The sequence below is a fragment of the Caballeronia sp. SBC1 genome (assembly GCF_011493005.1).
Taxonomy (GTDB): Bacteria; Pseudomonadota; Gammaproteobacteria; order Burkholderiales; family Burkholderiaceae; genus Caballeronia.
In genome coordinates, this window is the sequence record NZ_CP049156.1 from 459,613 (window position 1) to 517,283 (window position 57,671).

The 57,671-nt window shown below is 59.4% G+C and carries 51 protein-coding genes and 1 other RNA gene (2 of these 52 only partly in view); 27 read left to right on the forward strand and 25 right to left on the reverse strand.

All coding sequences use genetic code 11. The features are described from left to right. The 8 genes from aspS to SBC1_RS02080 all read left to right on the forward strand — a co-directional run. Nucleotides 1–1,233 carry the 3' portion of an aspartate--tRNA ligase gene (gene aspS, locus SBC1_RS02045; protein ID WP_165086113.1) on the forward strand. Its footprint begins 570 nt before the window's first position, so only the last 1,233 of its 1,803 coding nucleotides appear in the window; the start codon falls outside the window, past its left edge; its stop codon occupies nt 1,231–1,233. Between the two features lie 307 nt (nt 1,234–1,540). After that, nucleotides 1,541–2,017 carry a dihydroneopterin triphosphate diphosphatase gene (gene nudB / locus SBC1_RS02050; protein WP_165086115.1) on the forward strand — a complete coding sequence of 159 codons (477 nt, stop codon included), beginning with the start codon at nt 1,541–1,543 and terminating at the stop codon, nt 2,015–2,017. Nucleotides 2,018–2,064: 47 nt separating this feature from the next. Further along, entirely contained in the window at nt 2,065–3,294 is a 1,230-nt protein-coding gene (gene clsB / locus SBC1_RS02055) for a cardiolipin synthase ClsB (RefSeq protein ID WP_241202068.1), read from the forward strand. 204 nt (nt 3,295–3,498) lie between these two features. Next, nucleotides 3,499–4,098 carry a TetR/AcrR family transcriptional regulator gene (locus SBC1_RS02060; protein WP_165987100.1) on the forward strand — a complete coding sequence of 200 codons (600 nt, stop codon included), beginning with the start codon at nt 3,499–3,501 and terminating at the stop codon, nt 4,096–4,098. Nucleotides 4,099–4,184: 86 nt separating this feature from the next. After that, a complete protein-coding gene (locus SBC1_RS02065; protein ID WP_165987102.1) occupies nt 4,185–5,972 on the forward strand; it encodes an acyl-CoA dehydrogenase C-terminal domain-containing protein in 1,788 nt (595 codons plus the stop codon). Nucleotides 5,973–6,054: 82 nt separating this feature from the next. Further along, nucleotides 6,055–8,490, forward strand: a complete 2,436-nt coding sequence (locus tag SBC1_RS02070) for a 3-hydroxyacyl-CoA dehydrogenase/enoyl-CoA hydratase family protein (protein ID WP_165987104.1) — start codon at nt 6,055–6,057, stop codon at nt 8,488–8,490. Between the two features lie 27 nt (nt 8,491–8,517). Then, the gene (locus SBC1_RS02075) at nt 8,518–9,717 is read left to right on the forward strand and encodes an acetyl-CoA C-acyltransferase (RefSeq protein WP_165987106.1); all 1,200 of its coding nucleotides are present in this window, start codon (nt 8,518–8,520) and stop codon (nt 9,715–9,717) included. Nucleotides 9,718–9,813: 96 nt separating this feature from the next. Beyond that, nucleotides 9,814–10,578, forward strand: a complete 765-nt coding sequence (locus SBC1_RS02080) for an enoyl-CoA hydratase (RefSeq protein WP_165987108.1) — start codon at nt 9,814–9,816, stop codon at nt 10,576–10,578. A gap of 96 nt (nt 10,579–10,674) precedes the next feature. Here the strand turns inward: SBC1_RS02080 and fdhD are convergent, their stop codons facing one another. Continuing rightward, nucleotides 10,675–11,523 (reverse strand): formate dehydrogenase accessory sulfurtransferase FdhD, encoded by an 849-nt coding sequence (gene fdhD, locus SBC1_RS02085; protein WP_165987109.1) that lies wholly within the window; start codon nt 11,521–11,523, stop codon nt 10,675–10,677. Nucleotides 11,524–11,728: 205 nt separating this feature from the next. Between fdhD and SBC1_RS02090 the strand changes: the two genes are divergently transcribed. Together SBC1_RS02090 and SBC1_RS02095 are read left to right on the forward strand one after the other, a co-directional pair. Further along, nucleotides 11,729–12,205, forward strand: a complete 477-nt coding sequence (locus tag SBC1_RS02090; protein WP_165086133.1) for a nitrate reductase associated protein — start codon at nt 11,729–11,731, stop codon at nt 12,203–12,205. A gap of 419 nt (nt 12,206–12,624) precedes the next feature. Further along, a complete protein-coding gene (locus SBC1_RS02095; RefSeq protein WP_165987111.1) occupies nt 12,625–15,852 on the forward strand; it encodes an EAL domain-containing protein in 3,228 nt (1,075 codons plus the stop codon). On the opposite strand, the gene SBC1_RS02100 is transcribed toward SBC1_RS02095, so the two are convergent. After that, nucleotides 15,798–16,193: an acyl-CoA thioesterase gene (locus tag SBC1_RS02100; RefSeq protein WP_089158798.1), complete on the reverse strand. Its 396-nt coding sequence runs from the start codon at nt 16,191–16,193 to the stop codon at nt 15,798–15,800. The two genes, SBC1_RS02095 and SBC1_RS02100, sit on opposite strands and share 55 nt — an antisense overlap. Nucleotides 16,194–16,478: 285 nt before the next feature. Between SBC1_RS02100 and SBC1_RS02105 the strand changes: the two genes are divergently transcribed. Then, complete coding sequence (locus SBC1_RS02105) at nt 16,479–18,374, forward strand: ABC transporter ATP-binding protein/permease (RefSeq protein WP_165086140.1); 1,896 nt, start codon at nt 16,479–16,481, stop codon at nt 18,372–18,374. A gap of 116 nt (nt 18,375–18,490) precedes the next feature. Here the strand turns inward: SBC1_RS02105 and SBC1_RS02110 are convergent, their stop codons facing one another. The 4 genes from SBC1_RS02110 to SBC1_RS02125 form a co-directional block, all read right to left on the reverse strand. Next, entirely contained in the window at nt 18,491–19,885 is a 1,395-nt protein-coding gene (locus SBC1_RS02110; RefSeq protein ID WP_165987113.1) for a hypothetical protein, read from the reverse strand. Nucleotides 19,886–19,902: 17 nt separating this feature from the next. Next, complete coding sequence (locus SBC1_RS02115) at nt 19,903–23,496, reverse strand: type VI secretion system Vgr family protein (RefSeq protein ID WP_243830263.1); 3,594 nt, start codon at nt 23,494–23,496, stop codon at nt 19,903–19,905. A gap of 1 nt (nt 23,497) precedes the next feature. Further along, entirely contained in the window at nt 23,498–23,752 is a 255-nt protein-coding gene (locus SBC1_RS02120) for a PAAR domain-containing protein (protein ID WP_165086147.1), read from the reverse strand. Nucleotides 23,753–23,942: 190 nt separating this feature from the next. Continuing rightward, nucleotides 23,943–25,334 carry an MFS transporter gene (locus SBC1_RS02125; RefSeq protein ID WP_165987115.1) on the reverse strand — a complete coding sequence of 464 codons (1,392 nt, stop codon included), beginning with the start codon at nt 25,332–25,334 and terminating at the stop codon, nt 23,943–23,945. 398 nt (nt 25,335–25,732) lie between these two features. Here SBC1_RS02125 and SBC1_RS02130 point away from each other — a divergent pair, with 398 nt between their 5' ends. The 6 genes from SBC1_RS02130 to SBC1_RS02155 all read left to right on the forward strand — a co-directional run bounded on the left by SBC1_RS02130 (nt 25,733) and on the right by SBC1_RS02155 (nt 31,518). Next, on the forward strand, nt 25,733–26,701 hold the full coding sequence (locus SBC1_RS02130; RefSeq protein ID WP_165086152.1) for a LysR family transcriptional regulator: 969 nt from the start codon (nt 25,733–25,735) through the stop codon (nt 26,699–26,701). Between the two features lie 109 nt (nt 26,702–26,810). Beyond that, entirely contained in the window at nt 26,811–28,133 is a 1,323-nt protein-coding gene (locus SBC1_RS02135) for a Glu/Leu/Phe/Val dehydrogenase (protein ID WP_165086154.1), read from the forward strand. 282 nt (nt 28,134–28,415) lie between these two features. After that, nucleotides 28,416–29,309 carry a glutamate/aspartate ABC transporter substrate-binding protein gene (locus tag SBC1_RS02140; protein WP_165086156.1) on the forward strand — a complete coding sequence of 298 codons (894 nt, stop codon included), beginning with the start codon at nt 28,416–28,418 and terminating at the stop codon, nt 29,307–29,309. Nucleotides 29,310–29,378: 69 nt separating this feature from the next. Beyond that, on the forward strand, nt 29,379–30,119 hold the full coding sequence (locus tag SBC1_RS02145; protein WP_165987117.1) for an amino acid ABC transporter permease: 741 nt from the start codon (nt 29,379–29,381) through the stop codon (nt 30,117–30,119). Next, nucleotides 30,119–30,796 (forward strand): glutamate/aspartate ABC transporter permease GltK, encoded by a 678-nt coding sequence (gene gltK, locus SBC1_RS02150; protein ID WP_165086161.1) that lies wholly within the window; start codon nt 30,119–30,121, stop codon nt 30,794–30,796. The genes SBC1_RS02145 and gltK overlap by 1 nt, the downstream gene beginning before the upstream one ends. Beyond that, nucleotides 30,793–31,518 (forward strand): amino acid ABC transporter ATP-binding protein, encoded by a 726-nt coding sequence (locus SBC1_RS02155; RefSeq protein WP_165086163.1) that lies wholly within the window; start codon nt 30,793–30,795, stop codon nt 31,516–31,518. The genes gltK and SBC1_RS02155 overlap by 4 nt, the downstream gene beginning before the upstream one ends. A 130-nt stretch (nt 31,519–31,648) precedes the next feature. Here SBC1_RS02155 and SBC1_RS39730 read toward each other — a convergent pair whose 3' ends face one another. Further along, nucleotides 31,649–31,765, reverse strand: coding sequence for a YegP family protein (locus tag SBC1_RS39730; protein WP_243830264.1), 117 nt, complete (start codon nt 31,763–31,765; stop codon nt 31,649–31,651). Nucleotides 31,766–31,987: 222 nt separating this feature from the next. Between SBC1_RS39730 and SBC1_RS02165 the strand changes: the two genes are divergently transcribed. Next, nucleotides 31,988–33,253 carry an IS256 family transposase gene (locus SBC1_RS02165; RefSeq protein WP_165987008.1) on the forward strand — a complete coding sequence of 422 codons (1,266 nt, stop codon included), beginning with the start codon at nt 31,988–31,990 and terminating at the stop codon, nt 33,251–33,253. 12 nt (nt 33,254–33,265) lie between these two features. On the opposite strand, the gene SBC1_RS02170 is transcribed toward SBC1_RS02165, so the two are convergent. Continuing rightward, nucleotides 33,266–33,445, reverse strand: coding sequence for a DUF1508 domain-containing protein (locus SBC1_RS02170; protein WP_165987119.1), 180 nt, complete (start codon nt 33,443–33,445; stop codon nt 33,266–33,268). 81 nt (nt 33,446–33,526) lie between these two features. Continuing rightward, complete coding sequence (locus tag SBC1_RS02175; RefSeq protein WP_165086169.1) at nt 33,527–34,429, reverse strand: class II glutamine amidotransferase; 903 nt, start codon at nt 34,427–34,429, stop codon at nt 33,527–33,529. A 376-nt stretch (nt 34,430–34,805) separates the two neighbouring features. Here SBC1_RS02175 and pyrC point away from each other — a divergent pair, with 376 nt between their 5' ends. The 3 genes from pyrC to rnpB all read left to right on the forward strand — a co-directional run bounded on the left by pyrC (nt 34,806) and on the right by rnpB (nt 37,371). After that, on the forward strand, nt 34,806–35,888 hold the full coding sequence (gene pyrC, locus SBC1_RS02180) for a dihydroorotase (protein ID WP_165987121.1): 1,083 nt from the start codon (nt 34,806–34,808) through the stop codon (nt 35,886–35,888). A gap of 64 nt (nt 35,889–35,952) precedes the next feature. After that, nucleotides 35,953–36,912 (forward strand): DUF3025 domain-containing protein, encoded by a 960-nt coding sequence (locus tag SBC1_RS02185; RefSeq protein WP_165987123.1) that lies wholly within the window; start codon nt 35,953–35,955, stop codon nt 36,910–36,912. 41 nt (nt 36,913–36,953) lie between these two features. After that, nucleotides 36,954–37,371: RNase P RNA component class A (rnpB, locus tag SBC1_RS02190), an RNA gene on the forward strand. A gap of 72 nt (nt 37,372–37,443) precedes the next feature. On the opposite strand, the gene SBC1_RS02195 is transcribed toward rnpB, so the two are convergent. Beyond that, nucleotides 37,444–37,866, reverse strand: coding sequence for an OsmC family protein (locus SBC1_RS02195; protein ID WP_165086176.1), 423 nt, complete (start codon nt 37,864–37,866; stop codon nt 37,444–37,446). A 668-nt stretch (nt 37,867–38,534) separates the two neighbouring features. Between SBC1_RS02195 and rplM the strand changes: the two genes are divergently transcribed. The 3 genes from rplM (at nt 38,535) to erpA (ending at nt 39,985) form a co-directional block, all read left to right on the forward strand. Further along, nucleotides 38,535–38,963: a 50S ribosomal protein L13 gene (gene rplM, locus SBC1_RS02200; protein WP_031357525.1), complete on the forward strand. Its 429-nt coding sequence runs from the start codon at nt 38,535–38,537 to the stop codon at nt 38,961–38,963. Between the two features lie 11 nt (nt 38,964–38,974). Continuing rightward, a complete protein-coding gene (rpsI, locus tag SBC1_RS02205) occupies nt 38,975–39,367 on the forward strand; it encodes a 30S ribosomal protein S9 (protein ID WP_056355701.1) in 393 nt (130 codons plus the stop codon). Nucleotides 39,368–39,619: 252 nt separating this feature from the next. Further along, entirely contained in the window at nt 39,620–39,985 is a 366-nt protein-coding gene (erpA, locus tag SBC1_RS02210) for an iron-sulfur cluster insertion protein ErpA (RefSeq protein WP_031357523.1), read from the forward strand. A 278-nt stretch (nt 39,986–40,263) separates the two neighbouring features. Here the strand turns inward: erpA and SBC1_RS02215 are convergent, their stop codons facing one another. Continuing rightward, nucleotides 40,264–41,397, reverse strand: a complete 1,134-nt coding sequence (locus tag SBC1_RS02215; RefSeq protein ID WP_165093021.1) for an anhydro-N-acetylmuramic acid kinase — start codon at nt 41,395–41,397, stop codon at nt 40,264–40,266. Between the two features lie 416 nt (nt 41,398–41,813). Between SBC1_RS02215 and tyrS the strand changes: the two genes are divergently transcribed. From tyrS to SBC1_RS02230, 3 genes are all read left to right on the forward strand, one after another. Beyond that, a complete protein-coding gene (gene tyrS / locus SBC1_RS02220; protein ID WP_165086182.1) occupies nt 41,814–43,070 on the forward strand; it encodes a tyrosine--tRNA ligase in 1,257 nt (418 codons plus the stop codon). 4 nt (nt 43,071–43,074) lie between these two features. Next, the gene (dtd, locus tag SBC1_RS02225; RefSeq protein WP_165086190.1) at nt 43,075–43,533 is read left to right on the forward strand and encodes a D-aminoacyl-tRNA deacylase; all 459 of its coding nucleotides are present in this window, start codon (nt 43,075–43,077) and stop codon (nt 43,531–43,533) included. A 67-nt stretch (nt 43,534–43,600) separates the two neighbouring features. Beyond that, nucleotides 43,601–44,263, forward strand: coding sequence for a histidine phosphatase family protein (locus SBC1_RS02230; protein ID WP_165086208.1), 663 nt, complete (start codon nt 43,601–43,603; stop codon nt 44,261–44,263). Here SBC1_RS02230 and SBC1_RS02235 read toward each other — a convergent pair. From SBC1_RS02235 to SBC1_RS02300, 14 genes are all read right to left on the reverse strand, one after another. Continuing rightward, entirely contained in the window at nt 44,260–45,195 is a 936-nt protein-coding gene (locus SBC1_RS02235; RefSeq protein ID WP_165086240.1) for an oxygenase MpaB family protein, read from the reverse strand. The genes SBC1_RS02230 and SBC1_RS02235 overlap by 4 nt on opposite strands. A 56-nt stretch (nt 45,196–45,251) precedes the next feature. Next, nucleotides 45,252–46,316 carry a Holliday junction branch migration DNA helicase RuvB gene (ruvB, locus tag SBC1_RS02240; protein ID WP_165086242.1) on the reverse strand — a complete coding sequence of 355 codons (1,065 nt, stop codon included), beginning with the start codon at nt 46,314–46,316 and terminating at the stop codon, nt 45,252–45,254. A gap of 145 nt (nt 46,317–46,461) precedes the next feature. Next, complete coding sequence (ruvA, locus tag SBC1_RS02245; protein WP_165086249.1) at nt 46,462–47,052, reverse strand: Holliday junction branch migration protein RuvA; 591 nt, start codon at nt 47,050–47,052, stop codon at nt 46,462–46,464. A gap of 21 nt (nt 47,053–47,073) precedes the next feature. Then, a complete protein-coding gene (gene ruvC / locus SBC1_RS02250) occupies nt 47,074–47,616 on the reverse strand; it encodes a crossover junction endodeoxyribonuclease RuvC (RefSeq protein ID WP_031357515.1) in 543 nt (180 codons plus the stop codon). 129 nt (nt 47,617–47,745) lie between these two features. After that, nucleotides 47,746–49,311, reverse strand: a complete 1,566-nt coding sequence (purH, locus tag SBC1_RS02255; RefSeq protein ID WP_165987124.1) for a bifunctional phosphoribosylaminoimidazolecarboxamide formyltransferase/IMP cyclohydrolase — start codon at nt 49,309–49,311, stop codon at nt 47,746–47,748. 96 nt (nt 49,312–49,407) lie between these two features. Continuing rightward, nucleotides 49,408–49,641 carry a Fis family transcriptional regulator gene (locus SBC1_RS02260; protein ID WP_165086260.1) on the reverse strand — a complete coding sequence of 78 codons (234 nt, stop codon included), beginning with the start codon at nt 49,639–49,641 and terminating at the stop codon, nt 49,408–49,410. Next, nucleotides 49,638–50,750 (reverse strand): tRNA dihydrouridine synthase DusB, encoded by a 1,113-nt coding sequence (gene dusB / locus SBC1_RS02265; protein ID WP_165086263.1) that lies wholly within the window; start codon nt 50,748–50,750, stop codon nt 49,638–49,640. The genes SBC1_RS02260 and dusB overlap by 4 nt, the downstream gene beginning before the upstream one ends. 413 nt (nt 50,751–51,163) lie before the next feature. Continuing rightward, on the reverse strand, nt 51,164–52,399 hold the full coding sequence (locus SBC1_RS02270) for a UbiH/UbiF/VisC/COQ6 family ubiquinone biosynthesis hydroxylase (RefSeq protein WP_165987126.1): 1,236 nt from the start codon (nt 52,397–52,399) through the stop codon (nt 51,164–51,166). Further along, nucleotides 52,389–53,795: an aminopeptidase P N-terminal domain-containing protein gene (locus SBC1_RS02275; RefSeq protein ID WP_165987128.1), complete on the reverse strand. Its 1,407-nt coding sequence runs from the start codon at nt 53,793–53,795 to the stop codon at nt 52,389–52,391. Before SBC1_RS02275 ends, SBC1_RS02270 begins: the two co-directional genes overlap by 11 nt. 31 nt (nt 53,796–53,826) lie before the next feature. Continuing rightward, nucleotides 53,827–55,155 carry a class I SAM-dependent RNA methyltransferase gene (locus SBC1_RS02280; RefSeq protein ID WP_165987130.1) on the reverse strand — a complete coding sequence of 443 codons (1,329 nt, stop codon included), beginning with the start codon at nt 55,153–55,155 and terminating at the stop codon, nt 53,827–53,829. Nucleotides 55,156–55,327: 172 nt separating this feature from the next. After that, nucleotides 55,328–55,618, reverse strand: a complete 291-nt coding sequence (locus SBC1_RS02285; RefSeq protein ID WP_165987132.1) for a type II toxin-antitoxin system RelE/ParE family toxin — start codon at nt 55,616–55,618, stop codon at nt 55,328–55,330. After that, nucleotides 55,618–55,902: a type II toxin-antitoxin system Phd/YefM family antitoxin gene (locus SBC1_RS02290; protein ID WP_165987134.1), complete on the reverse strand. Its 285-nt coding sequence runs from the start codon at nt 55,900–55,902 to the stop codon at nt 55,618–55,620. The genes SBC1_RS02285 and SBC1_RS02290 overlap by 1 nt, the downstream gene beginning before the upstream one ends. A 133-nt stretch (nt 55,903–56,035) precedes the next feature. Further along, complete coding sequence (locus SBC1_RS02295) at nt 56,036–57,478, reverse strand: NAD(P)(+) transhydrogenase (Re/Si-specific) subunit beta (protein ID WP_165987135.1); 1,443 nt, start codon at nt 57,476–57,478, stop codon at nt 56,036–56,038. Then, on the reverse strand, nt 57,475–57,671 hold the 3' portion of the coding sequence (locus SBC1_RS02300; RefSeq protein WP_165086281.1) for an NAD(P) transhydrogenase subunit alpha. Its footprint extends 133 nt past the window's final position; the window shows 197 of its 330 coding nt (coding positions 134–330); its start codon lies off the right edge, out of view; the stop codon is at nt 57,475–57,477. The genes SBC1_RS02295 and SBC1_RS02300 overlap by 4 nt, the downstream gene beginning before the upstream one ends.

Consider the following 57,671-nt stretch of genomic DNA (forward strand, 5'->3'; position numbering starts at 1 on the left):
TTCGCGCTGCCGCAGTCGCCGCAATTGTTCAAGCAATTGCTGATGGTCGCGAACTTTGACCGCTACTACCAGATCGTGAAATGTTTCCGCGACGAAGACTTGCGCGCGGATCGTCAGCCGGAATTCACGCAGATCGACTGTGAAACGTCGTTTTTGACGGAACAGGAGATCCGCGATCTGTTCGAAGCGATGATCCGTCACGTCTTCAAGGAAACCATCAACGTCTCGCTCGACGAGAAATTCCCGGTCATGCTGTATTCGGAAGCCATGCGCCGTTTCGGCTCGGACAAGCCGGATCTGCGTGTGAAGCTGGAATTCACGGACCTGACGGACGCCGTTCGCGACGTCGATTTCAAGGTCTTCAGCACGCCGGCTAATTCCAAGGACGGCCGCGTGGCGGCGATCCGCGTGCCGCGTGGTGGCGAGATGTCGCGTAGCGAGATCGACGGCTACACGGAATTCGTGCGCATCTACGGCGCGAAGGGCCTGGCCTGGATCAAGGTGAATGACATCGCGAAGGGTCGCGACGGCCTGCAAAGCCCGATCGTGAAGAACCTGCACGACGCATCGATCACCGCGATCATCGAGCGCACCGGCGCGCAGAACGGCGACATCATTTTCTTCGCAGCGGATCGTTCGAAAGTCGTGAACGACAGCCTGGGCGCGTTGCGTCTGAAGATCGGTCATTCGGAATTCGGCCGTGCGAACGGATTGTTCGAAGCAGGCTGGAAGCCGCTGTGGGTGACCGACTTCCCCATGTTCGAGTTCGACGAGGAAGACAACCGCTACGTGGCTGCGCATCACCCGTTCACGAGCCCGAAGGACGAGCATCTGGAATATCTGGAAACGGACCCGGGCCGCTGCCTCGCGAAGGCGTACGACATGGTGCTGAACGGCTGGGAAATCGGCGGCGGATCGGTGCGGATTTATCAGGAAGAAGTGCAGAGCAAGGTGTTCCGCGCGCTCAAGATCAACGCTGAAGAAGCGCGTATCAAGTTCGGGTTCCTGCTCGACGCGCTTCAGTACGGCGCGCCGCCGCATGGTGGTATTGCGTTCGGGCTCGACCGTATCGTCACGATGATGGCCGGTGCTGATTCGATCCGCGACGTGATCGCGTTCCCGAAGACGCAGCGCGCGACGGATTTGTTGACGCAAGCACCGAGCGAAGTGGACGAAAAGCAGTTGAAGGAACTGCATATTCGTTTGCGTCAGCCGGAACCGAAGCCGCAGTAAGCGTAACGAGTAACACGGTATGAAACGAAAAAGGCGCCGCAGGCGCCTTTTTCGGTTTACGGGGCTCCTCAAAAGCGCCCTTTGCGACGATTCTTGACCTGGGGCCGCAACTATTAAATTGGCGCCGAGACGATGGACCGATAGCGCTTTCATCACACCGCTCCCAACCCTCATTGCTCGCTCGACAGCAACCTGCCCCGTCCCCCATTTGCAACAGACGAAACGAAACCGCCGCCCGGTGCGCCTTTTTCCGTTTTTAGGTTACATTCTTCGGCCAGCCTCCTATAAAGGCCGCAACGTTCCCATCATGTCCAAGCCGCCGAAAATTCCCGAGTCTGTCCTCGTTGTTATCCATACGCCCGAACTGGACGTGCTTGTCATTGAGCGCTATGACCGGCCGGGTTTCTGGCAGTCCGTGACGGGTTCAAAAGATCACATCGACGAACCGCTGGTCCTGACCGCGGCGCGCGAAGTCGCCGAGGAAACGGGCATCGTGGTCGGCAGCCCGGCCGTACCAGAACGATCGCTGATCGACTGGCATCATCAGATTGAATACGACATCTATCCTGAATGGCGGCATCGCTATGCAGAAGGTGTCGTGCGCAACGTGGAGCACCAGTTCAGCCTGCTCGTCCCGCATTGCGTTCAAGTGACGCTCGCGCCGCGCGAGCACACTGCCTTCCTCTGGCTGCCGTTTCGCGAGGCGGCCGCGAAGTGTTTTTCATCGTCGAATCGTGAGGCGATCCTGCAGTTGCCCGAGCGCCTGGCGGAGCACAGCCGGTGATCAGTTTCGGCACGCCCAAACGGCGGTTCGCCCGACTCAAGCTAGCCTTGTTTGGCGGACGCCGCCCGTTACGGCTGTGCTTTACCATCAACAACACGGTGCGGCTGTTCAAATCCGGCGTGGAATTTTTCCCGGCGCTGATTGAACGCATCGACGCCGCGCAGCACGAGGTCTCGCTTGAGACCTACATCTTTTGCGACGACGCAGCCGGCCGCGCCGTTTCTACCGCGCTGATGAACGCGGCCCGGCGCGGCGTGCACGTACGCGTGATCACCGACGGCATTGGCACCGCGAAACTTCCGCTCTTCGATGAATGGGCGCAGGCGAACGTCGAGCATCGCGTGTACAACCCACATCTTTTCGGGCAGCTTGGGTTCTCGCGGACGCATCGAAAGCTCGTGGTCATCGACCGGCACATCGCGTTCTGCGGCGGGATCAATATTGTCGATGACTTCGAGCAGAACGGCGTCCATCTTGACCACGCGCGCTGGGATTTCGCGCTGGAAGCGCAAGGGCCCGTGGTCAAGGACGTGCGCGAAGCCTTCGATCTCCAATGGCAGAGAATTCGCCTCGGCGTGAAGCCGCTGGCGCCGCGGCAGCAGGATCAGGAACCTACGCCGGGTGCATCGTCGAGAACGAACCGGCGCGCATTGCGAGCACGCCTGCGAGCGCGACGGGGGCTGATCCACGCTGTCGATCAACCGTGCGTGGCGTTCGTCGCCCGCGACAACCTGCTGAACCGGCGCGCAATCGAAAAGGCGTATCTCGCCGCGATTTCGCACGCGGAAAAAGAAGTGATGCTGGCGAATCCGTATTTCATGCCGGGGCGCAAGCTGCGCCGAGCACTGGCCCGCGCAGCGCAGCGTGGCGTACGCGTCACACTGGTGATTGGAAGAAAGGAGTTTGTCGCGCTCGATTACGCCACGCCGTTCTTGTATCGCAATCTCCTGAAGTACGGCGTGCGGATCGCGGAATACGAGAAGACCATCCTGCACGGTAAAGTGGCCGTGGTGGATTCGAACTGGGCTACGGTTGGATCGTCAAATTTGGACGCATTGAGCCTGGTGTTGAACAATGAGGCGAACATGGTGCTTGTGAACCATGAGAATGAGATCGTGAAGCTGCGCGACGCGATCCTGGCTGCTTTCCACGAAGGCCGCCCGATTACCGTCGAGCAATACGCGGCGCGCCCGGCTGGTGAGCGTTTGCTTAACTGGCTCGCCTACAACGCGTATCGCACGATGATGAAAATGCTCACCATCGGCCGCTACGATTGAGGTGTTAAAAGCGCCCGGCGGTCAAACCCGGGCAGCCCCGACTGGCTGCCCGCCTACAAACCGGGACAAACTAAGACTCATCCTATTGATGTGGTCAAAAGTTAGACCCCGGTTTCTAATAAAAAGCTTGTTTCATGAACGGCATGCTATAACAATAGTACGGCCGTTCGATTTTATTTCGATTCAATGAAAACGGTAAAGATCATGCGAAAAGGCGAACAGACACGAGTCGCGATCCTCGATGCTGCGCTGGACCTGGCAAGCAGGGACGGACTTGAGGGTTTGACGATCGGCTTGCTGGCCGAACGGATGCAAATGAGCAAGAGCGGCGTGTTTGCGCATTTCGGCTCGCGCGAGGACCTTCAGGTGGAAGTGGTGAAGGAATACCACCGTCGCTTTGAAGACGAAGTGTTCTACCCAAGCCTGCGCGAAGCACGCGGTTTGCCGCGCTTGCGTTCAATGCTGGCGCGCTGGATGGAAAAGCGCATTGAAGAAGTGACAACGGGCTGTATTTACATCAGCGGCGCGGTGGAGTACGACGATCGCGCCGACAGTGCGGTCCGCGAGCAACTAGTACACAGCGTGACCACGTGGCGAGCGGCGCTCACGCGTGCAATCAGGCAGGCGCAAGACGAAGGGCATTTGCGGGCGGACACAGATCCGGCGTTAATGCTGTTTGAACTCTATAGCTTCACGCTCGGCCTGCATCATGATGCGCGTTTCCTGCACTTGCCGGAGGCGGTGCAACTGACGCGGGACGCGCTGGAAAAAACGATTGTTTCGTATCAAAGCAACGGCCATTAGGCGTCGGGCGGATCAGCAGAGGGCTGCTGTACGGCAGATTCGGCGGCGACCAAGGCCCAAGCTTCCTGGACACTTGGAGAAGAAAAATGGGACAGTACACAGCGCCGCTGCGTGACATGCAATTTGTCTTGCACGAATTGCTCAATGTGGAAGCCGAGGTCAAGAACATGCCAAAGCATGCCGACCTCGACGCAGATACCATCAATCAGGTTCTCGAAGAGGCCGGCAAGTTTTGCGCCGAGGTGCTTTTTCCGCTGAACCAGATTGGCGACCGCGAAGGTTGCACGTACGAAGGCGACGGTGTCGTGCGCACGCCGGCGGGGTTCAAGGAAACCTACAGGCAATACGTGGAAGCGGGCTGGCCAGCACTGGGTTGCGATCCGGAATACGGCGGCCAGGGCCTGCCGGCGTTCGTGAACAACGCGCTGTTCGAAATGCTGAATTCGGCGAACCAGGCCTGGACGATGTACCCCGGCTTGTCGCACGGCGCGTATGAATGCGTTCACGCGCATGGCGCGCCCGAATTGCAGAAAACGTACTTGCCGAAACTCGTTGATGGCACCTGGACGGGCACCATGTGCCTGACCGAACCGCATTGCGGTACGGACCTGGGAATGCTGCGCACGAAGGCCGAACCGAATAGCGACGGTTCGTACGCCATCAGCGGCACGAAAATCTTCATTTCCAGCGGTGAACATGATCTGGCCGAGAACATCGTGCATCTGGTGTTGGCTCGTCTGCCGGGCGCACCTATTGGTACGAAGGGCATCTCGCTTTTCATCGTGCCGAAGTTCATTCCGACTGACGCGGGCGCTGCCGGTGAACGCAACGGCGTGAAGTGCGGTTCCATCGAACACAAGATGGGCATTCACGGTAACTCCACGTGCGTGATCAATCTGGACAACGCGAAGGGCTGGCTGGTCGGTGAGCCGAACAAGGGCTTGAACGCCATGTTCGTCATGATGAACGCGGCACGTCTCGGCGTTGGCATGCAAGGACTGGGGCTGACGGAAATTGCGTATCAGAACTCGCTCGTGTACGCGAAGGAACGCCTGCAAATGCGTTCGCTGACCGGTCCGAAAGCGCCGGAAAAAGCGGCTGATCCGATCATCGTGCATCCGGATGTTCGCCGCATGTTGCTCACGCAAAAAGCCTACGCCGAAGCGGGCCGTGCGTTCACGTACTGGGCTGCGCTGAACATCGACAAGGAGCTGTCCCACGCCGATGAATCCGCACGCAAGGACGCCGCCGATCTCGTCGCGCTGCTCACGCCGGTCATCAAGGCGTTCCTGACCGACAACGCGTTCGAAGGCACGAACATGGGCATGCAGATCTACGGCGGCCATGGTTTCATCTCCGAATGGGGCATGGAGCAATACGTGCGCGATGCCCGCATCAACATGATCTACGAAGGCACGAATTCGATTCAGGCGTTGGATCTGCTCGGCCGCAAGATTCTCGGCGACATGGGCGCGAAGCTGAAGAAGTTCGGCAAGCTCGTGACCGACTTCGTGGAAGCAGAAGGCGTGAAGCCGGAGATGCAGGAGTTCATCAACCCGCTCGCGGACATTGGTGACAAAGTACAGAAGCTGACCATGGAAATCGGCATGAAGGCGATGCAGAATCCGGACGAAGTCGGCGCCGCCGCCGTGCCTTATATGCGTACGGTCGGGCATCTGGTGTTCTCGTATTTCTGGGCGCGCATGGCACGTATTGCGCTGGACAAGGAAGCCGAAGGCGATCCGTTCTACAAAGCGAAGCTCGCCACCGCGCGGTTCTACTTCGCCAAGCTGCTGCCTGAAACCGCATCGACTATTCGCGCCGCGCGCGCAGGATCGAAGACGCTGATGGACTACGACGAAGCCTTGTTCTAGGCCTCTTTTGCACTGCGGCGCGTTATCCGGTCTGGATAACGCGCCGCATCGTCTTACCGAATACCTCTCCCGGAGACACAACGTGAGCAATCTGAACATACGCAAGGTGGCCGTACTCGGTGCCGGCGTGATGGGCGCGCAGATCGCTGCGCACCTGATCAACGCCCAGGTGCCAGTCCTGCTGTTCGACCTGCCGGCTAAAGAAGGCCCGAAGAACGGCATCGCGTTGAAAGCGATCGAGAATCTGAAGAAGCTGTCGCCCGCGCCGTTCGGCGTGAAGGACGACGCGCAATACATCCAGCCCGCGAACTACGATGACGACATCGAGAAGCTGAAAGAGTGTGATCTCGTGATCGAAGCGATCGCCGAGCGCATGGACTGGAAGCACGACTTGTACAAGAAGGTGTCGCCGTATATTGGTGCAAAGGCGATTTTCGCGACCAATACGTCGGGGCTGTCGATCACGGAGTTGTCGAAGGGTTTCTCCGATGAACTCAAGGCGCGTTTCTGCGGCGTGCACTTTTTCAATCCGCCGCGCTACATGCACTTGGTCGAACTGATCCCGACCGATACAACGCGGCCGGAGATTCTCGATCAACTTGAAACGTTCCTGACGAGCGTGGTTGGCAAGGGCGTCGTGCGGGCGAAGGACACGCCGAATTTCATCGCGAATCGCGTGGGCGTGTTTTCGATTCTCGCGGTAATCGCGGAAGCAGAGAAGTTCGGACTGCGTTTCGATGAAGTCGATGACCTGACCGGCGCCCGTCTGGGCCGCGCAAAATCGGCGACGTTCCGCACGGCCGATGTGGTCGGTCTGGACACCATGGCGCACGTCATCAAGACGATGCAGGACAACTTGCCGGACGATCCTTTCTTCGCGTTGTATGAAACGCCGGCCGTGCTCGCTGGTTTGGTGAAGAACGGCGCTTTGGGACAAAAGTCGGGCGCGGGGTTCTACAAGAAGGAAGGTAAAGCAATCAAGGTGCTGGACCCGAAGACGGGCACATACGTTGATGGCGGCGGCAAGGCGGATGAACTTGTCGGCCGTATCCTGAAGCGTCCGCCGGCTGAACGCCTGAAGCTGTTGCGCGAATCGCAGCATCCGCAAGCTCAGTTCCTGTGGTCCATTTTCCGCGATGTGTTCCATTACATCGGCGTGCATCTCGAGTCCGTTGCAGACAATGCCCGCGATATCGATCTCGCCATCCGCTGGGGTTTCGGCTGGAACGAAGGCCCGTTCGAAGGCTGGCAAGCGGCTGGCTGGACGCAAGTCGCGCAATGGGTGAAGGAAGATATCGAGGCAGGCAAGGCGCTGTCGAAAACGCCGTTGCCATCGTGGGTATTCGACGGTCCCGTGGCCGAGAAGGGCGGCGTGCATACCGCTGAAGGATCGTGGTCGCCTGCAGCTTCTAAATTCATTCCGCGTTCATCGCTTGATGTCTACAAGAAGCAGGTTTTCCGCGCACCGTTGATCGGTGAAGCGGGCGTCGATCCGAAAACCTACGGCAAGACGCTGTTCGAAACCGACGCCGTGCGCGCCTGGGTCGATGACCGCGCGGGCGAAGACGATGTCGTGATCGTCTCGTTCAAAAGCAAGATGAACACGATTGGACCGGCGGTGATCGAAGGTTTGACGAAAGCGATCGAACTCGCCGAAGCCGATTACAAGGGCGTCGTGATCTGGCAAACGTCCGCGTTGAAGCTCGGCAATCCGGGCGGCGCGTTCTCGGCTGGTGCGAACCTCGAAGAAGCCATGCCCGCGTTCATGATGGGCGGCGCGAAGGGTATCGAACCGTTCGTTAAGACGTTCCAGCAAGGCATGTTGCGCGTGAAGTACGCGAGCGTGCCGGTGGTGGCCGCTGTATCGGGCATCGCGCTCGGCGGCGGTTGCGAACTTGCACTGCATTCGGCTAAGCGCGTGGCGCATATCGAAAGCTATATGGGGCTGGTGGAAGTGGGCGTCGGGCTCGTGCCCGCAGGCGGTGGTTTGAAGGAAGCGGTGTTGCGTGCAGCGACCGCTGCCAGTGCCGTGAACGCGACCAGCGATCTTTTGAAATTCCTGCAGAAATCGTTTGAAAACGCCGCGATGGCGAAGGTCTCGGCATCGGCGCTGGAAGCACGCGCGATGGGTTATCTGAAGGCATCGGACACGATCGTTTTCAACGTGCACGAATTGCTCGATATCGCGAAGAAGGAAGCGCGGGCTTTGAGCGCTGCTGGTTATCGTGCGCCGTTGCGGGCCGTGCAAATCCCCGTGGCAGGACGCTCGGCGATCTCGACGATCAAGGCGTCGCTGGTGAATATGCGCGACGGCCGCTTCATCAGTGACCACGATTTCCTGATCGCGAGCCGTATCGCGGAAGCCGTGTGCGGCGGTGACGTGGAAGCAGGCAGTCTGGTCGATGAAGAATGGCTGCTGGCGCTGGAGCGTCGTGCGTTTGTCGACTTGCTCGGCACCGCGAAGACGCAGGAACGGATCATGGGCATGTTGCAGACCGGCAAGCCGGTTCGTAACTAACGCGCGCGCAAAATATTGGAGCTGCAAATGAGCAAACAAGTGCAGGACGCATATATTGTCGCCGCGAGCCGGACGCCTATCGGCAAGGCGCCGCGTGGCATCTTCAAAAACACGCGCCCGGATGAACTGCTGGTCCACGCGATCCGCTCAGCGGTTGCGCAAGTGCCGGGGCTGGATACGAAGCTGATCGAAGACTCGATCATCGGTTGCGCGATCCCCGAAGGCGAGCAAGGGCTGAACGTGGCGCGTATCGGCGCGCTGCTCGCCGGCCTGCCAAACTCGGTTGGCGGCGTGACAGTGAACCGGTTCTGCGCATCAGGCGTGACCGCATTGGCGATGGCTGCCGACCGGATTCGCGTGGGCGAATCGGACGTGATGATCGCGGGCGGATGTGAGTCGATGAGCATGGTGCCCATGATGGGCAACAAGCCATCGCTGTCACCGCATATCTTCGATCGTGACGAGAACGTCGGCATTGCTTACGGCATGGGCTTGACGGCCGAACGCGTGGCGGAGCGCTGGAAGATCAGCCGTGAAGCGCAGGACGCGTTCTCGGTGGAATCGCATCGACGCGCTTTGGAAGCGCAGCGCACCGGCGAGTTCAACGATGAAATCGCGGCGTTCACGCTGAACGAACGGTTCCCGGATCTGGCCACGGGCGAGATCCGCGTCAACGCACGCGAGATCAGGAACGACGAAGGCCCGCGCCAGGACACGACGATGGAAGGGCTCGCCAAGCTGCGTCCCGTTTTCGCCGCGAAGGGTTCGGTCACGGCGGGCAACAGCTCGCAGACCTCCGATGGCGCGGGCGCGTTGATCGTGGTCAGCGAGAAGATTCTGAAGCAATTCAACTTGACGCCGCTGGCGCGTTTCGTGAGCTTCGCAGTGCGTGGCGTGCCGCCGGAAATCATGGGCATCGGGCCGAAGGAAGCGATTCCCGCAGCGTTAAAAGCGGCGGGTTTGACCCAGGACGATATCGACTGGGTCGAACTGAACGAAGCGTTCGCGGCGCAATCGCTCGCGGTGATTCAGGACCTCGGACTTGATCCGTCGAAGATCAATCCGCTGGGCGGCGCGATTGCGTTGGGCCATCCGCTTGGCGCGACCGGCGCCATTCGTGCCGCGACCGTGGTTCACGGCTTGCGCCGGCGCAACCTGAAGTACGGCATGGTGACCATGTGCGTGGGAACGGGCATGGGCGCGGCGGGCATTATCGAACGGATGTGAACCGTAAAACCGGGGGCTTCGCTAAAGCGTAAAACGTAGAACGACGGTTCGCGCACCATCCGGTTCGCGGACCGTTTCTTCATTCAGGAGACGAGAATGGACATCATCACCGAACACGTCGACGGCGTGCTGAGCATCACCATCAACCGTCCGGCCCGCAAGAACGCCCTGACAGCGGCGATGTATCAAGACATGGCCGACGCTTTCTTCGATGCTGAAAACGACCACGCCGTGCGCGTGGTGCTGATCCGCGCGGTGGGCGATACGTTCAGCGCGGGCAACGATATCGAGGACTTCATGAAAGCGCCGCCTGCTAGCCAGGACGCGCCCGTGTTCCAGTTCCTGCGCCGCATCAGCACCGCGCAGAAGCCAGTGGTGGCGGCGGTGGCGGGCGGGGCTGTGGGGATCGGCACGACAATGCTGTTGCATTGCGACTTGGTTTACGCAGCGTCTACAGCAAAATTCGCGTTGCCGTTCGTGCAGCTCGGGCTGTGTCCGGAGGCTGCATCGAGCTTGCTGTTGCCGCGCATTGCGGGTTATCAGCGGGCGGCGGAGAAGCTGCTGCTGGGCGAACCGTTCGACGCCGCCGAGGCTGCGAACATGGGGATCGTGAACCGGGTTTTATCGGCGGAAGAGGTGGACGACTTCGCTCTGAAACAGGCGAAAAAGCTTGCAGCGTTGCCCCCGGCATCGCTGAAGGCGACCAAGGCGTTGATGAAGGGTGGTCAGGCGACAGAAGTTAGCGCGCAGATGGCGGCAGAGGCGGGACACTTCGCGCACATGCTGACCGCGCCCGAGGCGAAGGAAGCGTTCACGGCGTTCTTTGAGAAGCGCAAGCCGGATTTCAGCCGGTTTAATTGATGACCGGCTTGGGCTCCTGAAAAACAGGGGCTCAAGTTCTGGCCCCGTGGGCGGCGGCGCGTTTCAGGCGACGTTTGAAGCACATCAAGGCTTCGCTCAACGCGCGGTGCCGTCCACTCGCCCGTACTCCACGAAGCCGTTCTCTCGCGCAAAACTCACCAGCCGCAACCCCGCTTTTTCCGCGATGGAAATTGCCAGCGACGTAGGCGCGGAAATGGTGACGAGCATTGGCACGCCGACCCGCGCCGACTTGCGCACGAGTTCATAGCTTGCCCGGCTCGAAAGGAATACGAAACCTTGTGTGGTGTCCACGCGTTCCAGCACCAGATGCCCGATCAGTTTATCGAGCGCGTTATGGCGGCCCACGTCCTCGAACGCGCATTTGATCGCGCCGGTTTCGTCGCACCACGCGGCCGCATGCAATCCGCCGGTCAGCTTCGACAACTGCTGATGCGCGGGCAATTCACGCGCGGCATGAGCAACGGCGTCATTCGCAAGTCGGCTCAGGAAGCCGGTATCAGGCACGCGTTCAGGTTGCAGATCCAGCAAATCGATACTCTCGATCCCGCACACTCCGCAGCCCGTGCGCCCGGCCAGCGCCCGGCGTTTCTGCTTCAGCGCGACAAACGCCTGCTGCACCACCTGCAGATGCACTTCAGCGTGCGGCAAGGTGTCGCCGGCGGGGGTATCGTGGAAAAATACCTCGATGTCGTGGATATCGCTGCCGCGCTCCACAATGCCTTCCGTCAGCGAAAAGCCGACCGCGAACGCTTCCAGGTCGCGCGGCGTGCACATCATGACGGCGTGCGAAATGCCGTTGTACACGAGCGCGACCGGCCATTCCTGGCCGACGTCATCGGCGGCGTCGCGTGTTTCGCCCAGCCGGTGCCGCCGCACCGGGCGCTGTACGTAGCCGGGTTGATCGTCGATATCTGTCTCATTCATTGCATGACTCACTTGCTGATTGCTTTCGATGTCGCGTTTTAGCCGCGTTTTTGCCGCTTCCGACCAGTATTTTCGAGATAAATTCGGGCATAACGCTTGCTGCTTTATGGGGCAGCAGACACACTACAAGCCGTTCAAGGCCCTACGATAACCTACCGCGGCCTCACCCGCTTTCCTTGTCCATCACGCCTACGAGGCACCTGCCATGGCACTTTACGACGCTCCGCGCCTGTTCGGATTCGAACTGGAGTCGACGGAGAATCTGAGCTTCATTCCGCTCGTCGTGCGCTTTAACCTGGACCGCTTTGGCCAGCGCATTTCGCTCGACCAGTGGCGAAGACTGCCGCACAGCGACCGCGAGTTGCTCGCGCGCTTTCCTATTGAAGACGACGCCGAGATCGAATCCAATTTCGACCAGGCGATTGCCGAGATGCTTAGAACGCACGCCGACGCGGCGCCGGAGACATTCGAACCGGATCGCGATCCGATCTGGGCGCATACGGACGTGGTGCCTGAAACCGTGATTCGCCAGAGTAGTTTGTGCGGAGTCAGTTCGCCGAGTCTTGGGCGATGGTCGGAGCTTTCGCGGTTCCAGCGCTATGCGTTGGCGAAGTTATCGCGCAAGGCCGATGTCAACCACGACTTCGTTCCTGCGATGCGGGAATTTGGCCTGGCTGATTGAGATTTTTTCGCGCCTGTGGACATTGGCCGCCGGATATTGAGAGGCGATGGTTGAAGTTTGCTTGCAAAAATCTGGCGCGAGCGAATCCACTTCAAGCAGAAGCTGCTGGAACTCGCGATCGGAATCAATCCCGAGAGGGAAACCGCGGTGCGCCTGCTGTAACCCAAACCTGAACACCCTGCCGCGAGCGAGCCTACGCTGACGGCGCGCTCCGCAGCAGACCGTCCATGGCGGCCCATCTGCCGTCTGGCCGTTTGCCGCGCTTGCCCGCCCAACCACCTACCCTTAAAAGGCGTCTTTTAAGCGCCCACCCTAAATTCCCCCGCACGCCTGCCGATAACTAGCTATCGATGCACGGAAATCGATACGAAGACGCGCCCAGTCTTCCCAGCCCCGCGTCCCGGACGGCGATCGAACCCATGAACTCATTTTTTTCCCGCCGTCTGCTGGTGAACCTGGCCGTCGTTCTGATCGCCATGGGGGCGAACGCATTCGTCGCGTACCAGCAAATTGACCGCCAAAGCGATGCCGACGCGCGCACGCGGCGCTCGCTCAGCCTGATGCGCGACCTCGACGCGTACCGTAGCGCTCTCGGCGAAATCCTCCCGGAAATCAGCTGGTACGAAGCAAGCGGCGTACTCAAGCCGGCCGACGTTCGCGAGGCGCGTGAAGCGCATATCAACGCGCTGGAAAGCGGCCTGCGCGCCCAGTTCGATTACGAACCCGACATGAAAGGCGCGTTCCACCTGCTCGGCGAAAGCGCGCGAATCGCGAAACGCGATGCTCAATCCGCGTTCGAACGCGCCGGCATAGACACGCCTGGCGCGCCCCGCGACTGGGCTCGGCAGGCGGTTCGCCGGCTCGCCGAGGACCAGCAATCACTCGATATCGAACTGGCAGTGCTGCGCGCCAGGGAAGCCGATTCGCTCGCGATGGCGCTCAACGAATCCGCGCTGGCGTCGCGTCGCGCGGTCATCCTGCTGATCCTCACCATGCTCGCCGGCGGCGGCGCGCTGATCTACACCTTCGCGCGCCACGAGAAATCGGCGCGTGACAAGTTGCGCATCGCCCGGGCAATGCAGCGCAGCAACGAGCGTTTCCGCGATCTGTTCGACGCGCATCCGGTACCCATGTGGATTGTCGATGCCGCGACGTATCGCTTCGTAGCGGTGAACCCGGCGGCGCTTGCGCATTACGGCTACAACGAGCTCGAATTCCTGTCGATGAGCATGCGCGACCTGCACGCCGCCGCCGACTTCGACCACTTCGCCACACTTCTCGCGCGCCCTGCGGGCAGCCATACGCGCAGTCATCCGGATAGTCAGCCGGATAGTCAGCCGCGCCAGACGGGCGCACAACGGCCGGCGGGCGTCTGGCGCCACAAGCGTCGCGACGGTGCGCAGGTGAGCGCTGACATCTCGTCGCACGCGCTGACCTATTCGGGGCAGCCGGGCATTTTCATGCTGGCTAACGATGTCACCGACCGCATCAATGCGGAGACCGAGGCACGGCGTTCGAAGCAGATGCTGGAATCGCTTATCGACAATATTCCGCAGCGGATCTTCTGGAAGGACCGCGAATCGCGTTATCTGGGCTGCAATTCCGCCTTTGCCCGCGATGCCGGTCTCGCCAGTACAGAACAGGTGGTCGGCATGACCGATGCCGAGCTGCCCTGGTGGCGCTCGGCCGTGCAACTTCGTGCGGACGACCTCCAGGTCATCGCAACCGGCCAGCCGCTGATGAACCAGGAATGCGACGTTCAGCGCGATGGTGAAGTGCGTGCGTCGATCACCAGCAAGATGCCGCTGCTCGACGGGGCGGGGCGCATTATCGGCGTGCTGGGTTCGTACGACGATACGACCGAGCGCAAGCGCGCCGAACTCGCGCTGCGCTTGCAAAGCCGGGCGCTGGATGCCTGCGTGAACGCCGTATTGATCACCGCCACGAGCGCCACGGGCAACGTGATCGAATACGCGAATCCGGCGTTCAAACGCATTACCGGCTACGACCCGGCCGATATCGTGGGGCGCGATTGCCGTTTCCTCCAGCGCGACGATCTCGACCAGGAAGGACTCCAGGCAATCCGCACGGGTCTGGCCGCGAACCGCGAAGCGAGCGCGGTGCTGCGCAATTATCGTAAAGATGGCGTGCTGTTCTGGAATCAGCTATTCATTGCGCCCGTACCCGATGCACAAGGGCGCACGACGCATCATATTGGCGTGATCAACGACGTCACTGAAGTAGTCCGCTATCAGGAGCAGCTCGAATATCAGGCGAACTACGACACGCTTACACGGCTGCCCAACCGCAATCTGCTGCGTAACCGGCTGCAACACGCGATTGATCGGGCACGCCAGGAGGACACCACGCTGGCCGTGGTTTTCGTCGATCTCGATGGCTTCAAGAACGTCAACGACAGCCTCGGCCATAGCGTAGGCGACCGGTTGCTCGCGGTGGTCGCCGAGCGGCTGGCGCGGTGCGGCCGCGCCGGCGATACGGTCGCGCGCCACGGCGGCGACGAGTTCGTGATCGTGCTTCCGGACATGGCTGGCGAAAGCGCGCTGATTGCCTGGATGGAGCGCGTGCGGAGCGCCATTTCGGACCCGGTATGGCTCGATGGCACGGAAATGTACGTGGGCTGCAGCATGGGCGCGAGCCTGTTCCCGCAAGACGGCGACGACGGCGAAACCGTGCTCAAGAAAGCCGATATCGCGATGTATCGGGCGAAGGACATGGGACGCAACACGTACCAGTTCTATCAGCCGGACATGAATGCGAGCGTGGGGGCGCGGATGGACGTCGAGCGGCGTTTGCGGCGTGCTCTGCGTGACGATGAATTCCTGCTGCACTACCAGCCGCAAGTGGAGCTGACGACGGGCGAGATTGTCGGCATGGAGGCGCTCGTGCGGTGGATGGACCCGGAATTCGGGCTGGTTTCGCCGAACGCGTTTATTCCAGTGGCCGAAGAATGTGGCCTGATCGGGCCACTGTCCGAGTGGGTCCTGCGCGAGGCATGCAGGCAAAACAAGGCATGGCAGGATGAGGGATTGCCGCCGGCGCGGATGTCGGTGAATCTGTCGGCGCGGCAATTCCAGCAGCGCGATATCCGCGTACTGGTGACGACCGTGCTGGCGGAAACGGGGCTTGCGCCGCATTACCTCGAAATCGAGCTTACCGAGAGCGCGATCATGCGCAACGGGGAAGACACCGTCACCACGTTGTCGGAGCTGGCCGCGCTCGGCATCAGCATCGCCATTGACGACTTCGGGACCGGGTATTCAAGCCTCAGTTATCTGAAGCGCTTTCCGGTGGACCGGTTGAAGATCGACCGCTCGTTCGTGGCGGATATCGGCACATCGGGAGGCAATGAAACGATTACTTCAGCGATCATCGCGCTCGCTCACTCGCTCGAGTTGCAGGTGATCGCGGAGGGCGTGGAGACGGCGGTGCAACTGGACTTCCTCATCGCCCGCAATTGCGACGAGATGCAGGGATTTTTCTTCTCGCCGCCGCTGCCTGCCAGCGAGATTCCCGCGTTGTTGCTCAACAGCCGGACCAGCCGGCGGCTCGGTGTGCGCGAGAGCGCTTCTGATCAGTCCAGCGCCGGCAATGCGCGCGGACGACGGTCGCTGTCAGTGGCAACGTAGGTCAACGTGGCTTCCGTCACCTTCACCACGTCTTCCGCCAGGCTCATGCGCTGCGCATAGACCTCGACCGATACGGTCACCGACGTGTTGCCCGTCTTCACGATATCCGTATAAAAGCTCAGCAAATCGCCGACAAACACCGGCTGCTTGAACACGAACGAATTCACGGAGATGGTTGCCACGCGCCCGTTCGCGCGCCGGCTGGCCGGGATCGATCCGGCGATGTCCACTTGCGCCATGATCCAGCCGCCGAAGACGTCGCCGTGGACGTTGGCATCGGACGGTTGCGGCACCACGCGCAGCGCGACCGGTTTGTTCGGGAGTTGCAGGGATTGGGTCACGGGCGGATTTCCATGAAAGAGTGACGGGATGCCGGCGGTCAGCGCGCCGTGGCACCTTCTGCGACAATGCAGCATTAAACGATGTTGCTTTGCGCTCGACCGATTTTCAGCCGTTTAGCGTGCTTTTAGGGCGTTTGGCGGAGGCTTGATGAATCGCTTCCCGCGCCGGGAAACATCGAATTGTACGGGAAAGCCCGCATTTTGAGACGGGCGCCCGTCCCGCGATACCTCGCTCGTCCGGCGCCGTTTCACTTTGCGGCGCGGACCTCTGCAGACCTTGAATCCATGCGCCGCAACTCTCCTTCCGAACCGGCTCCCGTCGCGAAAGGCCCGCGTAACGACTGGCAGACCATTCTCTCGCTGCTGCCGTACCTGGCCACGTACAAATGGCGCGTCGGGTTTGCGCTGACCTGCCTGATCGGCGCGAAGGTCGCGAATCTGGGCGTGCCGATCGTGATGAAAAAGGTCATCGACAGCCTCAGTTCCATCCAGCATCTGACCGCGCTCGGACGGGCGCAGGATTCCGCGGCAATCATCCTGGTGAGCGGCGTGGGATTGCTGGTCGTGGCGTATGCGGTCGTGCGCCTGTCTACGTCGCTATTCACCGAACTGCGTGAAATGCTGTTCGCGAAGGTCACTGAAAGCGCCGTGCGGCAACTCGCGCTGAAAGTGTTCCGGCATTTGCATTCGCTGTCGCTGCGGTTTCATCTCGACCGGCAGACCGGCGGCATGTCGCGGGACATTGAACGCGGCACGCGCGGCATTCAGCAACTCGTTTCATATTCGCTCTACAGCATCCTGCCGACGCTCGTGGAAGTCGGCCTCGTGCTCGGATTTTTCGTTGCCAAATACGAAGCGTATTACGCGATTGTCACGTTGATCGCGCTGGTGACGTACATCGTGTTCACGATCAAGCTCACCGAGTGGCGAACGCACTTCCGGCGCACGATGAACGAGCTGGATTCGAAGGCGAATTCGCGGGCCATCGATTCCTTGTTGAACTACGAGACCGTGAAGTATTTCGGCAACGAAGAGTGGGAAGCGCAGCGTTACGATGAAAACCTGCGGCGCTATCGTACGGCGGCCATTCGCTCGCAGCGGTCGTTGTCAGTGCTTAACTTCGGTCAGCAATTCATCATTGGCACGGGGCTCGTGTTCATTCTCTGGCGCGCGACGCAGGGCGTTATTGCTGGGCATCTGACGCTCGGCGATCTCGTGCTGATCAACACGTTCATGCTGCAGTTGTATATCCCGCTGAATTTCCTGGGCGTGGTGTATCGCGAGCTCAAGCAGAGTCTCACCGATATGGACCGCATGTTCACCTTGCTCGGCGCCGGGCGTGAAGTGCCGGATGTGCCGAACGCGCCGCCGCTGGCCGTGAAGGGTGCGGAGGTGCGGTTCGAGAACGTGAACTTCTCGTACGAACGCGCTCGGCCGATCCTGCATGGCGTTGATTTCACGATTCCGGCCGGGACCACGACGGCGGTGGTCGGTCATAGTGGTTCGGGCAAATCGACGCTTGGCCGTTTGCTGTTCCGTTTCTATGATCTCGACCGTGAACAAGGCGGGCAGATTCTGCTGGACGGCCAGGATATCCGCGATGTCGCGCAGGATTCGCTGCGCGCGGCCATTGGCATCGTGCCGCAGGATACGGTGCTCTTCAACGATTCGATCTACTACAACATTGCATATGGCCGGCCTTCGGCTTCACGCGATGAAGTGATCGCGGCGGCGCGGGCAGCGCACATTCATGAGTTCATCGAAAGTTTGCCGGCGGGGTATGAGACGCCGGTGGGCGAGCGTGGGTTGAAGTTGTCGGGAGGGGAGAAGCAGCGGGTGGCAATTGCGCGGACTTTGCTCAAGAACCCGCCGCTTCTCATCTTCGATGAAGCCACGTCCGCGCTCGATTCGAAATCGGAACGCGCGATTCAGCACGAGCTGGACATGATCGCGCAGGAACGTACAACGTTGATTATTGCGCACCGGTTATCGACGGTGGTTCACGCGCAGCAGATTATCGTGATGGATCACGGGCGGATTGTGGAGCGCGGCACGCATGCCGAACTGGTCCGCGCCGGAGGGCTGTTTGCGCAGATGTGGGCGCTGCAACAGCAGAAGGCAGCGGAGCCGGAAGAGGGGGCGGGTGATGCGGTGGAGGTGGGCGAGTCGGCACGGGTTTGAAACGCTTTAGCAACCGGAAGGCGAATGGCGTCCGCGTATCTGACTGAAAGCGCACTGCGCCCGCAAGACTCGAGCAACATGCAGCGCCTGATCCTATCCTTGCGGGCAAATGTTGATCACGCGTTTTTAGGCCCGAGCCACGTCCACACCACTTGCGCTTCTCGTTCCCTGTCACCCAGTCCAAGGCTGGGAATGCGGTCGTCCGCCTCGACCGAATGGGCATACTGGGTAGTATGAAGAAGGTGGGTCATGTATTCGGATAGGCCGTACGAGGGGATGGTCGCCAACCATAAGCCGCTTCGCGGACAACGCTCTTCGGAGCGCGCCGTCATCTGTGCATCGGGGTAGGCCTCCCAGCGCCATAGAACAGCTGGGCCGAGCGTAGTTCGACCGTTCCGGGTTTGGTTTTCCACCTGTCGAGCGGGGTACTTGTCTCCCTTTAATAAGCGCTGCGGGAAGTCGTCGCGCTCACCTTTTTCGCCAAACGCGCGGTAGTAGCCTGATTCGGCCACGGTATCGCCTATGCCGTGAATCTGATCAAACAGTTTCGCACGTCGGTACACTTCAAACTCGCCGAGTTCCTTTTGATTGGCTGGATAATCAGCGGGAATGTCGACGATGGAACGCTCAGCAGAAAATTCTACGCGGCCTTTCAACCCCGACGGAGCAAGTACATCACGAATAGCCAAATTTCCGCCGACGGTGTAACGTCCGCTCTTAAACCTGTCGTCAGGATAGACAAGAAACTTGGCGTAGCGAGCCTGGCCTGGTCCGACGCGCACCACATCATCGGGATAGTCCGCGCGGTTAATCATCGCATCGCCTCCAAACCAAGGAATGAAGAGGGTCTCATTTGGATTTTTAGAACTTTCGTACGAAGCTTGATCGCCGCTGACAGCTACGTAGGAATTAGCTGCAATCGGATTATAGTGCCCCTCCCATGTGGCAGGGCTTTTGAAAGCGATCTCCACACGGCCGGAGTTCACGAACTTCAGCGTGACTAATAATTTCCCGTTCTGCGGCTTAACATCGAAGGACGCATCTAATTTTGCGACTTTCTCACCATTGTCAAAAAACGATTTGACGATCTCCTCCGAAGGCGTAATGAATTGCCCTGCCTCTGCGCCAAGACCCGCTAAATCTAAAGTTGCAGCGACCTCGCGGCCATCGTCACACGTCACGCTTGAACTCAAGAATGCGTTGTTACCCGGTTTAATCTGTGGAACTCGCGTAAGCGAGCAAACGCTGTTCCTCAACCCGTCAAACTTGGCCTGATTGCTGGCATCAACTGTGCCTTCAAAAATTCCAAAGCCGCGCATGTCGCCACCTCCGGTCTTCCCCCGCATGACAAGCAAGAATTTGTCATCACGGACGCCAAAATTCGTTTCAGCGTTGCTCATGTTGTAGCCGTTAAAACTGAAGCCCATTGCTTTGTCGCCAGCCATCGTCGCCTCCATATGCAGGGATGTGAAGCATCCAAGCATGCAAATCATTGTCTTAAGAAATTTCATTTCCTGATCCGTCTAATTTAGATCACTTTCCATTCGCGACCGGTCTCGTTTTGGAACCAGTCGCGAATGCGATAGAGGTAGTACGGCGGGGTCTTGGATACCTTTTGATAAACACCCACACCCATCACGTTTTCGTTGGTCGTGCCTTGCCACGTATCTTTGTTCGAATTGTTCTGAGCAAGCGCTAGCTTGATACTCTGATTCGTTTCGACGTTGATGTACTGTTTATGAACAGCCCCGCCTTGATCGTAGTACTCGTCCGGGAAACTAAACAGGTGGCCCGTCTCGTGTGCTTGAACATGTTCATCCTTAATGTTTACGTATTTGCCATCCATCGGCGCGACGTTTTCTTCCCCCCAATTCCCCGAATCCGCTCGTTCAGCTTGAGCAAAGAGATTGACCGTCGCGTGATAGGACGCTTGTCGGTCGGTACCAAATTCGACGCGAAACAGGACCGGTATCTGGCACGAACACCCACTGCCCAGAGGGCATTTCGCAATCGTGAGCTTGTAAGCATTTTGATTCAGCACGGCTTCGATCTTCTGCTTCATCATCGCGAGGTTCGCGACTTCGCTCGCAGGACGATCCTCAATAATACGATTCGTGATTCCAGGATCCTTGTGATCGGCAAAAGTCTCGTAGGGCACACATGTTGGCGTGCCGTCCGCGTTGCTCAATAATTCACCGCTATAGGGGTTACGCAATCGCACGCGTTTAGGAACAGTCAACACGCGCACCGTTGCGGTAATCGTGCCGCTCTTGGCATCGAACTCAAGACCGAATGTTCCTTTTCCGCCAGCGTACTTGAGGAAACGTTGCGCGCCGGTCGTCGGGTCCAGCATCGGCGTGCCATCCTGATACACGGCCCAATAGTCCGTGCTTTCCATGTCCCACGTGACCTCAGCAGCCTTGATGTTCTTCAGCTTGTAGATACACGTATGACCATCGGCGGGCGGAGCAGAAGCGGCAGGTGGAGCGCTGGCCGTGCCTTGTGCCGATTGCTCGCCCGTCGCGGGAGGGGGTGGTGACATCGCAGCGAAAGAACCTGTGCCGCCTTTCGCCGGGTCCGTCAGTTCAACCATTGCCAGCGCCGAACAACTCAGTTCTATCGGATGCGTGGCGAGCGGCATCAAGCCTGTCGGTACGGTCAGCGGTAGCTCGTTCTTCACATCGCTGGCATGAAACAGACACTTGCCATCCGTATAGACGAAGAAGCCATCTTTGTTCAGAACGAGCTGCGAGCCTCCCGCGTTCCACGTAATCGTGTTCTTGGCAAGAATCTTGATGGCGTCCTGACTGAGCAGCTGAACCAGATGCGGGGAAATAAGTTCGACGATGTTGTCCCGAGCAATAATCGAAATCTTCCCCGACGCCGCAATCAGCCGGATTGCACCGCGCAGCGCGAACAACGAGATGATATCGAGCACGCTCGCATACAATGACTTGCCCGCCGCAATGCCCACATGCCGACCAGTCGTGACCGCGAAGTCCACATTGCTCGCGATATGGGTACTCTGGGCCGCTGTCATTCCGACACCCGCGGCGCTGGCAACAACAATATCCGGCTTTTTCAGTTCCGGAAATTCGTTTTCGTCGGCGCTGGCGTCGCCCTGTATGGCGTCGGTTTGGTCCTTGATCGCTTTGGTAACTTCGCTTTGATCCGCGCCTGTCTGCTGCGCTTCATTCTTTTGCGCGGCTTGCGTGAGTTCTTCGTGAAGTTCACCCGCTCGCGTGAGCCTGCCGACTGCCTCATCCGCGTTCTTCGCATGCCCGGGCGCGCCGGACTGCCCATCGGTCGAAATCAGCAACCCCTTCAACGCGCGAAGCACGCCCCACAAGTCGGTACGCAAATCGAAGCCTTTGCCTCGCGCGTCCTGCCGCCCCTTCGTGCCAAGGATTCGCCGGATATTGCCAAGGCTGAGTTGCGACGTACCGTAGTCGCTGGACACCTGCGTCTGAATCTGGCCTTGCGTGTCATCAAGAGCCACGTGGCCCGAACTCGTGCCATGCAACTCGCGGCTTCGCATGCCGGAGACCGCGTGATTGTCGGGTAGCCTCCACGGTGGTTCGTGCGTCGCATTGACCACGCTACTCGTTACGATAGGCTGATCAGGATCGTGGTTATAGTGATCGACTGTCACCTCATCGTTGATGCGCGGAACATAAGCGGTGCCTCTGTTCGCTCCTTGCCACGGCGCGGCGACTCGGAGCCAGATGCCCGAATTCTGATCGTTTTTTCCCTGCCGATCCCATTCGAATTGCACCTTCACGCGCCGCTGCGCGTCGGTCCAAATTTCCTGATTGGCCGGCCCGACTACAATTCCCTTTTCCTGGCCTATGCGCGGCTTCTTGACGCTCAGCGCAAGACGAAACGGTTCATTTGCAGGCTGGACCTCGAATTCCGCTTCGCAACGGTATGACTGGCCCGTGCCGGATTGGTCACTCACGTCTTCAATATCGAGCGAGCATGACACCACGAGATATTCGCGGTTTGCTGACTGCTGCGGATAGCCCGTCAGGGTGAACGTGTGTCCAACGGTCAAACCTCGCAGATTACCTTTGCCATGCGCGCGCAATCCGATGCAGCGCTTGCTTTCCATGAGCACGCGCGCGAGATGCCGCGCCTCGCTTGTGGCTTCGTTGGGCGTGCCGGATAGCCCCGATCCATCTGCTAACGGCTGGCTATAGTCGCCCCATGCGTAATGTTCCTGATCCGCGTGAGCGGTGTCGCGCGGGTCTTGATCCTTGACGGTAAGATCGGCGAGCGGGCGCATGTAGTCGTAGTCAACCAGCGCCACGCGACCTGTCGTCAGCCGGCTTGTTACCGACAGTTCGTGGATATGCTCTTCATCAATTCGCTTACTTGACGGCCCGCAATAGTGGATCGTTTCGTAGGCTGGCCCGTGTCGTTTGTGGCCCGCCAGCGCGTCACACAGCACCAAGCGTTGTGCGCCATCGCTGTATTCGAACCACCACCAGATGCCCCATTCTTCCCATACACGTTGAAGAAACGTCCAGTCAGATTCCCAAGCTTGCCGCTGAATGTCTCGTGCCGGATAGGCTCGTCCGGAAATAGGACCATACAGCCGCTTCTCCACCGGAAAGGTGTATTTGCTTAACACCTCATCTGTGAGCTCTATAACGTTCAAGCCCTGAAAAATCCGGCAGTCCTGATTAAGCGTCGCCTGGTATGACCAAGGACGCAATTCCAATTGATAGAGAACAGACCGGCCATCTTCGCCGATGACTCGCGCCATACTGACAAGGCCCGTGATTTCGCGAATGCCTGCGCCGACGTTTCCCATGCCTGCGTTACCCGCAAGACCGGGAATAAATTCGCCTTTGCCTTCCAGTTCAATTGACACGGTGACTTCGGTGCCAATGACCTTGTCAAGGTCGATGTTTGCGGCAACATTGGCACTGATCGCCAGCGCATCATTGGTCCTGAGCGTGAGCACATAGCGATAGTCGTCTAATCTGCCAAGCGTCTCGCCACCCTTTAACCTGACCGGTACGAGTATGGGCAAGCCGTCCATGCCGTAGGATGGGAGCGCTGCACCCGAGACGCTAAGTGTGCGTGCCTGGGATGACTTGAATATGGACGAACCCATTTCAGACGCGCCTCATCAGAACCGCGCCGCAGGCCGTCTTGTCGCCCAGATAGGCGACCCGTTTACCTTTGTGGGTCATGCTACCCGTAGCGATGATCGGATATGTTCCCCCGCATTTTGGACATTCGACCAGATGCCCGTCCAAGGCAACGGGAATACCAAGTTGCGTGTAATCGCTCGCACCCTCGGTGACCGTACCGCCGTGGTCCGTTGTATCGCCCTCGCGTGCCACGTCCCGACCACTGATATCTCTCATTTGTTATTTTCCCTTGGCTATCGTTTCAGAAAGTGAAACGACCAATGGTCACAAAGAGCACTGTGGATTCGCTATACGATTAATCTGAAATGAGAGTGGCGCAGGGGCAAACCCTTAAGCGATCCGAGTACAACAAAAAAAGCGTCGATCCCTGAGGGCATCGACGCTTTTTGCTTTAAGCCCCGCTGGGCTATTCCGTAGCGTGAACCATCGCCGTTGCGCTGCCATGCCCAACCGCTACAACTCCCGGCGCGGCCCAGCGCAGCCACTGCGTGCGCAGCGCCAGCAGGAAGCCGAAAGCAAACACGGCCAGCACGCCGAACGTCGCGAAACCCATCTGATAACTTCCCGTACTTTCCTTAGTCATCCCCATGATCACCGGCAGATAAAACCCGCCAATCCCGCCCGCCGCGCCAACAATCCCCGACAACAGCCCGGTCTTGCCGTTCCACCGTTGCGGCACGAGCTGGAATGTCGAACCGTTGCCAAGCCCGAAGCACAAATACAAGCAAACCAGCAACGCGATACCGCCTTCCACCGGCGGCATCCAGATAGCAAACGCGAAGTCGGCGATAGCAATCACCGCCAGCAGCACGAGCAACGCGCGCACGCCGGTCACGCGATCGGCGAGATAGCCGCCAAAGGGCCGCACGATCGCGCCGAGGAACGCCAGCATCGCCATGAAAAGACCCGCTTCGATCTTCGGCATCTGATAAAGATTGGTCAGCAGCAACGTCACATACGACGACATCCCGACAAACCCGCCGAACGTAATGCTGTAGATCAGCATCACGACCCACGTATCGCGCTCACCGAGCACCGCGCGGTAATGTTTCGGCAGCACGGCAATCGCGAGCAGCGCGCCGAGCACCGGCAGCAGCAAGACGCCCGTACGCCCGCTGCCGAATACGCCGCCATGTACCGCGAGCACCATCACGATCAACCCAGCGAGCGTGATCGCGAAACTCGTCATTGCGCGCGATGTGCTGCCGCTCTTCTGACCGCCATCGGACGCCCACATGAACAGCGCAATCGCCGTGATCGCGAGCAAGGGCAATGCAGCCGCGGTGGCGAGTTTCCAGCCGAAGGCATCGGCGAGATGGGGAAACAGGAAACCGTCCAGCACCGCGCCAATATTGCCCGCCGCAGCCAGCCCGAGCACAAGACCCTGCACCTTCGGCGGATAGTTGCTGCCGGCCATCGGCAACGCAACGGCGAAGCTTGCGCCGCCCATGCCGAGGAATACGCCAAGCACCAACAACAGCGAATACGACGGCGTGCCGGACAAGAGCGGCAGGACAATGGTCGGGATGGATGAGAGCACCACGCCCATCAAGGCAACGCGGCGGCCATCGGTAGATTGATACAAGTTGCCGAGTGTCACGCGCAGGATCGCGGCTGCAAGAACGGGCACCGCGACGAGGAAACCCTGCTGTGCGGCGGTCATCGTGATGTCCTTGCTGATGAACGGCGCAAGCGGCCCGTACAGCACCCATACGGTGAAACCAGTATCGAAGTACAGGAAGCAGGCAACCAGCGAACGCCAGTTGCCGCTCTTTAAAGAGGTGAGCAGGTTCTTCATTGGATCCTCGATGGGGGCGGCTGTGGCGAGGCATCGATGAACGGGTCTCAACCCGGGTCGACGCTCGGCCGACAGCAAATTGCAAGTATCATGCCAATGAAATCCATCTTTTTAGCCAGCACCGGCAGACCGAATATCGATGGGGCTTTGCGCCGGACGAAGCTCGGTAAGCGCTGGCGTTTCGCTCGATCGAACGCGGTCCCGTACGCACTGCTATCGCTGCAACGCAGCACCGCGCGTGTGCGAGCGGCGTGAGAATGGTGCGAAAGGCTGTGCTAAGCGGCGTGCGGTTTTAAACCACGCATCCGAGCGAAGCGCTCCACATGAAGCCGCTGCAACCACAACGGTAAAATGCAGGAGCGTTCACGGCGCATCCCCAACCAGGCCGAAGGCACCGTATGGAACTGAAATGGCTCGAAGATTTCGTCTCGCTTGCGGAGACGCGCAGTTTCAGCCGCTCGGCTGAACTGAGGCACATTACACAGCCAGCTTTCTCGCGCCGCATCCAGGCGCTCGAAGCGTGGCTGGGCACGGATCTTATCGACCGCTCCGTCTACCCGACCCGCCTCACCCAAGCGGGCCAAGTTTTCTACGAGCAGGCGCTCGCGATGCTTTCGCAGTTCCACGAAGCGCGCACGCTATTGCGCGGACAAACTGGCGTGCCCGATGCGACCATCGACTTCGCGGTTCCGCACACGCTCTCGCTGACCTATTTCCCGCGCTGGCTACACCATATAGAAGCGCGGCTTGGGCGCATCAACACGCGTTTGCGCGCGCTGAACGTGCATGACGCCGTGTTGTCGCTGGTGGAAGGCGGCTGCGACCTGGTGATGGGTTATCACCATCCGAGCCATCCAATGGCGCTTGATCCCGCCCGCTACGACATGCTGACGCTCGGTACCGAACCCATCAGCCCGTTCTCATCGGTGAACAAGGGCGGCCGCGCGCGCTACACGTTGCCCGCTACCGCCGACGCCCCCGCGCCATATCTCTCGTACACGCCCAACGCTTATCTCGGCCGGATGACGGAGGTGATCATCGCGACCTCACCGGCACGTCTTTATCTCGACAAGGTCTACGAAACCGACATGGCCGAAGGTCTCAAGGCGATGGCGCTGGCCGGTCATGGCGTCGCTTTCCTGCCGCACAGCGCAGTGGCCAAGGAAGTCGATGAAGGCAGTTTGATCCGGCTCGACCGGGGAACCCGTGGAACACCGGCGGGTCAGTTCACGCTCACGATGGAAATCCGTTTGTACCGCGACAAAATGGCATCGAAGGGAGACGACCCGCGGCAGGCATTAATGCGTAATCTTTGGGAAGCAGTAGGCGAAGAGGTATCGAGGCCAGCGGAAACCCCTGCCACATGAGCCTCACAGGCGTTATGCAAGATAAACATAACGCAATGATGAAACGGCATTGGATTTCAATATCCGAATTTTCGACAATGAAGCCATTCCACACAACGCTGGGGTTTCGATGTCATCGCCGCAACAAGACCGCACCGCTTCTGCTGTTCCCGCTGTTCAGCACGTCATTCCCTCCTATCTCGATTCCACGCATCTCGGCCCCTGGGGTAACTATCTCCAGCAGGTCGATCGCGTCGCGCCGTATCTCGGCTCGCTGTCGCGTTGGGTTGAAACACTCAAGCGCCCGAAGCGCATCCTGATCGTCGATTGCCCTATCGAACTCGATAACGGCACGGTCATGCACTTCGAAGGCTATCGGGTCCAGCACAACATGTCGCGTGGTCCAGGCAAGGGCGGTGTGCGCTATCACCAGGACGTTACGCTTTCCGAAGTGATGGCGCTGTCGGCGTGGATGTCGGTGAAGAATGCGGCGGTGAACGTGCCGTACGGCGGTGCAAAAGGCGGTATTCGTGTCGATCCGCGCACGTTATCGCGTGGTGAACTCGAACGGCTGACGCGTCGCTATACGAGTGAAATCGGCATCATCATTGGACCGAATCAGGACATCCCCGCGCCCGACGTCAACACGAACGAGCAGATCATGGCGTGGATGATGGACACGTACTCCATGAACCAGGGCCAAACGGCTACCGGCGTTGTGACCGGCAAGCCGATCTCGCTCGGTGGTTCGCTCGGACGCAAGGAAGCAACCGGCCGTGGCGTGTTTGTCGTGGGGTCGGAAGCGGCACGCCGGATTGGTTTCGATATCGAAGGCGCACGCATCGCCGTGCAGGGTTTTGGTAACGTCGGCGGGATCGCTGCACGACTGTTCCAGGAAGCCGGCGCGCGAGTGGTGGCGGTGCAGGATCACACCGGTTCGCTGTACAAATCGTCGGGTATCGATGCAGTCGCGTTGCTCGAACACGTTGCCAAGCACGGCGGCGTGGGCGGCTTCGAAGGCGCGGACCCGGTCAGCAAGGACGAGTTCTGGACCATTGAAAGCGACATCCTGATTCCGGCCGCACTCGAAGGGCAGATCACGGAAGAAAACGCGCCGAAGATCAAGACGAAGATCGTGGTGGAAGGCGCAAACGGCCCGACCACCACGGCGGCCGACGACATTCTCCACGACAAGGGCATTCTCGTGATCCCCGACGTGGTAGCGAATGCGGGCGGTGTGACAGTGTCGTACTTCGAATGGGTGCAGGACTTCTCGAGCTTCTTCTGGACTGAAGACGAGATCAACCAGCGACTCGAACGCGTGATGCGCGAAGCGTTCGCAGCCGTGTGGCAAGTGGCGAGCGAGCATTCGGTTTCGGTGCGCACGGCGGCGTTTATTGTCGCGTGTACTCGAATTCTGCAAGCACGCGAAATGCGTGGCCTGTATCCTTGATTTCAGGCATTAGAAACGTTTGCGAGCGCACTGCTGCATGAAGCGGCGCTAACGCCAAAAGCATCAAGACGCCCGGCGGCGTCCTTCGGGACGTCGACGGGCGTTTCGCGTGAAAAACACAAGAAAATTAGGGCAGAACCAACGTCAATTGAAAGCGCTGAAACCCCGCTCAGCCGACCATTAGAGCGGGTGTCTCAAAAATAACAACTGTGGACAACATTCATTCTTTCAAATTTATTACCCTGCTAAAATTGCGCCGTTTTCGCCAAGGAGATCAAAATTATGAAGCTTAAAAAAGCTGCGCTGCTGCTTGCTGCACTGGGACTTTTCGCATCGGGCGCGCAAGCGCAAAACAACGATACGCTCAAGAAAATCAAGGATTCAGGGAACATCTACCTGGGTTTCCGCGAGTCGTCGATTCCGTTCTCGTACTACGACGACAAGCAACAGGTCATTGGCTATTCGTATGAGTTTGCTTTGAAGGTGGTCGACGCCGTCAAGGAAAAGCTCAACATGCCGAACCTGAAGATTCAACAGAAGTCGGTTACGTCGCAAAACCGCCTGCTGCTCGTGACGGGTAACCAGATCGACCTCGAGTGCGGTTCGACCACGAACAACCTGGAGCGTCAGCAACAAGTCGCGTTCTCCAACACCATCTTCGTGATCAGCACGCGCCTGATGACCAAGAAGGATTCGGGGATCAAGGACTTCGCCGACCTGAAGGGCAAGACTGTTGTGACAACCGCTGGAACCACGTCCGAGCGCCTGCTTCGCAAGATGAACCAGGAAAAGAACATGGGCATGAACATCATCAGCGCGAAGGATCACGGCGACTCGTTTTTGACGTTGTCGACGGGACGCGCCGTTGCGTTCATGATGGACGACGCATTGCTGGCCGGCGAACGTGCGAAGTCGAGCAATCCGCAGGATTTCGTGATTGTCGGTACGCCGCAATCGCGTGAAGCTTATGGCTGCATGCTGCGCAAGAACGATCCTGAGTTCAAGAAGGTGGTCGATGACGCCATCGCCAAGGTCGAAACCTCCGGCGAAGGCGACAAGATCTACAAGAAGTGGTTTGAAAGTCCGATTCCGCCGAAGGGTCTGAATCTGGCCTTCCCGGAAAGCGATGACATGAAGGCGCTTTTCAAGAACCCGAACGACAAGGCAATCGATTAATTTCGATTCTGCTTGATTGATGGAAACGGAAGGAGCACTGCTTCTTCCGTTTTCTTTTGGAGGGAGTCCATGTCCTACCACTGGAATTGGGGCGTTTTCCTAAGCCCCGTATCAACCGGCGAGCCGACAACCTATCTCGGCTGGCTCATTTCCGGTTTCTGGGTGACCGTTACCGTGTCGCTCGCGTCATGGGTCGTAGCGCTCGTGGTCGGCTCGTTGTTCGGCATTCTGCGCACCGTGCCGAACCGCAAGCTGGCCGCTATTGGCACCGGTTATGTCGCCATCTTTCGTAATATCCCGCTGCTCGTGCAGTTTTTCATCTGGTATCTCGTGATACCGGAATTGCTGCCCGTTTCCATCGGCAACTGGTTCAAGCAGTTGCCCCCGAACGTGCAGTTCTATTCGTCTTCCATCATCTGCCTCGGGTTGTTCACCGGAGCACGCGTGTGCGAGCAAGTGCGCTCGGGCATCAACGCCTTGCCGCGCGGACAGCGCGCCGCCGGTCTCGCGATGGGCTTCACCGAATGGCAGACGTATCGATACATCCTGATGCCCGTCGCCTACCGGATCATCGTGCCGCCGCTGACGTCGGAGTTTTTGAACGTGTTCAAGAACTCCGCGGTGGCATCGACTATCGGCTTGCTTGAATTGTCGGCACAGGCGCGACAGCTTGTGGATTACACCGCGCAGTCGTATGAGTCGTTCATCGCCGTGACGCTTGCCTACATGCTGATCAATCTGGTCGTCATGCAACTGATGCGCTGGGTCGAAGCCAAAACCCGGTTGCCCGGCTACATTGGAGGCAAGTGATGCATCATTTCAATTGGAGCAGTGTGCTGAGTTCGCTGCCCACGCTGTGGACCGGCGCCATTATCACCTTCAAGATCACGGTGCTTGCGCTTGTGTTCGGGATTCTCTGGGGCACCGTGCTCGCGTTGTTTCGCTTGTCGGGCATCAAGCCGCTTGAATGGTTCGCGAAGGGGTATGTGACGCTGTTCCGTTCCATCCCGCTCGTGATGGTGTTGCTGTGGTTCTTTTTGATCGTGCCGCAATTCCTGCAAAATGTGCTGGGGTTATCGCCGGAAATCGATATCCGGCTTGCTTCCGCCATGGTCGCGTTCTCGCTGTTCGAGGCCGCGTATTATTCGGAAATCATCCGTGCCGGCATTCAGGCGGTGTCGCGCGGGCAGGTGAACGCGGCGTTCGCGCTCGGCATGACGTACACGCAGTCCATGAGGCTGATTGTGCTGCCGCAGGCGTTTCGCGCGATGGTGCCGCTGCTGCTCACGCAGGCTATCGTATTGTTCCAGGATACGTCGCTGGTGTATGTGATCAGCCTCGCGGACTTTTTCCGCACGGCAACGAATGTGGGTGATCGCGACGGTACGACCGTCGAAATGGTGTTGTTCGCCGGCGCCTGTTATTTCGTGGTGTGCCTGGCCGCATCCGGTCTCGTCAAAAGTCTTCAGAAAAAGGTCGCTCGATGATCTCACTCAAGAATGTTTCGAAATGGTATGGCCCGTTTCAAGTGCTCACCGATTGCACGACGGAAGTCAAAAAAGGCGAAGTAGTGGTGGTGTGCGGTCCTTCGGGCTCGGGCAAGTCGACGCTGATTAAAACCGTGAACGGACTCGAGCCGTTCCAGAAGGGCGAGATCACGATCAACGGGCAGTCGATTGGCGACAAGAAAACCAACCTGTCGAAGCTGCGCTCGAAGGTCGGCATGGTGTTTCAGCACTTCGAACTGTTCCCGCATCTGACGATCGTGCAGAACCTGACGCTGGCTCAGATCAAGGTGCTGGGACGCTCGAAGGACGAAGCAACGGTCAAGGGATTGAAGCTGCTGGAGCGCGTGGGCTTAAGCACGCACGCTGACAAGTTCCCCGGCCAGCTTTCCGGCGGGCAGCAGCAGCGGGTGGCGATTGCACGGGCGTTATCGATGGATCCGATCGCCATGCTCTTCGATGAACCCACGTCCGCGCTGGACCCGGAAATGATCAACGAAGTGCTCGACGTCATGGTCGAACTCGCGCAGGAAGGCATGACCATGATGTGCGTGACGCACGAAATGGGCTTTGCGAAGAAGGTCGCGCATCGCGTGATCTTCATGGACAAGGGCTTCATTGTGGAAGACGACAAGAAGGAAGCGTTCTTCGAGAATCCGAGGTCCGATCGGGCCAAGGATTTCCTGGCGAAGATTCTGCATTGATTGCGGATACAGGCTGCTTTGGCTAACGCCGATCAGCCTGGTGCGTTGTTTCAGTTCAAGAAGCATGCGACGTAAAAATGGCGGTTCCAGCTTAAGCTGGAACCGCCATTTTTGTCTTTGTGGGCCAACGCTACAGGCTGGTCGAAGCTGCTTTGGTGTTGTCTTGTGTCACTGCATCGGGCGCATTTTTCTTCAGCGATTCAATCCCGGCATCCCTGGCCGTCGCGCTGCTATAAGCCTCGCTCACGCCAATAATCTCGTGATTGCCGGCCTTCAGATTGAAATAAGGCGCGCCGCTTGTATCCGTCTTGCGCTCGTAGCGTTCGTCAATCAGCGCATTCGCCTTGAGAGATAAGCTCGATTCTGGTGTACGGGGGAAGTTGGGGCGCGGGAGATTGAAGGCGGTGGAGGTTTTAGCTGAGAATCTGATTGTCGAAGTCGGAAACTAGCAAACAACAAACCATCCACCATGAGCAAGTTTAAAGAAAAAGAAGTCGTTGGACTATCGGGAGTCGGTTTGGGGCTGGACGAATTGGTTCGGCACGGAGCTCGGCAGGTGATTCAGCAGGCAATCGAAGCGGAGTTGTCGTCGCTGCTGGAGCGGTTCGAGAACGTCAAGACACTGCACGGGCAGCGCGCCGTGGTGCGCAACGGTTATTTGCCGGAGCGCGAAGTGTTGACAGCCGCCGGACCGGTCGTGGTTAAGGTCCCCAAGGTTCGAGATCGTTCAGGATCAGGCGTGAAGTTCAATTCATCGATTGTGCCGCCCTATGTGAGGAAGTCCCCGCGCGTGAGTGCAGCGCTGCCCTGGCTGTATTTGAAGGGCATCTCGACGGGCGACATGAGCGAGGCGCTGAGCGTGCTGCTGGGTGAGGACGCCAAAGGCTTGTCGGCGAACGTGGTGAGCCGCCTGAAGGCGCAATGGGCCGAAGAGCATGCCAACTGGAGCCGGCGCGAGCTATCGAAGTCACGATATGTCTATTGGTGGGTCGACGGCATTCATACCGGTCTGCGCAGCGAGAATTCAGACGGCCAGTGCCTCTTGGTAATCATTGGCGTGACGCCTGAGGGCAAGAAGGAACGTGTGGCGATCGGCGACGGGTATCGGGAGTCGAAAGCCTCATGGCAAGAGCTCCTGCTGGATCTGAAGGCGCGTGGCTTGCAGGCGGGGCCATTACTAGCAGTCGGCGACGGCGCGATGGGCTTCTGGGCCGCGTTGGAGGAAGTGTTTCCAACGACGCGCGCTCAGCGCTGCTGGTTTCACAAGATGGGCAACGTGCTCAATGCACTTCCGAAGGCTCAACAGGGCCGCGCCAAGGCGGATCTGCAGTCAATCTGGATGGCAGCAACACGGGCCGACGCGTACGTCGCGTTCGACCGGTTCGTGACGATCCACGCGGCCAAGTATCCGAAGGCGACGGACACGCTGAAGAAGGATCGCGAAAGCTTGCTCGCGTTCTACGACTTTCCGGCTGAGCACTGGCAGCATTTGCGAACGACCAATGCGATTGAGTCGACGTTTGCCACGGTACGTCACCGTACTTCGCGTACGCGCAATTGCGTATCGCGACCCACCTTCCTCGGTCTTGCATTCAAGCTGATCGAGGAAGCCGAGAAAACCTGGCGCCGCATCAACGGCCCCGAACAGATCAAGCTGTTGTTGGAGGGCTTTGCCTTCAAAGACGGTGAACCGGTGCAAGACGATCGACCGGATCAGCAGAAACTCGCCGCTTGAAATCGCCGCTTATCAAACTGCCCGTACACCACTCTTGACCATATCTCTCGCCTTGACGGACGCAATGCCATGTTCAGCCGACGCTCGCGTCACATACGTCTCGCTCTTGAGGATTGGTTCGCCGTTGGCTGCCCGCAGGTTGAAATAGAACTGGCCGTTACGGGCACGGTCGATGACGAATTTTCCTGACATTGCATAAGCTCCTGGGTAGTGGAACAAGCGTGAGTTCAGGTGATTCTTCGGCAGCGAAACTACTCCTCAACTATTCCTGATTTACTCTATACCGAGTTCCGTCTCCACATCCGCGGTCGTTTTGATAGTCTCGACGCGCAGCACCGATTCAACGCAAACCTTGCACAACGGTTCGCGCGCTTTTTCCGCGACGTCTGCCGGCACCGGAACGTTGACCGTCCTAAGCAATGCGCCGTGCTGGAATAACGCCAGGTCGCCCGGTTCGAAACGCGTCCAGATTTCGTCGTCAGTGAGCGGCGAGGTGGCGATCACCGCAACGCGATCTTCCGGCGTGGTGTACTTCGCGAAATCGATCGACATGTCGGCGTCGATCAAATGCGCCGTGGAGAACGGCCAACTGCGCACGAGGTAATACAGATGCGTGGAGCAATGCGTGAACAGCGCCTGGCCGTTCGACATCAGGAAATTGAATACGCCAAATTGCGTGATCTCACGCGTCAGCTTTTCCAGCGCCGCGAACAGTTCGTCCAGCGGCGGCTGGCAGCCCGGGAATTCGCGTCGCAGACCTTGAAGTAAAGCGCAGAACGCCAGCTCGCTGTCGGTCGTACCGACCGGCTGATATTGCCCGTTCAGACAGGGTTTGAAATCTTTGAGGTCGCCGTTGTGCGCGAAGATCCAATGCCGTCCCCATAACTCGCGCATGAACGGATGGCAATTCTCAAGCAGGATATGACCTTGCGTGGCCTTGCGAATATGCGCGATCGTGTTTTTCGACTTGATCGGATAACGCTTTACCATTTCGGCGAGCGGTGAACTGGCCGACGACTGGTGATCGATGAAAAGACGGCAGGCCTTGTCTTCAAAGAACGCAATGCCCCAGCCGTCCGCGTGATGGTCGGTAACGCCGCCACGCGCCGCGAAACCGGTGAACGAGAAAGTCACGTCCGTTGGTTCCGCGCAGTTCATTCCGAGAAGTTGGCACATTGCTGAGGCTGCAGACTGGGTGAATGGAGCTAACCGTTACAATACGGGTAGCCAAAGCATAGCACCGACGAAACCGCCAAAAAATCGCAGCTTTCGACCGCAGGTGGCATCGTTGTGGAATTTCCACGGTATGGGCCGGCTCGCGGGAGAAAAACTGACCGAATGGGTTGGAAGCTTGCGTTGGTAACTTGATTAAGTACGCGGTGCCGACGCTTGATTCATAGATCCGTCCAGCCGATATTTAAAGGGAAGTTGCGCCGCTTGCAGGTGCTTCGATCTCGCCTATGTTTCCCGTGCGTGCTTATGCTTTTTGGTTTCGCGGCCGCCACTGTCCCTGCGCTTTCGTTATCCGATTATTTTCATCGCCATCACGCCAATGTCCGCTTCCACGCCTGCCTCCGCCTCGTCCGCCTCTTCCATTGACTCCGTTACGCTTGCGCGTCCCGACGATTGGCATTTGCACGTGCGCGACGGCGCCGTGCTTGCCGCTGTCCTGCCGCATACGGCACGGCAGTTCGGCCGCGCGATCATCATGCCGAACTTGCGGCCGCCCGTGACGACGACCGAGATGGCGGCGGCGTACCGCGAGCGGATTCTGGCCGCGTTACCCAAGGACGGCCCGGGCGCGCGTTTTGAGCCGCTGATGACGCTTTATCTCACCGACAACACCCCGCCCGACGAAATTCGTCGTGCCCGCGAAAGCGGTTTTGTCCACGGAGTAAAGCTTTATCCGGCAGGGGCGACGACCAATTCGGACGCCGGTGTCACGAGCATCGCGAAGTGCGCGAAGACGCTGGAGGCGATGCAAAAGCACGACCTGCCGCTGCTCGTGCATGGCGAAGTAACGGACCCGGCCATCGATATGTTCGACCGCGAGAAGGTGTTTATAGATCGTGTGATGACGCCGTTGCGCCGCGATTTTCCCGCGTTGAAGGTCGTGTTCGAGCACATCACGACGAAGGACGCCGCCGATTACGTCCGCGATGCCGACGGCCCGACCGGCGCCACACTGACCGCGCATCATTTGCTGTACAACCGCAATGCGCTGTTTGTCGGCGGAATCCGGCCGCATTACTACTGCTTGCCGGTGCTCAAGCGCGAGACGCATCGCGTGGCGCTGCTCGCGGCGGCTACGTCGGGCAATCCGCGCTTTTTCCTCGGTACGGACAGCGCGCCGCACGCGAAAGGGCTGAAGGAGCACGCATGCGGTTGCGCGGGGTGTTACACGGCGCTGCACGCGCTGGAGCTCTACACGCAAGCCTTCGATCAGGCTGGCGCGCTCGACCGGCTCGAGGGTTTCGCGAGTTTTTACGGCGCGGACTTTTACGGTTTGCCGCGCTCGACAGAGAGCGTGACGCTGCGTCGGGAACCCTGGACGCTGCCAGCGGAATTCATGGCTGGCGATGATGAAATCGTGCCGCTGGGCGGCGGTGAATCGATTGGCTGGCGGATGGAGTGACGGGTTGTCGGGGCACGCTTGGGAAGGTCCGAGCGGAAACCCCCGCGCCTCTTTAGCTACTTGTATGTCCGACCGGGAAAATGCATCGAAGCCTGAAAACGCGGAAACGGCGCCGCTTTTGCCAGCGGATACCCGCGCGGCGCGGTGCTTTATGGATATCGACTGGTCTCGTCCGTGGCTGGCGCCACTTGCCGAGCGCGGCGAGCGCTGGCGCCAGGCCGCGCTCAATAGCTACTCCGCCTATCTTTCCACGCTTAACGCCGACGCACACACCGACGCACACACCGACGCACACACCGACGCACACACCGACGCACACACCGACGCACACACCGACCCGCGCGTAACCGGACGAGGCAAGCCGCTGTCGTTCATCGCGCAGGACGAGTTGCCGGCGGGGGCGTCGTATGAAGGGCATATCGCCGAAACCGGATGCGTGCCTACGCGTCACAACTTGCATGATTTCTTCAACGGCTCGATGTGGTTCCAGTACCCGCGCATCAAGGCAACGCTGAATGCGCGGCAGGCTGCGGAAATCGATGCGCTCGGCATCGGTCCCACACGTGGCGCGGCGCGCGACGCCCTGACGCTCTTCGATGAAAACGCGATCCTCTTTGCCTGTGCAGACGCGTCGCTCGCCGCTGCACTTCGAGCCTTCGACTGGCGCAAGTTGTTCGTCGAACAACGCGCAGCCTGGGGCCTTCGATGCGAAGCGCGCATCTTCGGCCACGCGCTGCTGGAAAAACTCGTCGCCCCGTACAAGGCGTGTACGGGGCACGTTTGGATAGCGGAAGTCGAGCCTGCCTACTTCTCCGCCACCGATGCCGGGCGCCGGGCGATCCTGGACCACGCGGTGTCTGAACAACTAAAAAACGAAGCCATTTCCAGCCGATATTTCACGCCACTGCCGGTGCTGGGCGTACCGGGCTGGTGGCCTGAAAACGAAGTCCCTTCTTTCTACGATGACCCTCAGGTCTTTCGATCCGGCCGCCGGTCGCGGACCTGGCCGGTGCAATCAGCCTGACGGCGGGGCTGCCGCACCCCTCATGCTAGAATCATGGCCGCAAAGTAGGCCAGGCAGTCGCGGCTGATCCGGTTTCGGCCGGAGAGGGCGAGGAAAGTCCGGACTCCACCAGGCAGGGTGATGGCTAACGGCCATCCGTGGCAACACGCGGAACAGGGCAACAGAAAGCAAACCGCCGATGGCCCCGGGCGCAAGTTCGGGGATCAGGTAAGGGTGAAACGGTGCGGTAAGAGCGCACCGCGGCTGCTGCAAGGCAGACCGGCAAGGTAACCTCCACCCGGAGCAATTCCAAGTAGGCAGGCGCGCATCTTCGAGATGCAGGACGGTGCCTCCGTCTCGTCTGCGGGTAGGAAGCTTGAGCGCGCCAGTAATGGCGCGACTAGAGGAATGACTGCCACGCGCGTCACGCTTTCGGGCGTGAGGCGTGCACAGAATCCGGCTTATCGGCCTGCTTTGTCAGATTCAAAAAGAAAGCCGGCGTCAGTGATGACGCCGGCTTTTTTTCGTCGTTTCTTCTTCGATGCGCGGAATTCAGCTCGCGACGATATCGAAGGAATGCGTCAATTCGGCCGTCTTCGCCAGCATGATCGACGCCGAGCAGTATTTGTCGTGTGAGAGGGTGATTGCGCGTTCAACCGTCGCGGGATTCAGGTTCTTGCCTGTCACCGTGAAATGGAAGTGGATCTTCGTAAACACCTTCGGCTCTTCACTCGCGCGCTCGGCCTTGAGCGTGACCGAGCAACCCGCCACTTCCTGACGACTTTTCTTCAGGATCATCACGACGTCGTACGCGGTGCAGCCGCCCGTGCCGAGCAAGACCATTTCCATTGGTCGCGGCGAGAGATTGCGGCCGCCGCCTTCCGGTGCGCCGTCCATTGTGACCAGATGACCGCTGCCCGTTTCCGCGGCAAACGCCATTCCGTCCTGTCCCATCCAGCTAACTTTGCATTCCATGAGAAAACTCCGGTGCCATAAGACACTTGTCTAATCGTGTCGATTGTAGCGTTTTAGCTGATTGTAGGAATCGCAGTAGTGCGTTCGTTTGTCTTTTCCGTGAAGCGTTGTTGCGTCGCAATACGTAAGACAAATTCGCGATTTCCCTACTATGAATAAGGGGTTTCTCCTGCAAGTTGTGCCTGAGAAGCTTTTAAATTTCAGGTAAGTAATTGATTGTAAATACTAAATAATTCGATCGTCCGTGACGTTAACATTTTGCATTATGAAATTACATCCCATAATGCAAATTTACTTGCTTTGCACAAAAGCCCTTCATATACTTGCTCCTGTCTCCTCCACCTCCTCCTAGGTGGATTCAGCCCGAGCCCAAGGCTCGGGCTTTTTTTCGTCTGCTTTAGCGTCGATTTTGGTCATGACGGCCCGGTTGTTCGCTCGTCGTTCGGTCGCAAAATCTCCCCACAATGCGATCGTTCAGCACTGAATCGGGGTGAATTTGCTTGTCGAACAGGCAAGTTTTGACTTCATATCCAAATTTCCCTTATAATTCAAAGTTCTCTATCCGCACCATGCCCGCGGACGAGAACCAGGGAGAGCCCGCACGCGCCTCGATGCGCACGAACATACAAGCGGGACAAAGCAGGGCAGAATTATTTTTTGGATCGATCATGAAGACGTTTTCCGCAAAAGCCCATGAGGTGACGCGTGAATGGTACGTGATTGACGCGACGGATAAGGTTCTCGGACGTGTCGCCAGTGAAGTGGCCGCCCGACTTCGCGGCAAGCACAAACCCGAGTTCACCCCGCACGTCGACACTGGCGATTTCATCGTCATCATCAACGCCAGCAAGTTGCGCGTCACGGGCAACAAGGGTACTGACAAGAAGTACTACCGTCACTCGGGCTATCCGGGCGGCATCTACGAAACGACGTTCAACAAGATGCAAGAACGCTTCCCGGGCCGTGCGTTCGAGAAAGCCGTTAAGGGCATGTTGCCGAAAGGTCCGCTCGGCTACGCGATGATCAAGAAGCTCAAGGTCTACGCTGGCGCAACGCATCCGCATACGGCTCAACAGCCTAAAGCGCTCGAGATCTAAAGGGAGCCCATATGATCGGTAATTGGAATTACGGTACGGGCCGCCGCAAGAGCGCCGTTGCTCGCGTGTTCATCAAGTCCGGTACGGGCGAGATCATTGTCAATGGCAAGCCCATTGCTGATTATTTCTCGCGCGAAACGTCGCTGATGATCGTGCGCCAGCCGCTCGAACTGACGAGCCACGCCACCACGTTCGACATCAAGGTCAACGTGAACGGCGGCGGTGAAACGGGTCAGGCCGGTGCAGTTCGCCACGGCATCACCCGCGCGCTGATGGACTACGACGCTACGCTTAAGCCCACGCTGTCACAAGCTGGCTTCGTTACCCGCGATGCTCGTGAAGTTGAACGTAAGAAGGTTGGTTTCCACAAGGCACGTCGCCGGAAACAATTCTCGAAGCGTTAAGCTGTTTGGCGGTTTCGCCGTTGTTACGGCGAAATGGCTCAAAAAGCCGCCTGCGTGTATGCGCTGGCGGCTTTTTTCGTGGCGAATACTCGCGGATCGCGGCAATTTTTCAGTGATACTTCAGTGATACCCCAAGCAGCCGCGGCAATTTCGGGATAGTGTGGGTCGATAGCCTATTGATTACATGGGCTTCCAGCACGATATTGAGATCAGCCCTACAATAGTCCCTAGAAGCTTTTTTGGAGAGTTCGAATGAACGCTGTCACCGACACCCCCACGACCGAAATGCCGTTGCCGTTTGTTTTCACCGACGCAGCAGCCGACAAGGTCAAGCAACTGATCGACGAAGAAGGCAATCCGGAACTGAAGCTGCGCGTGTTCGTGCAGGGCGGCGGCTGTTCGGGTTTCCAGTACGGCTTCACGTTTGACGAAGCCATCAACGAAGACGACACCGTGATGGACAAGGCTGGCGTCCAGCTCCTGATCGATTCGATGAGCTATCAGTACCTCGTCGGCGCTGAGATCGACTACAAAGACGATTTGAACGGCGCGCAGTTCGTGATCAAGAATCCGAACGCGACCAGCACCTGCGGTTGCGGATCGTCGTTCTCGGCGTGATTCTGATTAGTTGATTCGATTACGCTGCTGATCCGACTACGCCGCGGGATTTGCGCCGCGTAATGTAGCTTTGCAGATATAAAACGGAGTCTTCGGGCTCCGTTTTTGTTTTTTGGCCCGCGTTTACCGGGACATGTGCTTCGATGAAGAATCGAGGCCGTAACGCGAGGAGCAGGGCGTGGGCGACACGCTTGAAAGTGCTATCAGCTTCTCTTTCGCACCGATAGCCCCTCTTAGCCACTCTTCGTCGGCAACGGATTGTTGGCACCGGGCTGGCTTCATCGCGGATAAATCGCCCCTAAAACCCGTTCCCCCGCAGCGCCTGTTACCGCCGATACATTGCCCGGCTTACGGGCCACGCAGCGCATCGCAAGCCATGCGAATGCCAATGCTTCCACCTGATGTGGCGGTACGCCGAGCGCTTCCGTGGTCATTACGGGGACACCCGCCACGCCACTCTCCCCAAGCGCCTGCTGGATAGCCTGCATCAGTACCGGATTACGGGCGCCCCCACCGCACACATAGACCGCGCGGCAGTCGGAAGCATGCCGCTCGATTTCTCTTGCAACGGTGATGGCGGTCAGTGCGACAAGCGTGGCCTGCACGTCTTCGGGCGATACTTTTTCAAAACCGATGAGCTTGGCGTCGAGCCACGCGGGATTGAACAGATCTCGCCCGGTGCTTTTAGGCGGCTGCTCTTCGAAGAACGGTTCGTTGAGTAACGTGTTGAGCAACGGGCGGTGCACTTGGCCCTGTGCCGCGAAATGACCGCCTTCGTCGAAGGGGCGTTTCAGATGCCGATGCGCCCATTCGTCCAGCAATGCGTTCGCGGGTCCGCAATCGAAGCCGTGGACGCTGCCATTTGCCGAGAGAATGGTGATGTTGCTGATGCCGCCCAGATTGCAGACCACGCGCGTCTCGTCCTTACTGCCGAAAATGGTCGCGTGAAATGCCGGGACGAGCGGCGCGCCTTGACCGCCGGCGGCGACGTCGCGGCTACGGAAGTCGGCAACGATGTCGATGTTGGTCATTTCTGCGAGCAACGCGGGATTGTTGATTTGCCGTGTGTAGCCCTTTTCCGGCCTATGTCGCACCGTCTGCCCGTGTACGCCGATCGCGCGGACTTTCGAGGACGTGTAGCCGCTCATGCTTGCCAGTTCGTGACAACACACGGCGTAGCGCGTGGCTAGCGCGTTCGCTGCAAGGGCTTCGCGTTCCAGTTCGTTGTCGCCTGGGGCCTGAAGGGCAAAAAGCGCGTCGCGCAGGCCTTGCGAGAACCCGACGTGAGCCTCGCCGAGCACAACGGGCGGCTTGCCGGCGGTGAACTGGACGGCAATGCCGTCCACGCCATCCATGCTCGTACCCGACATCAACCCAAAGTACACGCCGTCCGCCATGTCGCCTGTTTCCATTGCCTCGGTCCGTCGCGCCACGTTGCTCTCCTGTTCGATGCGGGTTCACCGATCACCCTGTTCGAGCAGGGATCGACGCAATTCTGACAGCCAAAGCGGCCGCGATGGACCGATTATCCACGCATCGGCGCCACTCGTTAAGCCGCTGGCCGTTCGGCCATGTTTCATGCTCCGTTTCCGCAGCCGGGGCGTTCGAAACATGGCCAAACGGTCAACGCGCGGTCAACGCGCTGCCCACATGCGGGGAAAACGGGGCGAAGGCAGGCGACATCACGTAAAATCCGTTGCCTGAACAAGTGAATGCCGCACGTTTTTTCCGTGTCCGAACGCGACCGTCGACGAATCCGGAAGCAGCGGCTTTTGCCCGATCGGCGCCTGTTGGCGCCCCGAATAAATCACCCGAAAAAGTTGCAAGCATGACCACTGAACCGAACGACTCTCCGGCTTCGGCTGCGAAAACCTTGCCCCTGACCGACGAAGTGCAGGCGGCTCTTGCCATCGCGAAACGGGGCTGTGACGAGCTGCTGATCGAAGCCGAGTTCGCACAGAAGCTGGCTCGCAGCGCCGCGAGCGGCAAGCCGCTGCGCATCAAGCTTGGCCTGGACCCGACCGCGCCTGATATTCATATTGGCCATACGGTTGTCCTGAACAAGATGCGTCAGTTGCAGGACCTCGGCCATACGGTGATCTTCCTGATCGGCGACTTCACTTCGCTGATCGGCGATCCGTCGGGGCGTAACGCCACGCGCCCGCCGTTGACGCGCGAGCAGATCGAGTCGAACGCGAAGACCTATTTCGAGCAGGCCGCGCTCGTGCTGGATCGTGAGAAGACCGAAATGCGATACAACAGCGAATGGTCCATGCCGCTCGGTGCCGACGGCATGATCAAGCTCGCGTCGCGCTACACGGTCGCGCGGATTCTTGAGCGCGAGGATTTCACGAAGCGCTACCAGGGCGGCATGCCCATCTCAATTCATGAGTTGCTGTACCCGCTCATGCAGGGTTATGACTCGGTTGCGCTGAACGCCGATCTCGAACTCGGCGGCACGGACCAGAAGTTCAATTTGCTGGTTGGCCGCGAATTGCAAAAGCAATACGGCCAGGAGCAGCAATGCATCTTGACCATGCCGCTGCTGGAAGGGCTGGACGGCGTCGAGAAGATGTCGAAGTCGAAGCATAACTACATCGGCATCAGCGAGAAGCCTACCGACATGTTCGGCAAGCTGATGAGCATCTCCGACACACTCATGTGGCGCTACTTCGAGTTGCTGTCGTTTAGAAGTATCGAAGAGATTGCGCGTTTCAAAAGCGAAGCCGAAGGTGGTCGTAACCCGCGCGATTTCAAAGTGCTGCTCGGGCAGGAGATCGTCGCGCGTTTCCATTCGCCGGCTGGCGCGGAACGGGCGCTGGAAGACTTCAACCATCGTGCGAAAGGCGGCGTGCCGGATGAGATCCCGTCGGTGACGCTCAGCGGCGCTCCGCTCGCGATCGGGCAACTGCTGAAGCAAGCCGGGCTGGTGCCTTCGACCAGCGAGGCGCTGCGCAATATCGAGCAGGGCGGCGTGAAGATCGACGGCGCGACGGTGTCGGACAAGAGCTTGAAGATCGAGGCGGGCGAGTTTGTGGTGCAGGTTGGCAAGCGCCGCTTCGCGCGCGTCACGCTGGCAGCGTAAGCGCGTGATCGCACTCATTCAGCGTGTTTTGCGGGCCGACGTGCGCGTTGGCGACCGTGTGACGGGTGCGATCGATGCCGGCTTGCTGGCGCTCGTGTGTGCGGAGCGTGGCGATACCCCAGCAGTTGCGGACAAGCTGCTGGCGAAGATGCTGGCATATCGTGTTTTTAGCGATGCCACCGGCAAGATGAATCTGCCGGTGCGGGATATAGACGGTGCCGGGCGTGCGGGCGGCGTGCTGCTGGTGTCGCAATTCACGCTCGCCGCCGATACCTCCAGCGGGCTGCGGCCAAGCTTCACGCCGGCCGCGCCGCCAGAGGAAGGCCGCAGGCTCTTTGATTACTTTGTTGGGCAGGCGCGCGCCACGCATCCGATTGTTGAGACGGGCGAGTTCGGCGCGGACATGCAGGTGTCGCTGGTCAACGACGGGCCGGTCACGTTCTGGCTGCAAGTTCGTTCCTGAGGCCTCCGCCGAGCTTTGTCACTGCACCCGTCGTATTGGGCGCATCTTCTGGAATATCAAGCATCTCATGACCACGCAAGTCCTCTTCATCAGGCACGGCGAAACCGACTGGAATCGCATCAAGCGTATTCAGGGGCACATTGATATTCCGCTGGCTGCGAGTGGCGTGGTGCAAGCAGGGCAGCTTGCGCAGCGTCTCTTACAGGAGTCGAAGGCCGGCGCCCGGCTCGACGCGGTGTATTGCAGCGATCTGCAACGTGCTCAGCAAACCGCCAAACCGTTTGCGGACGCGCTTGGTTTGCCGCTGAACCTGAATGAAGGTTTGCGCGAGCGTTTATACGGTGACTTTCAAGCTCACAGCGGTGAAGAGATCCGCGCGAAGTATCCTGCTGAATACGCGGACTGGCAGAGCCATAACCCTGACTTCGCGCCGCCTGGCGGTGAGTCGCAACGGGCATTCTCACAACGTGTGCTGGGCGCTGTCGAGCCGATCGTGGCCGCCCATCCGGGTGGACGTATCGCATTCGTCGCTCACGGGGGCGTGCTGGACTGCGTTTATCGGTTCGTGCGTGGCTTGCCGCTCGACGTGCCGCGCGACTGGCCGCTGCTGAATTCCAGCATTAACGTGGTGGATTTTGAGAACGGTCAAATGAATGTCGTTTCTTGGGGCGATGTCGCGCATCTTTCGACCCCCGGCAGTGACGATGACCTCAAGGAAGTCCCGCGCTAATCAGGTTTCATCGCGGCGCGGCGCCGGGCTCGCTTGGACACGCCATTGTTCAATGCCCAGCGTATCAACGGCGCGATCATCTTTACACCTGGCCGCGTCCACGCGCGGCGTAGCGGCGCAAGAGCGCCGAATCCAAGCAACGATTGCGCCCAGTCAGGCAACAGGTCCACACCTGCGTTCAGGATCAGCGCGCTGGCGGGTTTCATCGCGACACTGGGCGTTGGCGCGTTCATCAGTACCTTCAGCACTTCCCGGGTACGGTCGCTTGCTTCCAACTGCGGCTGCATTGACGCCAGATACTTGTCGATCTCCGCACAACTCTTCGGCACGTTGGTTGCACCGAGCATCTCGGCTATGGTCGATGTCTCGGCGTAGTAGCGATCCTGTGCCTCAGGCGGAAGCAGCGGGTTTACATATCGCAAATGCGCCTTCAGGAAACTCGATACTTCAGCGACGTGAACCCAGGTCAGCAACGCAGGATCGCTTGCGCGATACGGCCGCCCGTCGGGAGCCGTACCCGTCACCGAGAGGTGAATTCGCTTCACACGTTCGATAAGCGCAAGCGCGTCACGCTTATTGCCGTATGTCGTACCCGCGATGAACGTGGCCGTGCGGCGCAGGCGTCCGAGAATATCGGTGCGAAAGGTGGAGTGATCCCAGACGCCCGCGAGCGCTGTTGGGTGCAGTGCCTGAAGCAAGAGGGCGCTGACGCCGCCGGTCATCATCGACGTGAAGTCGGCGTGGACTTTCCAACAAATGGCGTCGGGTCCGAACAGTCCTGGGTCGCCCGGCGGCGACGAGTAATCCAGCGATGGCCCGCTGCCGGTAGTCAGGCTCGTTACGCCGTTGGCCAGTCTGGAGCGTATTCGCTTGACCAACTGGCCGGCGAAACCGGATGAATCGTCATGGCGCGGACTTGCTTGATCGGACATCGGTTCGGCTATCGGCAATCAGTTATTAGTCTGTTGCGGCTAATACGGCTGTTGGCTCAACTGTCTGCGTTGGCGTCCCACAGTTCGCGGATCGGGCCGGCGTCAGGGGCGGCGAGGCCAAAGTGGCGATACGTTAGCAACGTGGCAACGCGTCCTCGCGGTGTGCGTTGCAAATATCCCTGCTGGATCAAATAGGGTTCAAGCACGTCTTCAATGGTGTCGCGTTCTTCACCAATAGCTGCCGCGAGATTGTCGACGCCGACTGGACCGCCATCGAATTTGTGCAAGATGGCTTCCAGCAGTTTTCGGTCCATCAAGTCGAAGCCAACCGGATCGACGTCGAGCATCTTCAACGCGGCATCCGCCACTTCGGCTGTGATGTTGCCGTCGGCCCGTACTTCGGCGTAATCTCGCACGCGCCGCAGCAGCCGGTTCGCGATTCGCGGTGTCCCGCGCGCCCGCTTCGCAATCTCCAACGCCCCTTCCGGGACGATATGCGCCTTGAGCAGCGACGCCGAGCGCGTCACGATTCGCGCGAGTTCGCTCGCGGTGTAGAACTCCAGCCGCGACACAATGCCGAAGCGATCGCGTAACGGATTGGTCAGCATGCCGGCCCGCGTGGTCGCGCCGACCAGCGTGAACGGCTGTAAATCCAGCTTGACGCTACGGGCCGCCGGACCTTCACCGATCATGATGTCGATCTGATAATCCTCGAGCGCCGGATACAGGATTTCCTCGACGACCGGCGACAGCCGATGAATTTCGTCGATGAAAAGCACGTCGTTCTTTTCGAGGTTCGTCAGTAGCGCCGCGAGATCGCCGGCGCGCTCCAGTACCGGTCCCGACGTCTGCCGCAGATTCACGCCCATCTCCCGCGCAATGATGTGCGCGAGCGTGGTCTTGCCAAGACCCGGCGGCCCGAACAACAGCACGTGATCGAGCGCTTCGGAGCGCCGCCGCGCTGCCTCGATGAAAATCTGAAGCTGATCCCGGATCTTCTCCTGCCCGACGTATTCCTCGAGATCGCGCGGCCGCAGCGCGCGCTCGAACACTTCCTCGTTCGGCGAGACGGGAGTAGCCGAAATGATGCGTTCGGCGGCGAGTTTGTCGGTTTCTATCATGCGTCGATTGTACCGCGTGGCTAAAACGCCGAAAGCTGGCCGATCGGCCGACTGTTGGCCGGATCAGCCACGTGGGAGACTGAATCCGTACCAGCCGCTACCAGAGGGCGTCGCGCTTGTGGTCGGCGCGTGAGTTGAAACGCGGTCAGCGCGTGGGTTGAAACGAGAGCGCCTTCAGGGCCAGCTTGATGCCTTCCGAGACGCCCGTGCCGGCCGGAACATTCTTGACCGACATAAGCGCTTCTTTTTCGGAGTAACCCAATGACAACAATGCATTCAGGATATCGCTCGCGTGGTCGGGGCCGCTCACCGTGCCCGCTGCCGCGCCCAGATCCGCGCCGAGCTTGCCCTTCAGTTCGAGCAACAGGCGCTCAGCCGTCTTCTTGCCAATGCCAGGCGTGCGTGTCAGACGTGCGGCGTCCTGCATCGTCACCGCCTGGGCGAGTTCCTGAACGCTCATGCCGGACAGCACGGCAAGCGCCATACGGGCCCCGATTCCGCTGATCTTCAGGAGTTCGCGGAAGGTCGTGCGCTCCTGTTGCGTACCGAAGCCGTACAGCAAATGCGCGTCTTCACGAACGATCAACTGGGTCAGCAACACAACCTTTTCGCCGCTGTTCGGGAGGTTGTAGAAGGTGCTCATGGGTACGGCTATTTCGTAGCCTACGCCGCCGCAATCAACGAGCAAGTATGGCGGATTTTTTTCCAGCAAAACGCCTGCTATGCGACCAATCATGGTGAGGAACTTGTAGTGGAGTTAGCCGACAAGACGGCCGCGCCGTACGCGCAGGCCTTTTTTTGCCAGCGATGGTGCGATCTCGCCGAGTGCCGTCATCGCGCCGCCAGCGTGCGCGTGGCAGATGGCCATGCCGAGTGCATCGGCGGCGTCGGTGCCTGGCACCCCGGTGAGCGCGAGCAAGCGCACAACCATTTGCTGCATTTGTTCTTTCGTGGCGCGGCCATAGCCCACCACGGCTTGCTTCAACTGCAACGCCGTATATTCGGCGACCGGCACGCCGCTCGCGACCAGGCCGCAAATTGCCGCGCCGCGCGCCTGGCCGAGCAGCAGCGTGGATTGCGGATTAACGTTGACGAACACTTTTTCGATCGCGGACTGGTCGGGCGCGTGTTGCCGGACAAGCGTCGAGATACCTTCGAAGATCGTGTGGAGCCGCGACGGCAGATCTGCGTCGGCGGTCTTGATGACGCCGCTGGTCACATAGGTCAGCGTTTGACCGGTCTTGTCGATGACGCCGAACCCCGTCACGCGCAGGCCCGGGTCAATACCGAGAATTCTCATGGAGTGCCGTTGGAACGTAGTGCTTGCGATACTAACAGCGCGGCGCAAAAAGTAAAAAGCCCGGTGCGCCTGCCGGCCACCGGGCTTTCTAAAGGTGAAGCGTGCTTGGTGATGTGCTTATCGCCGTGCTCAGTGACGGAAGTGTCGCGTTCCGGTCAGCACCATCGCAATGTTGTGCTCGTCCGCAGCAGCAATCACTTCGTCATCGCGCATGGAGCCACCCGGCTGGATGACGCAGGTCGCACCGGCGTTCACCACAACGTCAAGGCCATCGCGGAACGGGAAAAACGCGTCCGACGCCACAGCCGATCCGGCCAGCGACAAGCCCGCGTTCTGCGCCTTGATGCTGGCAATGCGCGCCGAATCCACGCGGCTCATCTGGCCCGCACCTACACCAATCGTCATGCCGCCGCCGCAGAACACAATGGCGTTCGACTTCACGTACTTCGCAACACGCCACGCGAACAGCAGATCGTCCATCTCCTTCGGCGTCGGATAACGTTTCGTGACCACGCGCAATTCGTGCGGCTGGACGTTCTTCGAATCCAGCGATTGGACAAGCAGGCCGCCGCCCACGCGCTTCAGGTCGAATGCGTTGTGACCGTCGCCGAGATCGATTTGCAGCAGACGCACGTTTTGTTTCGCCGCGAAAATCTGCTTGGCTGCATCGCTGAACGAAGGCGCCATCAGCACTTCCACGAACTGCTTCGCAACAGCCTGCGCCGCAGTTTCATCCACTTCACGATTGAACGCGATGATGCCGCCGAACGCGGATGTGGGATCGGTCTGGAATGCCTTCGAATACGCTTCATGCGCGTCCACGCCGATAGCCACGCCGCACGGATTCGCGTGCTTGATGATTACGCAGGCGGGCACGTCGAAGGTTTTTACGCATTCCCACGCAGCGTCAGAGTCCGCAATGTTGTTGTACGACAGTTCCTTGCCCTGCAATTGCTCGTAGTTAGCGAGCGCGCCGGCCGGCGTGGTCAGATCGCGGTAGAACGCAGCGCTTTGATGCGGGTTCTCGCCGTAACGCAGATCCTGCACCTTGGTGAACGCGAGGTTGAATGTCGACGGATAGGTGTTGCGGCTCTTGTGCTGCAACTCGTCGGTCAGGCTCGTCAGGTAATTCGTGATTGCGCCGTCGTATTGAGCTGTGTGCGCAAACACTTTGGTGGCGAGCTTGAAATTCGTTGCGTAGCTGACGGTGTTTTTAGCCGAGCGCATTTCGTCGAGGACGGTCGCGTAATCCGACGGATCGACGATCACCGTTACGTCACGATGATTCTTCGCCGCCGAACGCAGCATGGTCGGCCCGCCAATATCGATATTTTCGATCGCGTCTTCCAGCGAGCATTCTTCCTTCGATACCGTCTGCACGAACGGATACAGGTTCACCACCAGCAGGTCGATGGTCGGAATGTCGTGTTGTTCCAGCGCTGCCATGTGTTCCGGCAGATCGCGGCGCGCCAGAATGCCGCCGTGAACCTTCGGGTGCAGCGTTTTCACGCGGCCGTCGAGCATTTCCGGAAAACCGGTGTAGTCGGCGACTTCGGTGACAGGCAGACCCGCATCAGCCAGGAGTTTCGCGGTGCCGCCGGTCGAGAGCAGGCTAACGCCTAGCTCCGACAGCGATTTCGCAAATTCGACGATGCCAGACTTGTCGGAAACGGAAAGGAGCGCTTGCTTGATCATGATGGGAACGGCGGGAGCCGGTAGGGGAGTCGAGGGGAATCAGGAAATTCGAGTCGACCGCCGTACGCCGCGACGGTCCGGATTAAAACAACTGCTTTAAATGAGGCCGTGCTGTTGCAGCTTCTTGCGCAGCGTGTTGCGGTTGATGCCGAGAAACTCGGCCGCGAGCGACTGGTTGCCCTCGGCTTGCTTCAGCACAACTTCCAGCATCGGTTTTTCGACGCACGAAATCACCATCTCGTAGACGTCGTGCGGTTTGGAACCGTCCAAGTCCTGAAAATAATTGTCCAGGCTCTGGCGGACGCATTGTTCTATGTGATTTCTACTCATGCGGCTAGTCGGTCTGTGTGGTTCTGCCCGTCGCACGACTCTTCAGCTTCGTCGTTGCCGCCGCGGTCACCGTCTGCGCCGAGTTCTTCGACATAGACGAGACGGTCGGACAACGCCTTTTGGGCGTCGAAGAATTCGTTCACGGCGAGCAATTGTTCTCGTGTGGAATCCAGCGTGTTCATCCGATGTCTGAACGTGTTGGCGCCGGAAAGGCCGCGAGTGTACCAGCCGATGTGTTTGCGCGCTGTACGAACGCCCGTGAATTCGCCATAGAAATCATAGTGATCTTCGAGATGCTCATTCATCAGTTGCTGGATCTCGTCGATACGCGGCGCCGGCAAATGTTCGCCCGTTGCCAGAAAGTGTTCGATCTCGCGAAAGAGCCACGGGCGCCCCTGCGCGGCGCGACCGATCATGATCGCGTCCGCACCCGTAATGGCCAGCACGTGACGCGCTTTTTCGGGCGTGGCGATGTCGCCGTTGGCCACTACCGGAATGCGCACGGACGCTTTGACGGCGGCAATGGTCTCGTATTCCGCGTCGCCCTTGTAGAGATCAGCGCGGGTGCGGCCGTGCACGGTCAGCATGGAAATGCCCGCGTCTTGCGCAATACGCGCAATATTTAGCGCGTTTTTGTTCTCGCGGTTCCAACCCGTGCGGATCTTCAGCGTGACAGGCACGGCGTCCGGACCCACACCGACTGCGTTCACCACGGCTTGCACGATCTGCGCGACCAGCGCTTCGTTTTGCAGCAATGCCGAACCGGCCGCCACATTGCAGACTTTCTTGGCTGGGCAGCCCATGTTGATGTCGATAATCTGCGCGCCGTTCGCAACGTTGTGACGCGCGGCTTCCGCGAGCATTTTCGGATCAGCGCCGGCGATTTGTACGGAAATAGGCTCTACTTCGCCGGTGTGATTCGCGCGACGCAGCGTTTTCTCGCTTTTCCACAATTGCGCATTCGATGCAACCATTTCGGACACCGCGTAACCCGCGCCCATGCGTTTGCACAACTGCCGGAACGGGCGGTCCGTCACCCCGGCCATGGGGGCGACAAACAAGTTGTTGCGCAAAATATGGGGGCCGATGGCCGGGGGGGAAATGGGCATGAAACTCGCGGCGCTCCCAAACAAAGGGACGCAAAAGCGCTTAAGGAAACGCCTATTTTAACGCGAACGCGCTGAGTCAATTAAGTCCAATCGACGCGCAAGTTGTTAAATCTTCTATGAATATCGTGAACGTCATAGAGGAAAAGTTCAACTATGGGCAGATGAATGCAGTGCGGCGAACGCATGTTTGACCGATTGGTGCGGCAGGCTGAGGGCGAGGTTGACGCTCGTCGTGATTTGAACACGCAGACCTCACACAAGGCACGCGGAAAGCTCGTCGCACGAATCGCGCGAGTTGCCATAACGTGTCGTGTCCGAAGGTGTTCCTTCCGTGATTGACTCAGCAGAATTCACTCGCAGCGATCACGCCGCTCGTCGTACTTACTCGAAGCCACTGCGAGTATTCCGGCAGGTCAGCGCCGTTGCCCGAACATCATCTGTCGCGCCAGCACGGTTTTAACCGGCGGGACGAGTTCAAGCGCGCTCAACGCCAACCCGCGCATCGCGGCGAGTGGCGCGAAATCGACGGTGAAAAGACGTGCGAGCGTATCGGTTGCGCCAATCGTCATGCGTCGGTCCAATGCGCGCCGTTGCGCAAAAAGACTCAACGCGACCGTGGTCGGGCCGTTCGTCGATAACGCATCGCACAGCGCGTGAGCATCGCGGAGACCGAGGTTAAGCCCTTGCCCCGCAACGGGATGCAGCGTTTGTGCAGCGTTGCCGATAGCGACCGTGCGCCGGTCGACCAGCGCATTCAGCGCATTCAGCCCGAGCGGGAACATCGCGCGTCCGGTGACTCGCGTGAAGCGGCCCATGCGCTCACCGAAGGCCGAGCCGAGTTCAGCGAGGAACTCGGCATCCGGGAGTTGCGACCTGCGGGCAGCCTCTTCAGGATCACAGCACCAGACAAGCGCGTAGTCGGCCTGCCGTGCGCCGCCGGACGGCAACAACGCAATCGGACCTTCGGGCGTAAAACGTTCCCACGCCACGCCCGGCTGCGGCGACGATACGCTCACCGTCCCGACAATAGCCGTCTGGCCATAATCGCGCGTGTTCTTGACGTCGGCGGAAAGAGCGGAAGAAGGGGACGAAGCGTCCGCTTCCTTGTACAACCCGCCTTCGGCATTCACCAAAATGCGCGCGCGGATCGTGCGGTCGCCGGTGGCCGAATGGATTGAGAGCGTGACGCCCTCGTGGTCGTGCAGGGGCGTTGATGCGGTGGTTTCCATGAACCAATGCACGTTGGTTTTGCTGACCGCTTGCGCAAGCGTTGTAACAAGCGAGCCATAGCGCACGACGTAGCCGAGCGCGGGCAAACCGTGTTCATCGTGGTCGATCAGCGTGCGGCCGAACTGGCCACGTTGCGAAACGTGAATGCGTTTGATCGGCGTGGCATCGGCGGGAAAACCGAGCGACGATTCGAGCATCGCGCGGCTGCCATGCGAAACCGCGATGGCCCGCGGGTCAGCCGACGCCGCACCCGGTTCGCGTGCATCAATCAACGCCACCGACAAGCGCGACGTTGCGCTGCGTTTCGCCAGCCAGCCAGCGAGCGCGAGCCCGACCGGACCCGCGCCGACGATGGCGATATCGAAGTGATAATCGGCAGGCGGTGCATGGCCGATAGTTTCCGCAGTTTCAATTTGCATCTGGCGTTTGCGCGTCGCGCATCAAGGCTTCAATTTCGTCGGCATCGACGGGCACTGCGCGAGTCGTCAACTCGCAGCCATCGGCTGTGACAATGGCGTCATCCTCAATCCGGATGCCGATGTTCGCGTACCGTTCGGGCACATCTTCGGCTGCGCGAATGTACAAACCCGGCTCGATGGTCAGCGTCATGCCCGCCTTCAACGTGCGCCACGCGCGTGCGCCCTGGTCGTCGAGTTGCGCGTGGGCGTCGCGATAATCGCCGGCATCGTGCACGTCCATGCCTAGCCAGTGGCTTGTCCGATGCATATAAAAGCGCTGGTAAGCCTGTTCGGCGATGACATCGTCCACGGTTGCAAACTTGTTGCGGTCGATGATCCCCGTGTCCAGCAAGCCCTGCGACAACACGCGCACCGCGGCTTCGTGCGGCGCGTCGAAACTGGCGCCCGCGCGGGTTGCATCGACGGCGGCATATTGCGCGTCCAGCACGATGTCGTAGATTTCCCTTTGCGCCGATGTGAACCGTCCGCTCGCCGGAAACGTACGCGTGATGTCCGACGCGTAGCCGTCGAGTTCGCACGCGGCGTCGATCAGGATCAGGTCGCCCTCGCGCACGATCGTGTTGCCGGCAGGGTAGTGCAGCGTGCACGCATTTGCGCCGGCCGCGACGATCGTGCCGTATGCGGGCGCTTGCGCGCCGCGTCGGCGGAACGTGTAGAGCAGCTCGGCTTCGATCTCGTATTCGTGCATGCCCGGACGACAGGTTTGCATCGCGCGCCGGTGCGCTTCGGCGGAAATTATTCCCGCACGCCGCATGATCTCGAGTTCGTGCGCGTCTTTGATGAGGCGCATTTCGTCGAGCACTGGCAGCAAATCGATCGCTTTCGTGGGCGCTTTCACGCCAATCCGGCTTTGTGCCCGAACCGCCGCGAGCCAGCCGCGGACTTGCTCGTCAAGCTTGGCGGAACTGCCGAGCGCGTAGTGCAGCGCGGGTTTGTCGGCGAGAAGGCGCGGCATTTCCGTATCGAGCTGATCGATGGGAAACGCCGCGTCGAAACCCAACGCGAGGCGTGCGCCCTCAGGGCCGTATCGGAAACCTTCCCAGGTTTCACGCTCGGCGTTTTTCTCGCGGCAAAACAGGATGGCGGCGGGATCGGCGGCGTCGGCGCTGGCGTCCAAGACCAAGGTTGCTTCCGGTTCCGTGAAGCCCGTCAGGTAATAGAAGTAGCTGTCGTGGCGGAACGGGTAATCGGCGTCGCGGTTGCGCATGACTTCGCGCGCTGTCGGAATGATTGCCACGCCGCCGCCCGATTCCCGCAGCGCCGCGAGGACGCGGTCACGGCGGCTGCGATAGACGTCGATGGCTAATAAGGATTGGGCTTCAGTCGATGAGTTCATTCAGCGATTGTAGCGCCGCCTCCGCGATGCTTCACTCCCCTGCGTCGGGCGTTTGATCGGCGGCGGGTTCGGCTGCTGCCGGCCGATTCCGAACGCTGCCGGCGATCAGGTCGAAGCGGAACAGGCGGCATTCGAGCGCGCCGTTGAAGAGCGGCGTTTTCGTCGATTCACGCAATCGCAGCATGCCCGGCAGTTTTCGATCCGACGTCAGCACGTACGCGCGCCAACCTGGGAAACGCTGCTTGAGCGCGTTGCCGAACGAGATGAAGAATTCCTGATCGGCCGGATCGGGTTGAGCGCGGTGGAACGCTTCTTCATCTTCATCGCGGCCACGATTTTTCGGTTCGCGAAGCTCGCCACGCGGGCCGCGTCCACGTACTTCGATTCGTTCACCGTACGGCGGATTCGCGACCAGAATGCCGGGGGTGTCCGACGGCGGCGTCATGTGGCGGGCATCGACTTGTTTCAACGATAGCTCTGGCAAACCCGCGCGCTCCAGGTTCGCGTAGGCCTTGTCGAGCATATCGCCGGAAATGTCGCTGCCGTAAATCTGAATATCCTCACGCGATGACTGCGCGGCACGTTTGGCATCGACGGCCGCGCCTTTCAGCTTTTGCCACGCGTTCACGTCGTATTGCTTCAGCTTTTCGAAGCCGAAACTGCGGTCAACACCCGGCGCAATGTTCAGCGCGACCTGCGCTGCTTCGGCGAGGAAGGTGCCGCTGCCGCACATCGGATCGAACAGCGGTGTGCCGGGCGTCCAGCCGGTTAGGCGCAAAATTCCCGCCGCCAGGTTTTCGCGCAAGGGCGCGGCGCCCTTGTCGAGGCGCCAGCCGCGTTTGAAGAGCGGATCGCCGGAGGTATCGAGGTAGAGCGTGCATTCGTTCAGCGTAAGGAACGCGAACACGCGAACGTCCGGTTGCGCTGTGTCGACGCTTGGCCGGTTGCCCGTCAATTCGCGCAAGCGGTCGCACACGGCGTCTTTCACACGCAGGGTCGCGAATTCGAGGCTGCGCAGCGGTGATTTGATCGCGGTGATATCGACGCGAATGGTTTCATTCGGCGAGAACCACTTTTCCCATTGCTGCTGATACGCGAGTTCGTAGATGTCGTGTTCGCTGCGATACGGGCCTTGCGCCAGCTTCAGCAACACGCGGCTCGCGATGCGCGAATGCAGGTTCGCAGCCATGCCGGCGGCCCAGCTGCCGCGAAAATGCACGCCGCCGGGGACTTCCTTGCCGGTTCTGAATTGCGAGCCATCAATGTGCTTCGCTCCGATTTCGGCGAGTTCGGCGGCCAGCGGCGCCTCGAGACCGCGCGGGCAGGGGGCAAACCAGTCGAAAAGGAAAGTAGTGGCCATGGGGCGGTGCTTTTTTGGGAATTGAAGGGGGATATTGTACGCGGGGGAGGGTGCGCGAACACTTGAACGGCATGGATGCCATAGGTTCATAGTGCTCGCGAGCGAATCGGCGAGCCGTATCTTAGTCACTAGCCTTCAACAAGGGCTGGTGTTGCTAGCCGTTGATGCTCAATCATTCAACGCGGCTAGTCGCCGCATCGTAAATTTCGTTGTCCCGACGCATTCCCACCGCGATGATAAGAACCTCGATCCGATCCCCGTTCACGCGATAAACGATGCGAGTCTGACCGGTTCTCATGCGGCGGCATCCTGCGAGCTGCCCACTGAGCGTTTTACCTGCTTTGTCCGGCTCGCCATGAACGATGCGCTCTTCGATGACTTTAAGAATCGCGGCGGCTTCGACACGCCCGAGGCCGATTAAATCGCGTTTCACGGCGGGGTGATACTCAACCGTCCAAATCATCAGTCAGGTTTTCCAAAGTAAGCCAGCATGTCAGCGTGAGAAATGCTGGTTGCGTTTTCCAACGTAGCGAGCCGATCCCGCGCCAAAGCTTCAACCCTGAGATCCTCGAGTTCATTCATGATCGCCTCGTATCTTTCCGTCGGCATTAAAACGGCCGCAGGGCGATTGTCGCGAATGACCACGTAACGGTCCTGCTCACCTGAGGCGATTCGATCAAGAAGTGCCTTGGTGTTCTTTTGAAGATCGGTGGATGAGATCGCCTGGTCGGCTCGATCGAGTAACATTGTACGATTCCAGTAGGATTTAAATCGTATTATAATCCGACATCGATGAGCGTGGTGGTTTTCTTGCTCGCCTTAAAGGCAAACGCCGGTGTCTAAGAGCACACCGGCGTTCCGTTTTGCCCGGCAGCGATCCTCACTCCACCGCCTTCACCATATCCTCAATAACCTTCTTGGCATCGCCGAAAACCATCATCGTCTTGTCCATATAGAACAGTTCGTTATCTAGTCCCGCATAACCCGCCGCCATGGACCGTTTATTCACGATAATTGTCTTCGCCCGATACGCTTCCAGAATCGGCATACCCGCAATCACCGATTTCGGATCAGTCTTCGCGGCCGGGTTCACCACGTCATTCGCCCCCAGCACCAGCACCACGTCCGTCTGCTGAAACTCGCCGTTGATGTCCTCCATCTCGTGGACCAGTTCATAGTCCACTTCGGCTTCAGCCAGCAACACGTTCATATGCCCCGGCATCCGCCCAGCCACCGGGTGAATCGCGTACTTCACGTCGATGCCTTTCTCAATCAGCTTATCGGTGAGTTCCTTCAGCGCGTGTTGAGCGCGCGCCACCGCCAAGCCATACCCCGGCACGATCACTACCGTCTCCGCATTGCCGAGCATGAACGCGGCGTCATCGGCGGAACCGGATTTCACCGGACGTTGCTCTTGCGCACCGCCCGTTGCCGCCGCACCGCCTTCGTTACCAAAGCCGCCCAACAGCACGTTGAAGAACGAGCGGTTCATCGCGCGGCACATGATGTACGACAGAATCGCACCCGACGAACCAACCAGCGACCCCGCAATAATCAACATCGGGTTATTCAGCGAGAAGCCGATACCCGCCGCCGCCCAACCCGAATACGAGTTGAGCATGGACACAACCACCGGCATATCCGCGCCACCGATCGGGATGATGATCAGCACGCCGAGCGCAAATGCGATCGCCGTCATGATGACGAACGGCAGCCACGACTGCGTCAGCATGAAGATAATGCCGAAGCCAAGCATCGCGAGGGCGAGCAGCAGGTTGATCATGTGCTGGCCGGGATACACAACCGGCGCGCCCTTGAACAAGCGGAACTGATACTTGCCCGAGAGCTTGCCGAACGCGATAACCGAACCGGAAAACGTGATCGCACCCACGAACGTGCCGATAAACAACTCCACGCGATTGCCCACGGGAATCGGGTCCCCCAACGCAGCAAGACCAAACGCTGAGGGTTCCGAAACAACCGCATACGCAATACATACCGCCGCCAGACCGATCAACGAGTGCATCGCGGCGACGAGTTCCGGCATCTTCGTCATCTCGACTTTCGCCGCGACATACGCGCCAACCGAACCGCCGATCACGAGCGCGCCGAACAGCAGGCCGAGCCCCAGCGACAGATCCGATCCCAGCGCCGAAGCTTGCTTCACGATCAACGCGATGGTCGTGAGAATCGCGATCGCCATGCCGGCCATGCCGAACGTATTGCCGATGCGCGCCGTCTTCGGATTCGACAACCCTTTGAGCGCCTGGATGAAACACACCGAGGCGATGAGATACAGGAGAGTAACAACGCTCATGCTCATTGCGCGGCCCCCTTCGAAGCGTGAGTGATTTGCTTGGGCGCTTTCTTCTTGAACATTTCAAGCATTCGCCGCGTCACTAAGAACCCGCCGAACACATTCACGGCAGCCAACAAAACCGCGAGCGTGCCGAAGAACTTGCCTGCACCGCCAATCGTCAAGCCAGCCGCAAGCATCGCGCCGACAATAACAATCG

Bases quoted from the DNA above. Each gene is read 5' to 3' on its own strand.
- pyrC (WP_165987121.1), top strand. From the start codon at position 34,806: ATGTCCGCTTCCACGCCTGCCTCCGCCTCGTCCGCCTCTTCCATTGAC.
- SBC1_RS02155 (WP_165086163.1), top strand. From the start codon at position 30,793: ATGATCTCACTCAAGAATGTTTCGAAATGGTATGGCCCGTTTCAAGTG.
- SBC1_RS02135 (WP_165086154.1), top strand. From the start codon at position 26,811: ATGTCATCGCCGCAACAAGACCGCACCGCTTCTGCTGTTCCCGCTGTT.
- ruvC (WP_031357515.1), bottom strand. From the start codon at position 47,616: ATGAGAATTCTCGGTATTGACCCGGGCCTGCGCGTGACGGGGTTCGGC.
- SBC1_RS02185 (WP_165987123.1), top strand. From the start codon at position 35,953: ATGTCCGACCGGGAAAATGCATCGAAGCCTGAAAACGCGGAAACGGCG.
- SBC1_RS02110 (WP_165987113.1), bottom strand. From the start codon at position 19,885: ATGAAATTTCTTAAGACAATGATTTGCATGCTTGGATGCTTCACATCC.
- SBC1_RS02090 (WP_165086133.1), top strand. From the start codon at position 11,729: ATGGCACTTTACGACGCTCCGCGCCTGTTCGGATTCGAACTGGAGTCG.
- SBC1_RS02275 (WP_165987128.1), bottom strand. From the start codon at position 53,795: ATGAACTCATCGACTGAAGCCCAATCCTTATTAGCCATCGACGTCTAT.
- ruvA (WP_165086249.1), bottom strand. From the start codon at position 47,052: ATGATTGGTCGCATAGCAGGCGTTTTGCTGGAAAAAAATCCGCCATAC.
- SBC1_RS02170 (WP_165987119.1), bottom strand. From the start codon at position 33,445: ATGTCAGGAAAATTCGTCATCGACCGTGCCCGTAACGGCCAGTTCTAT.
- fdhD (WP_165987109.1), bottom strand. From the start codon at position 11,523: ATGAATGAGACAGATATCGACGATCAACCCGGCTACGTACAGCGCCCG.
- SBC1_RS02285 (WP_165987132.1), bottom strand. From the start codon at position 55,618: ATGATTTGGACGGTTGAGTATCACCCCGCCGTGAAACGCGATTTAATC.
- SBC1_RS02165 (WP_165987008.1), top strand. From the start codon at position 31,988: ATGAGCAAGTTTAAAGAAAAAGAAGTCGTTGGACTATCGGGAGTCGGT.
- SBC1_RS02130 (WP_165086152.1), top strand. From the start codon at position 25,733: ATGGAACTGAAATGGCTCGAAGATTTCGTCTCGCTTGCGGAGACGCGC.
- SBC1_RS02260 (WP_165086260.1), bottom strand. From the start codon at position 49,641: ATGAGTAGAAATCACATAGAACAATGCGTCCGCCAGAGCCTGGACAAT.
- SBC1_RS02065 (WP_165987102.1), top strand. From the start codon at position 4,185: ATGGGACAGTACACAGCGCCGCTGCGTGACATGCAATTTGTCTTGCAC.
- SBC1_RS02270 (WP_165987126.1), bottom strand. From the start codon at position 52,399: ATGCAAATTGAAACTGCGGAAACTATCGGCCATGCACCGCCTGCCGAT.
- dusB (WP_165086263.1), bottom strand. From the start codon at position 50,750: ATGCCCATTTCCCCCCCGGCCATCGGCCCCCATATTTTGCGCAACAAC.
- SBC1_RS02280 (WP_165987130.1), bottom strand. From the start codon at position 55,155: ATGGCCACTACTTTCCTTTTCGACTGGTTTGCCCCCTGCCCGCGCGGT.
- SBC1_RS02120 (WP_165086147.1), bottom strand. From the start codon at position 23,752: ATGAGAGATATCAGTGGTCGGGACGTGGCACGCGAGGGCGATACAACG.
- purH (WP_165987124.1), bottom strand. From the start codon at position 49,311: ATGATCAAGCAAGCGCTCCTTTCCGTTTCCGACAAGTCTGGCATCGTC.
- SBC1_RS02175 (WP_165086169.1), bottom strand. From the start codon at position 34,429: ATGTGCCAACTTCTCGGAATGAACTGCGCGGAACCAACGGACGTGACT.
- erpA (WP_031357523.1), top strand. From the start codon at position 39,620: ATGAACGCTGTCACCGACACCCCCACGACCGAAATGCCGTTGCCGTTT.
- SBC1_RS02290 (WP_165987134.1), bottom strand. From the start codon at position 55,902: ATGTTACTCGATCGAGCCGACCAGGCGATCTCATCCACCGATCTTCAA.
- SBC1_RS02140 (WP_165086156.1), top strand. From the start codon at position 28,416: ATGAAGCTTAAAAAAGCTGCGCTGCTGCTTGCTGCACTGGGACTTTTC.
- SBC1_RS02230 (WP_165086208.1), top strand. From the start codon at position 43,601: ATGACCACGCAAGTCCTCTTCATCAGGCACGGCGAAACCGACTGGAAT.
- SBC1_RS02095 (WP_165987111.1), top strand. From the start codon at position 12,625: ATGAACTCATTTTTTTCCCGCCGTCTGCTGGTGAACCTGGCCGTCGTT.
- SBC1_RS02080 (WP_165987108.1), top strand. From the start codon at position 9,814: ATGGACATCATCACCGAACACGTCGACGGCGTGCTGAGCATCACCATC.
- rplM (WP_031357525.1), top strand. From the start codon at position 38,535: ATGAAGACGTTTTCCGCAAAAGCCCATGAGGTGACGCGTGAATGGTAC.
- rpsI (WP_056355701.1), top strand. From the start codon at position 38,975: ATGATCGGTAATTGGAATTACGGTACGGGCCGCCGCAAGAGCGCCGTT.
- nudB (WP_165086115.1), top strand. From the start codon at position 1,541: ATGTCCAAGCCGCCGAAAATTCCCGAGTCTGTCCTCGTTGTTATCCAT.
- SBC1_RS02105 (WP_165086140.1), top strand. From the start codon at position 16,479: ATGCGCCGCAACTCTCCTTCCGAACCGGCTCCCGTCGCGAAAGGCCCG.
- tyrS (WP_165086182.1), top strand. From the start codon at position 41,814: ATGACCACTGAACCGAACGACTCTCCGGCTTCGGCTGCGAAAACCTTG.
- ruvB (WP_165086242.1), bottom strand. From the start codon at position 46,316: ATGATAGAAACCGACAAACTCGCCGCCGAACGCATCATTTCGGCTACT.
- SBC1_RS02235 (WP_165086240.1), bottom strand. From the start codon at position 45,195: ATGTCCGATCAAGCAAGTCCGCGCCATGACGATTCATCCGGTTTCGCC.
- SBC1_RS02195 (WP_165086176.1), bottom strand. From the start codon at position 37,866: ATGGAATGCAAAGTTAGCTGGATGGGACAGGACGGAATGGCGTTTGCC.
- gltK (WP_165086161.1), top strand. From the start codon at position 30,119: ATGCATCATTTCAATTGGAGCAGTGTGCTGAGTTCGCTGCCCACGCTG.
- SBC1_RS02295 (WP_165987135.1), bottom strand. From the start codon at position 57,478: ATGAGCATGAGCGTTGTTACTCTCCTGTATCTCATCGCCTCGGTGTGT.
- SBC1_RS02075 (WP_165987106.1), top strand. From the start codon at position 8,518: ATGAGCAAACAAGTGCAGGACGCATATATTGTCGCCGCGAGCCGGACG.
- SBC1_RS02060 (WP_165987100.1), top strand. From the start codon at position 3,499: ATGCGAAAAGGCGAACAGACACGAGTCGCGATCCTCGATGCTGCGCTG.
- SBC1_RS02145 (WP_165987117.1), top strand. From the start codon at position 29,379: ATGTCCTACCACTGGAATTGGGGCGTTTTCCTAAGCCCCGTATCAACC.
- SBC1_RS02125 (WP_165987115.1), bottom strand. From the start codon at position 25,334: ATGAAGAACCTGCTCACCTCTTTAAAGAGCGGCAACTGGCGTTCGCTG.
- SBC1_RS02215 (WP_165093021.1), bottom strand. From the start codon at position 41,397: ATGGAAACAGGCGACATGGCGGACGGCGTGTACTTTGGGTTGATGTCG.
- SBC1_RS02115 (WP_243830263.1), bottom strand. From the start codon at position 23,496: ATGGGTTCGTCCATATTCAAGTCATCCCAGGCACGCACACTTAGCGTC.